Origin of the sequence: Streptomyces rubiginosohelvolus, assembly GCF_014649875.1 — a bacterium.
GTDB classification, from domain to species: domain Bacteria; phylum Actinomycetota; class Actinomycetes; order Streptomycetales; family Streptomycetaceae; genus Streptomyces; species Streptomyces rubiginosohelvolus.
Genome location: NZ_BMTW01000003.1, coordinates 1 through 56,852 on the forward strand (window position 1 = coordinate 1; position 56,852 = coordinate 56,852).

48 protein-coding genes (1 of these 48 running past the window's edge) are annotated in these 56,852 nt (G+C 71.7%); 22 read left to right on the forward strand and 26 right to left on the reverse strand.

The window, feature by feature from the left end:
• Positions 1-633 (forward strand): phosphotransferase family protein (locus IE134_RS09815; RefSeq protein WP_189430224.1); only part of this gene is annotated, 633 nt, incomplete at its 5' end.
• A gap of 25 nt (positions 634-658) precedes the next feature.
• Here IE134_RS09815 and IE134_RS09820 read toward each other — a convergent pair.
• From IE134_RS09820 to IE134_RS09830, 3 genes are all read right to left on the reverse strand, one after another.
• Positions 659-1,618: a M55 family metallopeptidase gene (locus IE134_RS09820; RefSeq protein ID WP_189430227.1), complete on the reverse strand. Its 960-nt coding sequence runs from the start codon at positions 1,616-1,618 to the stop codon at positions 659-661.
• A 32-nt stretch (positions 1,619-1,650) separates the two neighbouring features.
• Positions 1,651-2,124, reverse strand: a complete 474-nt coding sequence (locus IE134_RS09825) for a hypothetical protein (RefSeq protein ID WP_089114931.1) — start codon at positions 2,122-2,124, stop codon at positions 1,651-1,653.
• Between the two features lie 133 nt (positions 2,125-2,257).
• A complete protein-coding gene (locus IE134_RS09830) occupies positions 2,258-2,563 on the reverse strand; it encodes a hypothetical protein (protein WP_030718660.1) in 306 nt (101 codons plus the stop codon).
• 119 nt (positions 2,564-2,682) lie between these two features.
• Between IE134_RS09830 and IE134_RS09835 the strand changes: the two genes are divergently transcribed.
• Positions 2,683-3,048 carry an ArsC/Spx/MgsR family protein gene (locus IE134_RS09835; protein WP_098018450.1) on the forward strand — a complete coding sequence of 122 codons (366 nt, stop codon included), beginning with the start codon at positions 2,683-2,685 and terminating at the stop codon, positions 3,046-3,048.
• A 7-nt stretch (positions 3,049-3,055) separates the two neighbouring features.
• Positions 3,056-4,057, forward strand: a complete 1,002-nt coding sequence (locus IE134_RS09840; RefSeq protein ID WP_229823478.1) for a hypothetical protein — start codon at positions 3,056-3,058, stop codon at positions 4,055-4,057.
• Positions 4,058-4,085: 28 nt separating this feature from the next.
• Here the strand turns inward: IE134_RS09840 and IE134_RS09845 are convergent, their stop codons facing one another.
• Positions 4,086-4,604, reverse strand: coding sequence for a carboxymuconolactone decarboxylase family protein (locus tag IE134_RS09845; protein WP_030718651.1), 519 nt, complete (start codon positions 4,602-4,604; stop codon positions 4,086-4,088).
• Between the two features lie 50 nt (positions 4,605-4,654).
• On the opposite strand from IE134_RS09845, the gene pdxR reads away from it, so the two are divergent.
• Positions 4,655-6,118 carry a MocR-like pyridoxine biosynthesis transcription factor PdxR gene (pdxR, locus tag IE134_RS09850; protein ID WP_189430229.1) on the forward strand — a complete coding sequence of 488 codons (1,464 nt, stop codon included), beginning with the start codon at positions 4,655-4,657 and terminating at the stop codon, positions 6,116-6,118.
• On the opposite strand, the gene IE134_RS09855 is transcribed toward pdxR, so the two are convergent.
• A complete protein-coding gene (locus tag IE134_RS09855; protein WP_189430230.1) occupies positions 6,078-6,989 on the reverse strand; it encodes a Gfo/Idh/MocA family protein in 912 nt (303 codons plus the stop codon). The genes pdxR and IE134_RS09855 overlap by 41 nt on opposite strands.
• A 274-nt stretch (positions 6,990-7,263) precedes the next feature.
• On the opposite strand from IE134_RS09855, the gene IE134_RS09860 reads away from it, so the two are divergent.
• From IE134_RS09860 to IE134_RS09875, 4 genes are all read left to right on the forward strand, one after another.
• Entirely contained in the window at positions 7,264-8,748 is a 1,485-nt protein-coding gene (locus IE134_RS09860) for a hypothetical protein (protein ID WP_189430231.1), read from the forward strand.
• A 64-nt stretch (positions 8,749-8,812) separates the two neighbouring features.
• Positions 8,813-9,955: an ARPP-2 domain-containing protein gene (locus IE134_RS09865; protein WP_189430232.1), complete on the forward strand. Its 1,143-nt coding sequence runs from the start codon at positions 8,813-8,815 to the stop codon at positions 9,953-9,955.
• A gap of 145 nt (positions 9,956-10,100) precedes the next feature.
• Positions 10,101-11,135: a glutamine synthetase gene (gene glnII / locus IE134_RS09870; protein ID WP_010057727.1), complete on the forward strand. Its 1,035-nt coding sequence runs from the start codon at positions 10,101-10,103 to the stop codon at positions 11,133-11,135.
• A gap of 434 nt (positions 11,136-11,569) precedes the next feature.
• On the forward strand, positions 11,570-12,232 hold the full coding sequence (locus IE134_RS09875; protein WP_030718629.1) for a winged helix-turn-helix domain-containing protein: 663 nt from the start codon (positions 11,570-11,572) through the stop codon (positions 12,230-12,232).
• Positions 12,233-12,320: 88 nt separating this feature from the next.
• Here IE134_RS09875 and IE134_RS09880 read toward each other — a convergent pair whose 3' ends face one another.
• The gene (locus IE134_RS09880) at positions 12,321-14,438 is read right to left on the reverse strand and encodes an MMPL family transporter (protein ID WP_189430233.1); all 2,118 of its coding nucleotides are present in this window, start codon (positions 14,436-14,438) and stop codon (positions 12,321-12,323) included.
• A 245-nt stretch (positions 14,439-14,683) separates the two neighbouring features.
• Here IE134_RS09880 and IE134_RS09885 point away from each other — a divergent pair, with 245 nt between their 5' ends.
• Positions 14,684-15,952: a sensor histidine kinase gene (locus tag IE134_RS09885; protein ID WP_189430234.1), complete on the forward strand. Its 1,269-nt coding sequence runs from the start codon at positions 14,684-14,686 to the stop codon at positions 15,950-15,952.
• Entirely contained in the window at positions 15,937-16,584 is a 648-nt protein-coding gene (locus tag IE134_RS09890; protein ID WP_010057721.1) for a LuxR C-terminal-related transcriptional regulator, read from the forward strand. The genes IE134_RS09885 and IE134_RS09890 overlap by 16 nt, the downstream gene beginning before the upstream one ends.
• A gap of 94 nt (positions 16,585-16,678) precedes the next feature.
• On the opposite strand, the gene IE134_RS09895 is transcribed toward IE134_RS09890, so the two are convergent.
• Positions 16,679-17,173: a MarR family winged helix-turn-helix transcriptional regulator gene (locus IE134_RS09895; protein WP_189430235.1), complete on the reverse strand. Its 495-nt coding sequence runs from the start codon at positions 17,171-17,173 to the stop codon at positions 16,679-16,681.
• A 32-nt stretch (positions 17,174-17,205) separates the two neighbouring features.
• Between IE134_RS09895 and IE134_RS09900 the strand changes: the two genes are divergently transcribed.
• Positions 17,206-17,751: a carboxymuconolactone decarboxylase family protein gene (locus IE134_RS09900; RefSeq protein WP_030718609.1), complete on the forward strand. Its 546-nt coding sequence runs from the start codon at positions 17,206-17,208 to the stop codon at positions 17,749-17,751.
• Between the two features lie 78 nt (positions 17,752-17,829).
• Positions 17,830-19,383: a DUF1996 domain-containing protein gene (locus IE134_RS09905; protein WP_098895902.1), complete on the forward strand. Its 1,554-nt coding sequence runs from the start codon at positions 17,830-17,832 to the stop codon at positions 19,381-19,383.
• Between the two features lie 33 nt (positions 19,384-19,416).
• On the opposite strand, the gene IE134_RS09910 is transcribed toward IE134_RS09905, so the two are convergent.
• Positions 19,417-19,905 (reverse strand): hypothetical protein, encoded by a 489-nt coding sequence (locus IE134_RS09910; protein ID WP_098018433.1) that lies wholly within the window; start codon positions 19,903-19,905, stop codon positions 19,417-19,419.
• Positions 19,906-19,932: 27 nt separating this feature from the next.
• Positions 19,933-20,685 carry a class I SAM-dependent methyltransferase gene (locus IE134_RS09915; protein ID WP_189430237.1) on the reverse strand — a complete coding sequence of 251 codons (753 nt, stop codon included), beginning with the start codon at positions 20,683-20,685 and terminating at the stop codon, positions 19,933-19,935.
• Positions 20,686-20,776: 91 nt separating this feature from the next.
• On the opposite strand from IE134_RS09915, the gene IE134_RS09920 reads away from it, so the two are divergent.
• The 3 genes from IE134_RS09920 to IE134_RS09930 are packed head-to-tail and all read left to right on the forward strand — an operon-like array spanning position 20,777 to position 23,544.
• Positions 20,777-21,691 carry a metal-dependent hydrolase gene (locus IE134_RS09920; protein ID WP_030718600.1) on the forward strand — a complete coding sequence of 305 codons (915 nt, stop codon included), beginning with the start codon at positions 20,777-20,779 and terminating at the stop codon, positions 21,689-21,691.
• A gap of 3 nt (positions 21,692-21,694) precedes the next feature.
• The gene (locus IE134_RS09925; protein ID WP_189430238.1) at positions 21,695-22,780 is read left to right on the forward strand and encodes a PDR/VanB family oxidoreductase; all 1,086 of its coding nucleotides are present in this window, start codon (positions 21,695-21,697) and stop codon (positions 22,778-22,780) included.
• 35 nt (positions 22,781-22,815) lie between these two features.
• Complete coding sequence (locus tag IE134_RS09930) at positions 22,816-23,544, forward strand: TetR/AcrR family transcriptional regulator (protein WP_030718594.1); 729 nt, start codon at positions 22,816-22,818, stop codon at positions 23,542-23,544.
• Between the two features lie 6 nt (positions 23,545-23,550).
• Here IE134_RS09930 and IE134_RS09935 read toward each other — a convergent pair whose 3' ends face one another.
• The 9 genes from IE134_RS09935 to IE134_RS09975 form a co-directional block, all read right to left on the reverse strand.
• Positions 23,551-24,255: a DUF2470 domain-containing protein gene (locus IE134_RS09935; protein WP_030718591.1), complete on the reverse strand. Its 705-nt coding sequence runs from the start codon at positions 24,253-24,255 to the stop codon at positions 23,551-23,553.
• A gap of 116 nt (positions 24,256-24,371) precedes the next feature.
• The gene (locus tag IE134_RS09940) at positions 24,372-26,522 is read right to left on the reverse strand and encodes an ATP-binding protein (RefSeq protein WP_189430240.1); all 2,151 of its coding nucleotides are present in this window, start codon (positions 26,520-26,522) and stop codon (positions 24,372-24,374) included.
• 159 nt (positions 26,523-26,681) lie between these two features.
• Positions 26,682-32,000, reverse strand: a complete 5,319-nt coding sequence (gene pulA, locus IE134_RS09945) for a pullulanase-type alpha-1,6-glucosidase (RefSeq protein WP_189430241.1) — start codon at positions 31,998-32,000, stop codon at positions 26,682-26,684.
• Positions 32,001-32,079: 79 nt separating this feature from the next.
• Positions 32,080-33,813: a carbohydrate-binding module family 20 domain-containing protein gene (locus IE134_RS09950; RefSeq protein WP_189430243.1), complete on the reverse strand. Its 1,734-nt coding sequence runs from the start codon at positions 33,811-33,813 to the stop codon at positions 32,080-32,082.
• 450 nt (positions 33,814-34,263) lie between these two features.
• The gene (locus tag IE134_RS09955) at positions 34,264-35,319 is read right to left on the reverse strand and encodes a LacI family DNA-binding transcriptional regulator (RefSeq protein WP_097882751.1); all 1,056 of its coding nucleotides are present in this window, start codon (positions 35,317-35,319) and stop codon (positions 34,264-34,266) included.
• On the reverse strand, positions 35,304-36,980 hold the full coding sequence (locus IE134_RS09960) for a glycoside hydrolase family 13 protein (protein WP_098894906.1): 1,677 nt from the start codon (positions 36,978-36,980) through the stop codon (positions 35,304-35,306). Before IE134_RS09960 ends, IE134_RS09955 begins: the two co-directional genes overlap by 16 nt.
• A 112-nt stretch (positions 36,981-37,092) precedes the next feature.
• The gene (locus IE134_RS09965) at positions 37,093-37,974 is read right to left on the reverse strand and encodes a sugar ABC transporter permease (protein ID WP_030718576.1); all 882 of its coding nucleotides are present in this window, start codon (positions 37,972-37,974) and stop codon (positions 37,093-37,095) included.
• Entirely contained in the window at positions 37,971-38,990 is a 1,020-nt protein-coding gene (locus tag IE134_RS09970) for a carbohydrate ABC transporter permease (protein WP_030718573.1), read from the reverse strand. The genes IE134_RS09965 and IE134_RS09970 overlap by 4 nt, the downstream gene beginning before the upstream one ends.
• Positions 38,991-39,009: 19 nt before the next feature.
• Positions 39,010-40,278, reverse strand: coding sequence for an extracellular solute-binding protein (locus IE134_RS09975; RefSeq protein WP_030718571.1), 1,269 nt, complete (start codon positions 40,276-40,278; stop codon positions 39,010-39,012).
• 346 nt (positions 40,279-40,624) lie between these two features.
• Between IE134_RS09975 and IE134_RS09980 the strand changes: the two genes are divergently transcribed.
• Positions 40,625-41,668, forward strand: coding sequence for a LacI family DNA-binding transcriptional regulator (locus IE134_RS09980; protein WP_030718569.1), 1,044 nt, complete (start codon positions 40,625-40,627; stop codon positions 41,666-41,668).
• A 76-nt stretch (positions 41,669-41,744) separates the two neighbouring features.
• Complete coding sequence (locus IE134_RS09985; protein WP_030718567.1) at positions 41,745-42,749, forward strand: phosphatase PAP2 family protein; 1,005 nt, start codon at positions 41,745-41,747, stop codon at positions 42,747-42,749.
• Here the strand turns inward: IE134_RS09985 and IE134_RS09990 are convergent.
• Both IE134_RS09990 and IE134_RS09995 read right to left on the reverse strand, forming a co-directional pair.
• Entirely contained in the window at positions 42,718-44,319 is a 1,602-nt protein-coding gene (locus IE134_RS09990) for an amidohydrolase (RefSeq protein WP_189430244.1), read from the reverse strand. The genes IE134_RS09985 and IE134_RS09990 overlap by 32 nt on opposite strands.
• A gap of 22 nt (positions 44,320-44,341) precedes the next feature.
• Positions 44,342-45,811, reverse strand: a complete 1,470-nt coding sequence (locus IE134_RS09995) for an APC family permease (RefSeq protein ID WP_189430246.1) — start codon at positions 45,809-45,811, stop codon at positions 44,342-44,344.
• A gap of 116 nt (positions 45,812-45,927) precedes the next feature.
• On the opposite strand from IE134_RS09995, the gene IE134_RS10000 reads away from it, so the two are divergent.
• On the forward strand, positions 45,928-46,563 hold the full coding sequence (locus tag IE134_RS10000; protein WP_032784696.1) for a TetR/AcrR family transcriptional regulator: 636 nt from the start codon (positions 45,928-45,930) through the stop codon (positions 46,561-46,563).
• Between the two features lie 94 nt (positions 46,564-46,657).
• Here IE134_RS10000 and IE134_RS10005 read toward each other — a convergent pair whose 3' ends face one another.
• Positions 46,658-49,654 carry a bifunctional [glutamine synthetase] adenylyltransferase/[glutamine synthetase]-adenylyl-L-tyrosine phosphorylase gene (locus IE134_RS10005; protein ID WP_189430247.1) on the reverse strand — a complete coding sequence of 999 codons (2,997 nt, stop codon included), beginning with the start codon at positions 49,652-49,654 and terminating at the stop codon, positions 46,658-46,660.
• A 219-nt stretch (positions 49,655-49,873) separates the two neighbouring features.
• Here IE134_RS10005 and IE134_RS10010 point away from each other — a divergent pair, with 219 nt between their 5' ends.
• Positions 49,874-50,395, forward strand: coding sequence for a pyridoxamine 5'-phosphate oxidase family protein (locus IE134_RS10010; RefSeq protein WP_189430249.1), 522 nt, complete (start codon positions 49,874-49,876; stop codon positions 50,393-50,395).
• On the opposite strand, the gene IE134_RS10015 is transcribed toward IE134_RS10010, so the two are convergent.
• Positions 50,388-51,179, reverse strand: a complete 792-nt coding sequence (locus IE134_RS10015; RefSeq protein ID WP_189430250.1) for a putative protein N(5)-glutamine methyltransferase — start codon at positions 51,177-51,179, stop codon at positions 50,388-50,390. The two genes, IE134_RS10010 and IE134_RS10015, sit on opposite strands and share 8 nt — an antisense overlap.
• A gap of 253 nt (positions 51,180-51,432) precedes the next feature.
• The gene (locus IE134_RS10020; protein WP_126931423.1) at positions 51,433-52,932 is read right to left on the reverse strand and encodes an MDR family MFS transporter; all 1,500 of its coding nucleotides are present in this window, start codon (positions 52,930-52,932) and stop codon (positions 51,433-51,435) included.
• A 236-nt stretch (positions 52,933-53,168) separates the two neighbouring features.
• Between IE134_RS10020 and IE134_RS10025 the strand changes: the two genes are divergently transcribed.
• Positions 53,169-53,768, forward strand: a complete 600-nt coding sequence (locus tag IE134_RS10025; protein ID WP_098018406.1) for an acyl-CoA-like ligand-binding transcription factor — start codon at positions 53,169-53,171, stop codon at positions 53,766-53,768.
• A gap of 117 nt (positions 53,769-53,885) precedes the next feature.
• Here IE134_RS10025 and IE134_RS10030 read toward each other — a convergent pair whose 3' ends face one another.
• Positions 53,886-54,653: a GntR family transcriptional regulator gene (locus IE134_RS10030; RefSeq protein WP_098018404.1), complete on the reverse strand. Its 768-nt coding sequence runs from the start codon at positions 54,651-54,653 to the stop codon at positions 53,886-53,888.
• 160 nt (positions 54,654-54,813) lie between these two features.
• Here IE134_RS10030 and IE134_RS10035 point away from each other — a divergent pair, with 160 nt between their 5' ends.
• Both IE134_RS10035 and IE134_RS10040 read left to right on the forward strand, forming a co-directional pair.
• Complete coding sequence (locus IE134_RS10035) at positions 54,814-55,152, forward strand: hypothetical protein (protein ID WP_089114959.1); 339 nt, start codon at positions 54,814-54,816, stop codon at positions 55,150-55,152.
• Between the two features lie 90 nt (positions 55,153-55,242).
• On the forward strand, positions 55,243-55,539 hold the full coding sequence (locus IE134_RS10040) for a hypothetical protein (protein ID WP_030718530.1): 297 nt from the start codon (positions 55,243-55,245) through the stop codon (positions 55,537-55,539).
• Between the two features lie 154 nt (positions 55,540-55,693).
• On the opposite strand, the gene IE134_RS10045 is transcribed toward IE134_RS10040, so the two are convergent.
• Both IE134_RS10045 and IE134_RS10050 read right to left on the reverse strand, forming a co-directional pair.
• Positions 55,694-56,611 (reverse strand): MerR family transcriptional regulator, encoded by a 918-nt coding sequence (locus tag IE134_RS10045; protein WP_189430252.1) that lies wholly within the window; start codon positions 56,609-56,611, stop codon positions 55,694-55,696.
• A 115-nt stretch (positions 56,612-56,726) separates the two neighbouring features.
• Positions 56,727-56,852, reverse strand: the end of a protein-coding gene (locus tag IE134_RS10050) for an HNH endonuclease (RefSeq protein ID WP_189430254.1). The gene runs 855 nt beyond the window's last position; the window shows 126 of its 981 coding nt (coding positions 856-981); the start codon falls outside the window, past its right edge; its stop codon occupies positions 56,727-56,729.

Here is a 56,852-nt window from a genome sequence, read left to right on the forward strand (position 1 = left end):
GAGTCCTTCCTCGCTCTGGCCCGGGCGCTCGACGTGCCCGTCCCGTCCGTGGTGCTCGATGAACTCGCCGCCCTCTTCGCCCGGTTGGACCCCACCCCGCATCATGCGCTGCTGCACGGCGACCCGTGCCCCGGCAACGATCTGCGTACCGCCGACGGTGTCCGTTTCGTCGACTTCGAACGGGCCTCGCTCGGCAACGGGCTGGTCGAACTCGCCTACTTCCGCATCGGCTTCCCCACCTGCTGGTGCGCGATGTCGGTCGCCGCGGCCCCGCTCGCGGAGGTCGAGACCATCTACCGGACCACCTGGCGCGGACTCACCGGCCGAGATGTGCCGGGCGACCTCGCCGACGCGTGCGCCGGCTGGCTGATCCAGGGAGACGCGCTCGTCGAGCGGGCCCACCGCGGGACGGTCGACCAGTTCGCCCGGGTACCCACCGAGGACTTCCGGTGGGGCCGCGTCTCCGCCCGCGAGCGGCTCGTCCACCGCCTCGGCGTGGTCGCCGCCATGACCCGCGACCACGACCACCTGCACGCTGTGGGCCGCCTCAGCTCCGCCCTGGCCGTGCGCCTGCTGGCGTACTGGCCGAAACTGCGGCCGCTGCCCGCGCACGACACCCGCCCTTGGTACTAGGCAGGACCCTCTCCTCGAACACGCCCTAGGCCGGCCTGATCGTGGCGAGCTGCGCCAGCAGCAGGATCAAGCGGTACGCCGTCCCGTAGTCGGGGGCCGTGAAGGCGACCGTCCGGGCGCCCGCGGTGCGCGAGACGCCCGGGACCAGGGTCGCCAGGTCGATGGTGTGCGGGCTCGCGAGGTCGGCCTCCACGTCCAGCGGGCCGGTGAGGGCCAGTGGCGGGATCTCCGTGCGGCGGCTCACCGCGTCCGCCGCCGCCCGGCGCAGCCGGTCCCGGGCCTCCTCCGGGTGCAGGGTCACGGCGGCCGCCATGCCCAGGGCCTCCTTGACCGGGACGGTGACCGCCTCGGGGATCAGGGCGGCAGCCTCCGCGCAGGCCGCGTCGTCGCCGCTGAGCAGGACCACCGGTACGCCGAGGTGGCCGGCCATGGCGGCGTTGAGCCCGATCTCGCCCAGGGAGCGGGCAGTGGTCCGTGAGTCTTCGCCCGGCGTGGGGGCGGTGACCTGTACGCCTTCGCCCGGCGTGTGGGCGGTGCCCCGTACGTCCTCGTCCGGCCCGCGGCCGGTACCCCGCACCTCCTCGTCCGGCGCGCGGCCCGTCACCCGTACGTCGAGGATCTCGCCGTTCATCGTGTGCGCCAGCACGCCCGGGCCCTCGCCCGCGCGGACGTGGTAGCCGACGAACAGCGCCGCGTCCGTCTCCTCGTCCAGCCCGGCCAGCATGTTCAGCGCGCGCGGCTTGCCCCGGACCAGGCGGGCGCGGCGGTCGAGTTGCTCCGGCAGGAGGTTGCGGAAGGTGCCGTGCGCGTCCGCGACCAGGACGTCGGCCGTGGGCTCGGTGTCCAGGACGCCCGCGATCACCGCGTTCGCCTCCGCCGTCATCAACTCCCGGCCGCGTTGGTAGTCGTAACGCTCGAGGTTCGTCTCGGAGGAGTGGACGATCCCCGAGATGCCTTCCATGTCGACCGAGATGAGTGCCTTCATGGGGCTGGGATCCTACTCGTCGTCCTCAGCGGTCAGGCGCCTGCGAGGCTCGCCCGTGCCGCGTTCATGAACGCCGTCTTGGCCTCCTCCAGGTGTTCGTTGACCTCGACGTCACCGATGTCGCGCCACACGGCTGCGTTCAGCGCGTGGCCGTACGTCCGCACCGGCTCGCGCAGGGCCTCGTCGCACAGGAGCGTGACATTGCCGGACGCGGTCCACAGCGCGGTCATGACCGGGCCCGTCTGCGTCATCCAGCCGTCCTCGTCGTCGCCCCACGGGTCGGGGCGGCGGTAGGCGGCACGTTCCGCGGCCTGGGCGCAGGAGACGAACTCCTTGAGTACGTCGATCTGTTCGGCTCTGCGGCTCTCCGTGGTGGCCGCGGTCTGGCGACGTTCCTCCGCGCGTTCCGCCGAGCGTTGTGTGGCGCGTTGAGCGAGAGCCGTCAGTCCGCCGCCCAGCGCCACCCCCGCGAGCGAGACGACCGACGTCCATAGATCGGCAGCCATGGTGATGCCCCTTCGCCCGTTCCCCTGTGCGGTCGAGGTCATGGTGCCGGACGGCGGCCGACGGCGTGCCGGTGCCCCCGGCCGGATGCAGAGGGGCCGGGGGCACGGGTGGAGCGGTCGGTGAGCGGTGGAGTCAGCGGCCGTAGCGGATCAGGGCGCGGACCATGCGGCAGGTGGTGTCGGACGGCGGGTGGATGCCCAGGCGCTCGGCGGTGATCCGTATCCGGTGGTTGCCGGCGCTGGAGGGCTGGTAGACCCCGCTGTCGAGCAGGGCGATGGCCAGGCGCATGGCCTTGAGGCGGCGGTTGTGGGAGACGTACCACTCGCGGGGGCGGCCGGCGGGCAGCCGCTTCTTCGCGGGCGGCGTGGGGAGCGGCGGGTGGAAGGGCATCGGGAGCTGTCGGTCGAGCGGCTCGGTCGTGACTGTGGCGACGGCCATCGGCATCCTCCTGGCAGCGTGGTGGAACCCTCACGAACTCCCTCCATTTTACTGCCCCCCACTGACAATCGCCCCTGGCCAGAGGCCTTTTCGGCAGTCCCTTGCGTATCCTTGGCCCCATGGAGATCTGGATCAATCCCGCCTGTTCGAAGTGCCGCAGCGCGGTGACTCTGCTGGACGCCGAAGGGGCCGATTACACCGTCCGCCGCTATCTGGAGGACGTGCCGTCGCCCGAGGAGATCCGGGCCGTGCTGGACCGGCTCGGTCTGGAGCCGTGGGACATCACGCGGACGCAGGAGGCGGCGGCGAAGGAGCTGGGTCTCAAGGGCTGGCCGCGGGAGGCCGGTTCGCGGGAGCGGTGGATCGTCGCGCTGTCCGAGCATCCGAAGCTGATCCAGCGGCCGATCATCACAGCCGAGGACGGCACCGCCGTGGTGGCGCGGAGCGAGGAGGCCGTGCGGGACGCGCTGGGGCGTCGTGCCTGAGGGTGTGGTGCCTGAGGCCGAGGGCCCGTCTACGGTCCGGCAGCTCTCCCCCGGCATGGCGTTCTTCACCGACTTCGTCGTCACGGGTGCCGTGCGCGGCGCCGATGCGACCAGTACGCCCGCCGAGGTGACCGGTCTCCTCGGCGACGGGTTCGTCGAGAGCCGCACCGGGCCCGGGCAGTTGCTCCGCTGCTACGAGCTGGTGGAGGTCGCGTGGGAGCGGGAGGGTGACGGCTGGCGCGGTCTGTATGTCACCGTGCAGGCCCACCGGCTCGACGTCCCGTTGTCGGTCGACGCGCTTGCCGCGGATCTGGAACGGGTCGGCTTCCCCCTCGTCGAAGTCGCGCCCGACGGCGTCGGGTGCCGGCGCTTCGTCCGCGCGGACAGCCGGGTGGCGGTGCTGGCCGACGAGGAGAGCGGCCAGGTGCTGGCGATGACGGTCCCCGCCTGGTTCGCGCCCGGTCCTCGCGGCGAGCCCTCGCCGTGGTCCCGGGAGGCGGGACGCGACCAGGTCCGGCATCTGGTCGGGCTCGGTGCGCCGGAGCGGGATGCCTGGGCGCGGCGGCGGAAGCCGGACGAGGCGGCCGAAGCGGCGCGCTGGTGGTGGTTCCTATGGGTCGCGTGCAGGCAGCTCCTGCCGGACGAAGGTGAGCGGAGATTCGGTCACGATCGGTCTGTCTGGGAGGAGTCGGCGCTCTGGTTGCTCGGTGCGTGCGAGGCCGCCGGACTCCTCGACCGTACCGACACCGTCTGCGAGATCGCGCGGTACGGGCTGCTCGAACCGGATACGGCCGTACGGGCCTGCCTGCACGCCATCCCGGTGTCCCGGGCGGACGTGGCGACCCGGGAGTCGACTCCGTACGCACGCGAGACCCTGGTGGCCGTCAACGCTTCCCGGGCCGCCAAGCGGCTCTCCCTCGCGGCCGGTGAGCTGTTGCCCCGGGTAGGGGACCCGGCGTTGCGGGCCGAGGTGGATGCCTGGCTGGAGCTGCGGACCCGGCTGATGTGAGCCCGGGGCCGGCGCGTGCCGGGCAGGCTCAGCGTTCGTCCGTGCCCGCGCGCTTGGCCGTGGACAGCGCGATGCGGTTCCAGGTGTTGATCGTGAAGATCAGGGCCAGCAGGTGGGCCAGCTCCTCCTCGTCGAAGTGGGCCGCCGCGCGGTCGTAGACCTCGTCCGGGACACCCGCGTCGCCGATCCGGGTGACCGCGTCCGTCAGGGCGAGGGCGGACCGTTCCCGGTCCGTGAAGAAGTGGTCCGCCTCCTGCCACACCGCGACCATGTGCAGGCGCTCCTCGCTCTCGCCCGCCTTGCGCGCGTCCGTGGTGTGCATGTGCAGGCAGTACGCGCACCGGTTCAGGTGCGAGGCGCGGATCTGGACCAGTTCGACCAGGGTCGGGTCCAGGCCCGCGCGGGCCGCCGCGTCCAGGCCGATCACGGCCCGGAAGACCTTCGGGGCGGTCTTCGCGAAGTCGAGCCGGGCCGTGGCCGGGTTGCTCCGGACGGTGGTGGCGGGGGCGGTCGTGCGGTCGTTCGTCTTGATCTCCGTCGTCGTCATGGGTACGAATCTAGGGCGACAGGCGACTGGGTACGGGGTGCATTTCTGTGATGAATTCATGGGTCAATTCGGCGGAGATCCTGGGCAGCGATCTGCCCCTGGAACTCTCCGGCACCGGGAATCGCCGGGCCCTGCTGATGGATGCCCTGCGTGAGGCCGTGCGCAGCGGGCGGCTCGCCCCCGGCACCCGGCTGCCGCCCTACCGTTCGCTCGCCGCCGACCTGGGCCTGGCCCGCAACACCGTCGCCGACGCGTACGCGGAGCTGGTCGCGGAAGGGTGGCTGGCCGCCCGCCAGGGGTCGGGGACCCGGGTCGCCGAGCGGGCCGCCCCCGTGACCCCGGTGCACCGGCCGCGTACCCCCGAGCGCGTCGCCCGCCCGGTTCATGACCTCGTCCAGGGGCAGCCGGATCCCTCGGTCTTCCCGCGCACCGCCTGGCTCGCCTCGGCCCGGCGGGCGCTGGCGGCCGCCCCCGACGACGCGTTCGGGCCCGGCGATCCGCACGGGCGGCCCGAGCTGCGGCGGGCCCTGTCCGGGTATCTCGCCCGGGTGCGCGGGGTGCGGGCCGCGCCGGAGCGCATCGTGCTCTGTTCGGGCGCCGCGCACGGGCTGCGGCTGCTCGCGGAGGTGGTGGGCGGTCCGTGGGCGGCGGAGGAGTACGGGCTGCCCTTCCACCGCGAGCTGCTCGCCTCCCACGGGGTCGGCACCCGGCCGCTCGGGGTGGACGCGGACGGCGCCCGGGTCGACGGGCTCACCCGCCACGACCGGGCCGTACTCCTCACGCCCGCCCACCAGTTCCCCACCGGCGGGCCGCTGCACCCCGAGCGGCGGGCGGCCGTTGTCGACTGGGCCCGGGCCACCGGCGGGCTCGTCGTCGAGGACGACTACGACGGGGAGTTCCGCTACGACCGGCAGCCCGTGGGGGCCGTCCAGGGGCTCGACCCCGAGCACGTGGTGCTGCTGGGGTCGGTGAGCAAGAGCCTCTCCCCCGCTCTGCGGATCGGGTGGATGGTGCTCCCCCAGCGGCTCGTCGCCCCCGTTGTCGCGGCCAAGGGCGAGCGCGAGCCGTTCTCCAGCGCCACCGAGCAGCTCACCCTCGCGGACTTCATCGAGTCGGGCGCGTACGACCGGCAGGTACGCCGGATGCGGCAGCGCCACCGCCGCCGCCGGGACCAGTTGGTGGCCGCCCTGCACGCGCGGGCCCCGCACGTCCGAGTCACCGGGATCGCGGCCGGGCTGCACGCGGTGCTGGAACTGCCGCCCGGCACCGAGCGGTCGGCAGTCCGGGCGGCGGCCTGGCAGGGGCTCGCGGTGGAGGGTCTTGGCGACTATCTGCACCCGGGGGCGGAACACCGTACCGTTGCCGGTGCCCCCTGCGTCCCCCACCGCGACGGGCTCGTCGTCGGGTACGCGACCCCCGCCGAATCCGCCTACCCGGAGGCGCTCGACGCCCTGTGCCGCTCCCTGCCGCCGGTCAGCCCGCCTGCTCCTCCGCAGCCGCCAGCAGCTCCGTGAGGTGGAGGCCGAAGCGCGCGTCGCAGGGGTGCGGCACTCCCGTACGTACCGCTTCGGCCAGGGCGTCCACCGCGCCCCGGAACGCGGTCTCCGCGCCGGCCCAGCCCGGGATCGACGCCGTACCCCGCTCGCCCCGCAACTCGATCTCGACGCCCGCCGCGCCGGGCGGGGCGCTCAGGCCGAGGGTCACCGTGCTGGACGCGCCGGAGGTGTGGCGCAGGATCAGGTGCGTGGTGTCGGCCGGTCCGGCAGCGGCCGTCAGGTGCTCGACGTCGCCCAGGACCGGGATCAGCACGGACAGCGCGTGCGGGCCGACGTCCCACAGGCCGCCCTTGTCGCGCCGCCACGGGGAGTCCGCGTACTCGCTGTCCGAACCGGCGGCGTAGAGCGAGCCCAGCCACTGGGCGCGCGCCGTGAACCAGCCGTCCACCGCCGCCTGTTCGGCGATCCAGGCGGAGGTCTCGGGTGCGAAGCGCAGCGTGCAGAAGACGACCGAGGCCACCGACGCCTTCTCCGCGGCCTCGGCCACCGCGCGGGCTCCGGCGACCGTCGTGGCGACCGGCTTGTCCATCAGCAGGTGGCAGCCCGCCTCCGCCGCCCGGACCGCGAGCGGGGCCTGGACGTCCGGCGGCAGCGCGAAGGCCACCGCGTCGCTCGCCTCCAGGAGCGCGTCGATCCCCTCCTCGCCGGTGTACGCCCGGGTCCCGTGGGCGGTGGCGAGGGCGTCCGCCGCCTCGGCCCGGCGGCCCCACACTCCGCTCAGCTCGACGCCGGGATGGGCGGCGAGCGCGGGGGCCTGGGTGTTACGGGCCCAGGGGCCGGTGCCGAGGAGGCCGATGCGCAGAGGAGGAGTGGTGTCCGCAGTCGTCATACGTGCCAGTGTGCCGGGCGCGGCGGCCGACCGGGCGGGGGGCCCGGGGCCCGCCATCACGCCAGGCTCGAAAGACGCCGGGACCCTGAGCCCACACCGGGCCCCGGGCGACTCCGGACCCGAATGCGGTGGCGCGGACCCGCCCCGCCCCGTTACGTTTCCGGAGCCGGCCGCGGGACTCCGGTGCGACTTCCGAGACGTGCCTGTGAAGCGATGATTTCGTTGTTCGCGCCCCCATTCCCCGGCCGGCACTCCAGCCACCCGGGGGACGACCATGAACACGCCCGACAGCCGCGACGACAGCCCCGCCGACCTCGTCGCCGCCGAGGACGTCCTCCTCTTCGTGAACGCGGCGATCACCGCGACCGGGCAGCGCGAGTTCCGCTCCCGCGCCGTCGACCAACAGCTCTCCCTGGACTTCCTGCACACCTACGTACGGGTCAACTACCGCCGGGTGTACGCGGCTTCGCTGGCGCTGGACATCAATCACCACAACGCGGCGCTCATCGTGCGCCGCCTGCTGGAGACCGCGGACGAGGCGTCCCCCGAGGAGCGGCGTACCGAGGGCCGGCTGATCGCGGCCCGGCTGGCGGCGCTGCCGCCGCAGCGCGTCTACCGGCTCTTCGGCGAGCTGCGTCGCGCCAAGGTCAACAACCGGCGCACCCGGGCGATCATGCGGGACTGGCTGGCGGCCCGGCCGGATCTGGGCCATGACGCGGTGAAGTACCGGGCCGGGCTGAAGACCGTCGCCCGGCATGTCCACCTGCCCTGCCCCGAGGGGCGCGGGCCGCTCGCCGAGGTCGGGGCGTTCCTGTTCCGGCCGGGCCGGCTGCCCCGGTACGAGCACGGGACGCTGGACGCCTGGCGGCGCGCCCACTACGAGCAGGGGGCCGTGGCCGAGCTGCCGTTCACCGTGGCGGAGGGGTTCGCCGCCAAGCACGGGATGAAGCGCGAGGTGTTCCTGAAGCGGGCCGCGCCCCGGATGACCCGGCTGGAGCGGCTGCGCACCCAGGAGCAGCGGGTGGTGGGCGACCGGCGGCCGGACGTCGATCTGACCGTGATGCCGCTGACGCGGCTCGCGCTGTACGTGCTGTCGCTCGGCTTCGAGGAGCGCTCCGAGCGCCGGGCCGAGCTGACCGGCGCCCTCCGCGCGGCGGCCCGGCGGGCGGCGGGCGCGCACGCGGGGAGCTGGGGGCGGGTGCACGCGGTGCTGGACGACAGCTTCTCCTCGTCCGGTTCGGGGCAGAAGCGGCGTCGGCCGCTCGCCGTGGCGCTGGCCTGCCACCACCTGCTGGCGGTGCTCGCCGCTCCGGGGGCCTACCGGGGGCTGTGGACCTCGGGGGCGCGGGACGCCCTGCTCGTCCGTCCGTCGGGGCCGACCCCGCTCGGGATGCGGATCCTGGACGCGCTGGAGCCGGGGGCCGACGGGGCTGCTCCGAACCGGCTGGTGATCGTCTCGGACGGCTGGGACAACGCCCCGGCGGGCCTGGCGGGCGAGGTGCTGCGGGTGTGGCGGCGCCGGCTGGATCCGGCGCGGCGGACGGCGGTGGTGCACGTCAACCCCGTATACGACGCGGAGGGTTTCGACGTGCGGCGGCTGGCTGCGGGGGTGGCGACGGCCGGGATCCGGGACGCGGAGGATCTGCCCGCCCTGGTGGAGATCGCCCGGTTCGCGGAGGGGCGCTCGGGCCCCGCGGAGCTGTACGCGTATCTGGACCGGCAGGTGGCCCGGTTCACCGGAGAGGGAGCGGCCTCGTGAAGCGGCCGTTGTCGGCACCGACGAACGCCCGCACCGCGCGGGCGCCCCGAGAGGACGTGACACCGTGAACCGGCTGGAGCTGACCGGACTCACCGCCGGTCCCGCGCAGGTGTGGGGCGGTGTCCGGCTCGTCCCGCTGATTCGCGAGGCTCCGGTGGCAGGGCTGCGGCTGCATCGCGAGGTGTACGAGGGCCTCGGCGCGGGGATCGTCGAGCTCGGGCCCCGGGAGCGCTACCTCTCGTACATTCCGCACGGGCTGGTCGCCGACTGGTCGGGCGAGGAGGACGGCCGGGGCTCGGGGGCGGGCCGGCAGTCGGCCGCGTACGGCACCCAGTTCGGTGGCGGCGACGCGCCCCGGACCATTCCCCTGACGCCGGTGCCGCACCACCGGATGGCCAAGCGGCGGCCCGGCGACCGGTTGCGGTTCCTGCCGCTGCACCTGGCGCTGGAGGGGTATCTCGCGTTGCACTTCGGCGGTCCGTCGACCGCTTGGGAGGAGTGGTCGCGTACGGCCCTGCGCGACGGGCTCTCGCCGCGTGCCGAGGACGCGTACCTCGGGCGGTCGGTGCGCGGGCTCGCGGACGCGCTGCGGATCTTCGAGATCCATCCTGGCCAGTGCGGGGTGATGGTGTACGTCTCCGACGCGCTCGCCGCCGCGTTCGTGGTGCCGCACCCGGACGACTACCGCCTGCTGCACGCCTCGCTGGTGGAGGACCTCTACGGGGAGCTGGTGCACCAGTACGCGCTGTACGGGGCGCCGGTGGCCGGCACTCCGGTGCGGATCGGGGGCGCGGAGCACATCCGGGACCTCGGCGAGCTGCGGTCGGCCGCGCGGGCGCAGGAGCGGGCTTGGGCCGAGGCGCACGACACCTTGTTCGCGCGGGAGCTGCTGGACACCTCGTACGCGTTCGACCGGGTGTACCGGATGAAGTCCTTCACCCTGTGGCGCTTTCTGCCGCCGTTCGTCCGGGACGGGGGCGGGCAGCACATCGGGGAGACGATCACCGATCACAAGGGACAGGTCGCCTACCTCAAGACGTTCCGGCTCTCCGACGCCCAGATCCGCCGGGGCCATCTGCTGCGGACGGTGGCCGGGGCCGACTGGGAGCTGGACCGGGCGGCCGCCGCGCTGGGGTCGAGCCGGGAGGAGCTGGTGCGCCGGATGCGGGCGGCCGGGTTCTCGGCTCTGCTGAAGAGCAGCCTCTGAAACGCAGTCCCTGAGGCCGCCCGCGCACTGCGGAAAACCGCAGGAAACCTCGGTAACACGGGGTTCACACTCGGGCAACGGACGGGAAATCGCGTCTTGCCAAGCTGCGCTGCATAGACCGCTGCACCCGCAAAGGATGGCGTCCGTGACGTTCAAGGCTGAGTACATCTGGATAGACGGCACCGAGCCGACCGCCAAGCTTCGCTCCAAGACGAAGATCATGGACGGCGCGCCGTCGGGGGACGTGGCGGATCTGCCTATCTGGGGCTTCGACGGTTCCAGCACCAACCAGGCCGAGGGCCACGCGTCCGACCGGGTGCTGAAGCCCGTCTTCACCTGTCCGGACCCGATCCGCGGCGGTGACGACGTCCTCGTCCTGTGCGAGGTCTTCAACATCGACATGACGCCGCACGAGTCCAACACGCGTGCCGCGCTGCGTCCGGTCGCCGAGCAGTTCGCGGGCCAGGCCCCGATCTTCGGCATCGAGCAGGAGTACACCTTCTTCGACGGCCACCGGCCGCTCGGCTTCCCCGAGGGCGGCTTCCCGGCCGCGCAGGGCGGCTACTACTGCGGGGTCGGCGCGGACGAGATCTTCGGCCGCGAGATCGTGGAGAAGCACCTCGACAACTGCCTGGCGGCGGGGCTCGGGATCTCCGGCATCAACGCCGAGGTCATGCCCGGCCAGTGGGAGTTCCAGGTGGGCCCGCTGTCCCCGCTGGACGTCTCCGACCAGCTGTGGGTGGCCCGTTGGCTGCTGTACCGCACCGCCGAGGACTTCAACGTCTCCGCGACGCTGGACCCGAAGCCGGTTAAGGGCGACTGGAACGGTGCGGGCGCGCACACCAACTTCTCCACCCGGGCGATGCGCGAGGGCTACGACGCGATCATCACCGCGTGCGAGTCGCTGGGTGAGGGCTCCAAGCCGATGGACCACGTGAAGAACTACGGCGCGGGCATCGACGACCGGCTCACGGGTCTGCACGAGACCGCCCCGTGGAACGAGTACAGCTACGGCGTCTCCAACCGCGGCGCCTCGGTCCGTATCCCGTGGCAGGTCGAGCAGGACCGCAAGGGGTACATCGAGGACCGCCGCCCGAACGCCAACGTCGACCCGTACGTCGTCACGCGGCTGATCGTCGACACCTGCTGCACCGCGCTGGAGAAGGCCGACCAGGTCTGATCCCGACACCGATCGCGTACGTACGAGGGGCCCGCCGGTTCGCCGGCGGGCCCCTCCGGCGTGGGTGCGGTCGCCCCTCCGGCGTGGGTGCGGTCGCCTCTCCCGCGTGGGCTCGGTCGCTCCTCCCGCGTGGGCGCGGAGGGCGTCGCGTGAGGAACGTAACGGCGGCGGGCCGTATCGAGGGGCGAGAGGAGTCTGATGCACGGCCGCAATGTCTGCTTCAATGGAGGACATGGCCAGCTTCCAGTACATCGCGTCGGGTCGCAGCGACCTCGAACCGTTCTGGCCTTCCCGTCAGCACCATGATTTCGACCGGGTGTGTTGCCGCGCGTGGAACGCGCAGGCCCACTAAAGCCGCTCACCCCGGCCTTCGGTCCGCGCGTACGACGTAAGTCCGTCCCCTGACGACTCCTCGCGCGAAAGAGCTGACCCTCATGGCGAACACTCGTACCTTCTCCGCCGCGTCCGCCGCCACCGCGGCGTCCCCGGCGCCCGCTGCGGCCCACCCCACCGCCCGCTCCGTCCCCGCCCGCTCCCTGCCCGCCCACCCGAACCGGCACCGGCTGCGCGCGGTCGACCGCGACGAGGTCGCGGCCCCGGCCGACGTGGCGGGCTTCCTCCCGCCCGGGGCCACCTGGCTGCCGGCCCCGCCGCACACCCTGCCCTCGCTGCCCGGCCAGCCGCCGATGATCGGTTACCTGGTGCTCGTGCCGGCCGACCAGCAGCCCGCGCTCGCGGGGGCCGTCGCCGGTGCCCCGCTCCGGCCGGCGCCCGACGCGGCCTCCGGTGCGGCTGCCGGTGCCGAGGGGGTGTCGGCCGGTCCGGTCCGGATCGACGCCACCCGGCGTACGGCCTCGGTCGACGGGGTCGTCCTCGACCTCACGTACCTGGAGTTCGAGCTGCTGGCCCATCTGGTGGCGCACCCGCACCGGGTGCACACCCGCGACCAGTTGGTGACGACGGTGTGGGGCTACGGGCATGTGGGCGACGGGCGCACCGTCGACGTGCATGTCGCGCGGCTGCGCCGCAAGCTGGGCGCGGAGTACCGCCGTTCCATCCAGACGGTTCGCCGCGTGGGGTACAAGTACACGCCCTGACCGGCCGGTTCGGCCTCGCATGACAGCACGTCCGGCGGCCCCGGAGCACGGTTCTCGTTCACCGTGCTCCGGGGCCGCCCCCGTGTGCTCAGACGCGTACGGTGTCGCGCTCCGGCTCGGCGGGCTCCTCGTGCTCCAGGCTCGGGAGCCGGGAAAGCCCGCGCGGGGTGCGCCAGTTGCGCTCGCCGAGCAGCAGCATCACCGACGGCAGCAGCACCATCCGTACGACGGTGGCGTCCAGCAGGACCGCGACGGCGAGGCCGACACCCATCTGCTGCATGTCCTGCATGGACAGCGTCCCGAAGACCGCGAAGACCGCCACCATGATGGCCGCCGCTCCGGTGACCGCCCCGGCCGTGCGGCGCAGACCGGTCTCGATGGCCGACCGGCTGTCCAGGCCGCCACCGCGTGCCTCACGGATCCGGGAGACGACGAAGACGTGGTAGTCCATGGAGAGGCCGAACAGGACGACGAGGACGAACAGCGGCATCCACGCCTCGATCGCGCCGACCCCCTCCGAACCGATGAGCGAGGCGCCCCAGCCGTGCTGGAAGACGGCGGTCATCACCCCGTAGGAGGCGGCCACCGAGAGCAGGTTGAGGACGATGGACGTCACGGCGATGACGTAGCTGCGGAAGCAGAACAGCATCAGCAGGAAGGTGACCGCCGTGATGAAGGCGAAGACCGGGACGATGCCGCGGCGGAGCTGGTCGTTGAAGTCGACCGATCCGGCGGTCTCGCCCGTGACGTGGGTCTGCGCCCCGGTGCCGTCGAACGCGGCGGGCAGGGTCCGCTCGCGCAGTTCGGTGAGGTTGTCCTCGCCCTTCGGCAGGGGGATCTCGATCTCGGCGACGTTCTTGTCCCGGTGGACGGTCACGTCCTCGAAGCCGCCCAGGGCCTTGGTGACCTCCGGGGTGGTGATGTCGGGCGCGGTGACGACGACGAGGGCGGGGGCGGGTCCGCCGGGGAAGCTGTCGGTGATGCGGGTGTACGCGATCGAGAGCTGTGAGTCGGAGCCGAACTGCTTCTCCAGGCCGAGGGATTCGGTCTTCATGCCGAGGGCGGGCGCGGCGAGGGCGAGCAGCAGGACGACGGCGGCGACGGCGAAGGTGCGGGGGCGGGCGAGGACCGGGCCGAGCAGCCGGCCGGTGACGCGGCCGCTGCCCGTGTGGCCGTGCTTGGCGCGGCGGTTCAGCAGCGGGATGCGGCCCGCGTCGACGCGGTCGCCGAGCCAGGAGAGCAGGGCGGGCAGGACGGTGACCGAGCCGAGCATGGCGATGAACACGACGATGATCGTGGCGAGCGCGAAGCCCTTGAAGAGCAGGAGGCCGGAGAGGAACATGCCGCCCATCGCGACCATCACGGTGAGGCCGGAGACGAGGACCGCCCGGCCGCTGGTGGCGGCCGCGATGCGCAGGGCGGTCTCGGCGTCCCGTCCGGCGGCGCGTTCGTCGCGTTCGCGGCGCAGGTAGAAGAGGCAGTAGTCGACGCCGACGGCGAAGCCCATCAGGAACATCACCGAGTACGTCGTCTGGAACAGGTGCAGTTGGTGGCTGGCGATCGAGAGGAGGCCGAAGGCGGCCATGCACGCGGTGAGGGCGAGCCCGACCGGGAGCAGGGCGGCGACGATCGCGCCGAAGGCGACGACGAGGATGCCGAGGGCCAGCGGTACGGCGGTGAACTCGGCCTTCTTGAAGTCCTCGGCCAGCAGGTCGCCGAGCCACTTGCCCGCGCTGGCCTCGCCGAACTGGTGGATCTCGACGTCCGGGTGGTCGTCGCCCACGGCGGCGACCGCGTCCAGGACGGGCTGGATCCGGTCGGGCGAGGTGGCGGCGTCGCCCTTCATCTCGAAGGTGACCAGGGCGTCCTTGCCGTCCTTCGAGGCAACGGGCGGGGCGATGTTCTGCGCCTCGCCGGTCTCGCGTACGGCGGTGGTGAGAGCCTCGGCGGCCGGCTTCCAGTCGCCGGCGGCGGGGGCGGAGACCATGACCAGCTCGCCCGCGGGCTTGTCGAGCCCGGCGTCGAGGAGGATCTGCTCGGCGCGGGCGGACTCCCCGGCGCCGTTCTCCGCGTTGGTCATCTCGACCATGCCGGTGGCTCCGCCGATGCCCGTGGCGAGCACGACGAAGAGCAGCCAGCCGAATACGGCGGTCTTGCGGTGGTGTGTGCTCCACACGCCGATGCGTGCGGCGAGGTTGCGCCTCATGTGGTCTCTCCCCCGGAGGTAAGCGTCAGGTAAGTGGATCGGGACGCTTCGAATCTAGGAATCGGGGGCGGTCCGCCCCAGCCGTCGAAGCCCCCGGTCGCGGAGGCGTAGGGGGCGGATGCGGGGGTGGTGCCAGGTACACCCCCTTCGGGTGGCGGACCGGCTGACGCGGCGGGGCCGACCCGGGTGAGACTGGCATCCGGATCGGGGATCGGCCCGGCTCCGGTGAGGGGAGAGGGATCGCGATGAAGGTGTTCTCGGGGCGGCTGGGGCCGTCGGTGGTGGCGGCGGGGCGGGGGCTGTTCCTGTCCGTGGTCGGTCTTGCGGTGTCCATCACCCTGTTCGTGCTCGCGGTGGTCTCGATCTCCTTCATCCTGCTGGGCATCGGGGTGTTCACCACCCCGGTGGTGCTGGAGGCGGTCCGCAAGCACGCCAACCAGCGGCGGCTGTGGGCGGCGACCTGGTCGGACGTGCGGATCCCGGTTCCGTACCGGCCCTTCCCGAAGGATCTGCGGCCGGGTGTCACCGGTCAGGTGGAGCGCACCACGCTGATGCTGAAGGATCCGGCGACCTGGCGGGATCTGCTGTGGCTGCTGGTGGACATGACGGCGGGAACGGTGCTGGCGGTCCTGGCGGCGGCCCTGATGATCTACCCGGTGGAGGGCCTCGTCCTGGCAGCGGGGCTGTGGCGGGTGTTCCAGGACGATCCGTACTGGTACGGGTTCGTGCCGGTGGACAGCCAGGCGACGGGCATCGCGGCCCTGGCGCTGGGGCTCGTGCTCTTCCACCTGGGGATGCGGGCCTCCGCACCGTTGCTGCGGTCGCACTTCCTGCTCGCCCGTACGGTGCTGGCGCCCACCCGGGACCAGCAGCTGGCGCAGCGCGTCGAGCGGCTGACCGAGACCCGGCACGAGGCCGTGGACACCGCCGCCGCCGAACTCCGCCGCATCGAGCGGGACTTGCACGACGGGGCGCAGGCCCGGCTGGTCGCGATGGGCATGAACCTGGGCACGATCGAGGCGCTGATCGAGAAGGACCCGGCGCAGGCGAAGAAGCTGCTGGCGACGGCCCGGGAGTCCTCGGCGGAGGCCCTCACCGAGCTGCGCGACCTGGTCCGGGGCATCCACCCGCCGGTCCTCGCCGAGCGCGGTCTCGGCGACGCGGTCAAGGCGCTGGCGCTGCGGCTGCCGGTCGCCTCCGAGGTGACGGTCGAGCTGCCGGGCCGGGCCGAGGCCCCGGTGGAGTCGGCGGCGTACTTCGCGGTCAGCGAGGCCCTGACGAACACGGTGAAGCACGCGGAGGCCGAGCGGGTGTACGTGGACCTGCACCACGCGGAGGGGATGCTCCGGATCTCCGTGACGGACGACGGCCGGGGCGGCGCGGCGGTCGGATCGGGCTCGGGCCTGAGCGGAATCGAACGGCGACTGGGTACATTCGACGGCGTCCTGGCCGTCAGCAGTCCCGCGGGCGGTCCCACCATGGTGACCATGGAGATCCCTTGCGAGTTGTCCTAGCCGAAGATCTCTTCCTGCTGCGCGACGGCCTGGTGCGCATGCTGGAGGCGTACGACTTCGAGATCGCGGCGGCTGTGGAGACCGGGCCCGAACTGACCAAGGCACTGGCCGAGTTGGAGCCGGACGTCGCTGTCGTCGACGTCCGGCTCCCGCCGTCGCACACGGACGAGGGCCTCCAGTGCGCCCTGGCCGCCCGACGGGCCCGGCCGGGGCTGCCGGTGCTGGTGCTCTCGCAGCACGTGGAGCAGTTGTACGCACGGGAGTTGCTGGCGGACGGCAACGGCGGGGTCGGCTATCTGCTGAAGGACCGGGTCTTCGACGCGGACCAGTTCATCGACGCGGTACGGCGGGTGGCGGCGGGCGGTACGGCGATGGACCCGCAGGTCATCTCCCAGCTCCTGTCGCGCCGTTCGCAGGACAAGCCGATGGGGGGCCTCACCCCGCGCGAGCGGGAGGTGATGGAGCTGGTGGCGCAGGGCAGGTCGAACGCCGCCATCGCCTCGCAGCTGGTCATCACGGAGCGGGCGGTGGCCAAGCACACGTCGAACATCTTCGGGAAGCTGGACCTGCCCCCGTCGGACGACGACAACCGCCGGGTGCTGGCGGTGCTGGCGTATCTGGACCGCGGCTGAGCGTGTGCGTTTACGGGGCCGGGGCTTTCCGGCTCCGTCGTACGCGGCCGGGGCCCCCGGCTCCGTCGTACGCGGCCGGGACCCTCGGCTCCGTTCAGCCCGTGAACCAGCCCGCCGCGTCCAGCCGGAACGCGCCGCCCGGGGCCATCGTGCGGAGGTCCTGCTCCAGGGCGGCCAGCCGTTCCTCGCCGAGCGCCCGGGCCCAGTCCGCCCGCAGCCGGTCGAAGCCCTCGGCGGACCGGGCCAGCAGGTCGACGCCGTGCGGGGTGAGGCGGATCAGGGTGCGTCGGCCGTCGGCGGGGTCCGGGGCGCGCTCCACGTAACCGAGCGCCTCCAGCTTCTCGACGGTCTTCCCGGCGGCCTGCTTGGAGACCCCGAGGCGTCGCCCGATGTCACTGATGGCCGCGCCGTCGCGCCCCACCGCCTGGAGGGCGAAGCCGTACGCGGGCCGGGTTTCGGGGTGTCCGCGCTCGGCGAGGTCCCGGTGCAGGGCGTCGATGATCGAGCGGAAGCCGGCGAAGAGGAGCAGCGGCAGCTCGAAGCCGTTGCGGGACTCGACAACCTGGTTTACCTTTTTTTCGTCAACCATGTTGTCGATCCTAGCTCCCTGAGAGGTTCGCCATGCCCTTTGCCGATCTCACCCCCGCCACCGCCCCACCCGCATCGCGGCGTGCCATGGAGGCGGTGACGGAGCGCCTCGGCTACCGGCCCGCCGCCGTCGCCCGGCTCGCGGCCTCGCCCCACACCCTGGACGGCTTCCTGAAGATCAGCGCGATTTTCGATGCCTGCACGCTGGACCCGCTCTCCCGCGAGGTCGTCGTCATGACGATGGCCACCCGCAACGACTGCCATGTCTGCGTCGCGATGCACACCGCGAAGCTGACCGCCCTGGACGCCGACCCGGCGCTGATCGCCGCCCTGCGAGACGGCACGGGGGCTCCACTGCCGGACGAACGCCTCGACACTGTACGGCGGTTCACCCTGGCGGTGCTGGCCTCGGCGGGCGCGGTGGACGACGCGGACCTGCGGGACTTCCTCGCGTACGGCTACACCGAGCAGAACGCCCTGGAAGTGGTGCTGGGCATCGGCGCGTACACCCTGTCGACCCTGGCCAACCGGCTCACGGGAGCCCCGGTGGACGAGCAACTGGCGGCTTTCGCAGGCTAGTCGGGGGATGAGCTGAACGGGTCGGGCCTCCCGTCCGTATGGGACGTCACGCTTCTCCCTCGAAGCACGAGGAGTCCCATGCGACGCACATCGCGCAAGAAACGTTCCACGCTGGCCAACCGGGCCATCGCCGCCTCCGCAGCCCTGATCCTGGGGGGAGGCGGTCTGGTCGCGGTCAATGTCTACGCCTCCGCGGGAGAAGGACCGTCCGGTTCTTCTCCGCCCACCCGGACGCAGAACGCCGGCCGCCAGCTGTCCACCATCGACTGTCCCGAAGCCGTCAACGGACTGCCCGAGGTGCCGAACGAGGCACGCGGGGAGGTCGACCGCGAACTCGCGGCGATGGATACCCAGATCACCGACGCCTACCAGCAGTTCGCGGACCGGAAGGAGCAGATAGCCCGGGATCCCGGGCTGGCGGAGAACGCCGTGCTCGGCCCGCTGCGCAGCAAGCGGACGGCGAGCCTCGACCGCATCGGCATCGCGATCGGGCGGGCGGGCGAGCGGCCCGCGGGGCTGGAGAGCCTCGCCGGATGCAGCCTGCGCGCCGACGACAGCCGCGGCGGAAACGGGGGCGGCCGCGGTGATGGCAACGGTGGTCGCGGCAACGGCGGCCCCGGTGACGATGGTCAGGACGGCGGCCAGGGCCAGGACGGGGGCCAGGGGCAGGACCCCGGACAGGACCCGGGCCAAGGTCAGGATCCCGGCCAGGGCGAGGACCCCGGGCAGGACCAGGGCCAGGGCGGCAACGGGCCCGTGGCCGCCGATTTCGTCGATATCCAGTCCGTCCAGCCCAACGTCGACCGGCCCCGCCAGCGCCGCGGCGCGTCCCGGGGCACCTTCACCACCGACTGCGGCCGTAATGAGAACGGGAAATTCAACCCGGACAACGTCATCGTCGCGCCCGGCGTGAGCAACGGCGCGCACCATATGCACGATTACATCGGCAACCAGGCCAACGACGCCTTCGCGAGCGACGACGATCTGGCGAACGGCGCGACCACCTGCCGTAACCAGGGCGACCGCTCCACCTACTACTGGCCGGTCCTGCGCCTGCAGAACGGGCAGGACGAGAACGACGTGGACGCGGACGGCGGCGGCCGGGACCAGAACGTCGGGGAGATCCAGACCCCGTCCCAGGTGACGCTGAAGTTCGTCGGCTCGCCCGTCGGCCGGGTCACCGCGATGCCGCGCTTCCTGCGGATCATCACCGGCGACGCGAAGGCGTTCACCAACGGCGACGCCAATGCCAACGCCTCGTGGAGCTGCACCGGATTCGAGGACCGCCAGTTGACGGACAAGTATCCGATCTGCCCCGAGGGCAGTCAGGTGGTGCGGACGTTCGCCTTCCAGAACTGCTGGGACGGGCAGAACACCGACAGCGCCAACCACCGCACCCATGTGGCGTTCGCGCAGGACGACGGGCGGTGCCCGAACGGATTCCGGGCGGTGCCTCAGTTGGTGCAGCGCATCGTCTACGACGTTCCGCCGGGGCCCGGCTTCGCCGTGGACTCGTTCCCCGAGCAGTTGCACAAGCCGATCACCGATCATGGTGACTTCATCAACGTCTTCGACGACCGGCTCATGAACAAGCTGGTGCGGTGCATCAACGACGGCCGCCGCTGCCGCTGACGCGGCGCGTGCGGCCCCCGTGAACCTGCGCGGTCAGCCCGGGTGGTGACCGGAGTGCTCGTCCTCGCTCCCCCCTCCGCCACTGTCCCCCGAGTGGTGAGGCGAGGCGGTCTCCACCGTACCCCCGAGCCGGCCGCGCAGCGCCGCGACCACCTCCGGTTCACCGACGGCCACCCACCGCCGTCCGACGAGGTACGAGCCCCCGTAGTCCTTGGCCTCGTTGATCCACTCCCGCTGCCCGCGGTCGGTGGCGAAGGTGGTGAGGACGTAACGCCCGTCATCGGCCTTGCAGTTCGCCTGCCGGAGTTCGGCCGCGTCGGTCTGCACGTTCGGGGCGCAGCCGGCCTTCTTCGCCAGCTCCTCCAGCGTGCCCGTCGCGGCCGGCTTCGGCGTGGGCCGCTCCGGGCCGCCGTTGTCTTCGGCCGGTTCCGTGCTGCACCCGGCCAGGAGCAGAAATCCCGCCAGGACAAGGGCTGTTGCCCCGCCGCGCCGCGTGTCTCGCCATTCCGGTTGTGTCACCATCGGGCCATCCTGCACCCGGAAGCGGGGCTACGGGTGGGCTACGGCAAGACTCACCAGATACGCCTCCTCGACCTCGCCGTCCGGGAACAGGGATGCCAGCAGGGCCCGTTCGCGGTCGAAGAAGTCGCGGACCGCCACCGGGTCGCCGATCAGGAAGTCGGAGTGGGTGGCCATGTTGGCGATATGGGCGTCGACCGGTACGCGGCGGCTCCACGCCACCTGCCGGGTGCGGAAGTCCAGCCCATCGGGCAGTACGGCGCGGAAGCGGGCCCGGCGGTTCGGGACGGCCGGGACCTCCACCCCGAAGAAGACCCGCATCCGGTTCTCCTGGTCCACCAGCCACTCCACGTCCGGGTCGCCGTCGTTCCACCACAGGGCGAGCGCACCGCCCGGCCGCAGCACCCGGCGGGCCTCGGGGATCGAGCGGGTGGGGTCGGTCCAGTGCCACGCCTGGGCGTACGTGATCAGGTCCATCGACCCGGTCCGCAGCGGCAGGTTGTTCCCGTCGCCCCGGACCAGCGGCACGTCCGGCAGGCTCCGGGCGAACTGCTCGGCCATCCCGTCCCCCGGCTCCACCGCGGTGATCCGGGCCTCTCGCTCGTACAGCCGGGCCGTGCCGAGCCCCGTGCCCGCGCCGACGTCCGCGACCCGGGCTCCGGAGAGCGGGATTCCGGCCAGCTCCTCGATCGCGTCGAACAGCGCGGGCGGGTAGGAGGGACGGTGGGCGTCGTAGGCGGCGGCGATCGCGTCGAAGGAGCGGGCCTGCACGGGTTTCGTCATACGGCGATCATCGCGCGACGCCTCGCGGAGCCGCAGGGAAAATCCCTGCACGCCTCTGGTCCGCCCGCATACCCGTCAGTACATTGACAGCATGTCTAACACGCAGCCAGCGGCGGTCGCGTCGGAGCGGACGCCCCTCAAGGCCCGCAAGGTGTCCTTCGCCTGGGAGAAGACCCCCCTGCACTGGGTGCCGGGCGACCCGTTCACCACGCACACCATCAACGTGCTCCATCTGCTGCTCCCGGCCGGGGAACGCTGGTTCATCCACGTCTACCGGCAGATCCTCCCGTACATCCACGACGACCAGCTCCGCGAGGACGTCATCGGGTTCATCGGGCAGGAGGCCGTGCACTCGCAGGCGCACGACGATGTGCTGCCGCATCTGCGGGAGTTGGGCCTCGACCCGACCCCGTACACCGCGCAGGTCGACTGGTTCTTCGAGAAGCTGCTCGGGGACCGGACGCTGCCGCCGGGGCGGGCGTCGAAGTGGTGGCTGATGGAGCGGGTGGCGACGATCGCGGCGATCGAGCACTACACCGCGTTCCTCGGCGACTGGATCCTCAACGCCGAGGCCCTGGACCGCAAGGGCGCGGACCCGACGATGCTGGACCTGCTGCGCTGGCACGGGGCCGAGGAGGTGGAGCACCGGTCGGTGGCCTTCGACGTCTTCATGCATGTGGACGGCGGCTACCGGCGGCGTGTGCGCACCTGGGCGGCGGCGTTCTCCGCGCTGGTGTTCCTCTGGCAGCGCGGCACCCGGTTCTTCATGGAGAACGACCCCACACTGCTGGACGGCAAGGCCTCCTTCAAAGCGTTCCACGCGAGCGGCAAGCAGGGCACACTGCCGAGCACCGGCTCGATCCTGCGTTCCGTCCCCAGCTATCTCAGCCGGTCCTACCACCCCTCGCATGAAGGCAGTACGGCCCAGGCCGTCGCGTATCTGACCCGCTCCCCCGCCGCCCTCGCCGCCGAATCCGCCGAATCCGCCACGGCGAAGGGGGCCTGACCGATGGCGCTGCCCCGTCTCCATACCGTCGTGCTGGTCTCCGGCGCCGCCCTGCTCACCCGGCGCGCCCTGAAACGCCGGATCGCCCGGTCCCCGCTGTGGCCGCTACCCGCCCTGCCCGAGCCGATATCGGGTCACTCGAAGCGGCGCGCGACGGCGGTCCGCAAGCTGCTGATCACCGGGCGGACCGAGGTCGCCGAAGGGGTGGTCCAGCTCCGGCTGGAGGGAACCGCCCTGCCGCCCTGGTCACCCGGGGCCCATCTGGATCTGGTGCTGCCGTCCGGCCTGGTGCGGCAGTACTCGCTGTGCGGCGACCCGGCGGACACCGGGGCGTACACGGTGGCGACCCGGCTGGTGGCGGACGGCCGGGGCGGTTCGCGGGAGGTGCACGAACAGCTCCAGGAGGGTCTGGAGGTGGAGGTGCGCGGGCCGCGCAACCGCTTCCCGCTGACCGAGGCCCCGGGGTACGTCTTCGTCGTCGGCGGTATCGGGATCACCCCGGTCCTGCCGATGCTGCGGGCGCTGGCCGCGTCGGGCGCCGAGTGGCGGCTGCTGTACGGGGGCCGGTCGCGGGCGTCGATGCCGTTCCTGGAGGAGATCGAGAAGCTGGGAGCGGACGGGGACCGGGTCACGGTCGTCGCCCAGGACGAGGCGGGCCACCCGGACGTGGCGGGGGCGCTGGCGGACCTCGCCCCGGGGACGGCGGTCTACTGCTGCGGGCCCGAGCCGCTGATGGCCGCCGCCACCGCCGGGCTCCCCGAGGGCTGCACCCTGCATCTGGAGCGGTTCTCGGCCGCGACGGGCGGCACGGCGGGCTCCGAACGCTCCGAGGCGTTCGAGGTGGAGCTGCGGCGCAGCGGGCGTACGGTGCCGGTCGCGGCCGGGCAGTCGGTGCTGGCCGCCGTCCGCGCGGAGCTGCCCCATGTGGCGTACTCCTGCGAGCAGGGGTTCTGCGGGACCTGCCAACAGCGCGTACTGGAGGGCGAGATCGACCACCGGGACGAGCTGTTGACCGACGACGAGCGGGGCGACTCGATGCTGATCTGCGTCTCGCGGTGCCGGGGCGGGCGTCTCGTCCTGGACCTCTAGGGCCCGTACGTGCGCACCCCGGCTAGGCTGTTCGCATGACGACCGGGGTGCGGCGCAGGATGGGCGTCGACGAGCGCAGACAGCAACTGATCGGCGTCGCGCTGGACTTGTTCAGCCGCCGCTCGCCCGAGGACGTGTCGATCGACGAGATCGCCGCCGCGGCGGGGATCTCGCGTCCGCTGGTGTACCACTACTTCCCCGGGAAGCAGAGCCTGTACGAGGCGGCGCTGCGCCGGGCCGCCGACGAGTTGGCGGCTCGCTTCCTGGAGCCCCTCGAAGGGCCCCTGGGAGCGCGGCTGCTGCGGGTGATGGGGCGGTTCTTCGACTTCGTCGACGAGCACGGCCCGGGCTTCTCGGCGCTGATGCGCGGCGGGCCCGCGGCCGGCTCATCGACGGCGAACGCCATGATCGACGGGGTGCGGCAGGCCGCGTACGAGCAGATCATCACGCACCTCGGGGTGAGCGAACCGCCCGCCCGGCTGGAGCTGGTGGTGCGCTCCTGGGTGTCGCTCGCCGAGTCGACGGCGCTGATCTGGCTGGACGGGCGGCGCATTCCGCGCGAGGAGCTGGAGAAGCAGCTGGTGCACGACTTCGCGGCGCTGGCCGCCGTCAGCGCCGCGTACGACCAGGAGATGGCGGGCATCGTGCTGCGGGTGCTGTCCCAGGAGCCGGCGGACGGCCCGTTCGGGGACCTGCTGGCGCGGCTTTCCGCGTTCGCCCCGGATGTGCCGGCGGTCCCGGCCCAGCGGCTGCCGAAACCGTAGGACCGCTCAGGCGGGCAGGCCGTTGCGGTGGGAGACGCGGCGGGCGGCGGCCAGCAGGGCGTGGATCTGCGGGCCGGCCTGGTCGATCTCGGTGACCGGGCGGGGGAACGGCAGCCGGACGTCCTCGTGGGTGCTCGGGTATTCGAGCCGCAGGGTGACGCCGTACCGGTCCATCGCCAGCGGCACGGCCCGGGTCATGCCGCGCTCCGGGCGGGGGTGGACCAGGCGCAGCAGCAGCGGGACCAGTTCGGCGTGGTCGTCCACGAGATGGGTGAGCATGCCCGCCTCGCAGGCGGCGATCGGGTCGGTCTCCGCCTCCTCCAGCTCCTCCAGGGTGACGAAGGTGCGCCCCTCGGCGTCCTCCAGCACGGCCTGCCCGAACTCCATGCAGGTGGACTGCTCGGTGTCGGTGCTGTACGGGGAGGCCAGCAGCCCGGTGACCGTGACGCGGGCGCGCAGCCGGTCGCGTACGGGAGTGGCGGCGATGTCCGTGAACTCCAGGCGGGCCGGGACGCGTTCCGTGCTCGGCGCGTGGTTGCCGTCGTTCGGGGCGTGCAGGTGGATGTGGCCCATCGCGCCCGTGCCGTCGAGGCGGCGGACTTCGGTGTGCAGCCCGTCGCTGACCACCGTCATGGAGTGGGCGACGGTCAGGATCGACCGGACACGCTCGGCGCGGGTCGGCTGCGTGGCGCGGGGGCGGGAAAGACGCATCCGAGTTCTCCAGGGAGGGTCAGCGGAACCCAAGCGGCTACTTAGGTATGCCTAACCTTACCCACAAGGCAGTGGATGCGGGTAGTCCGGGGACACGAGTGACACACAGGCCCTGTTCAGAGCTGTAGTTCGGTACGCAGGGCCGCTGCGAGGCCGACCTCCGCGTTGTCCGACTGGCCGCGCTCGAAGGCCCGCTGGTACGCCTCGTCGCCGACGGCCGCCCGCGCCTGGAGTTCGCACCGCTCGCGGACCGGGCCCAGCTCGGGCGTGCCGCGCTGGGGGTGGCCGACCATCCGCCAGTACGCGTGCCCGGTGCCGTAGACCCGGGCGGCCTGGGCGCCCGCACCCTGGGCGGCGATGGCGGCGGCCAGGAGGTCCAGGCCCAGCGCGATGCCGAAGCTGTCGCGGAGCCGGTGCTTGCCCGCGAGCATCGCCCGGGCGTGCGCTGCGGAGGCCTCCGGGCGGCCTTGGAGCAAGGCGATCAGGGCGAGCTGGTAGTCCGCGTAGGTGCGGGTCCAGAACTCGCCGCCGCGTTCGCAGGCCCGGCGCAGCGCGGTGGCCGCCGCCTCGGACTCGTCGAGCCGGCCGAGCGCGGTGAGCGCGAAGACGGTGACGAGGCGGCAGCGCAGCCGGTGGCCGGAGTCCACGGGGACGCCTTCGGTCATCCGCAGGACGCGCCGGGCCGCCTCCAGGGCCGCCTCGGGCTCGCCGGTCATCAGCTGCGTGATGCCGGAGAGATACGTGGCGGCGAGCATGCCCTCGTCGTCCTGGTCGTACAGGGCGGTGGCCGTGCAGAGCGCCCCGTACTTCTCGGCGGTCGCGAAGTCGCTCTGGAGCAGGGCCGCGACGCCGAGGACCCAATGGAGCCTGGTCCGGTGGGGTCCCTCGACGGGGCCCGCGTCCAGGGCGCGCTGGGCGTAGTTCCGGGCCTCGGAGAGGTGGCCGCAGCAGGCCCAGAAGAAGCCGACCCGGCCCGCCATCTCCTGGGCCCCTTCGACGTCGTGGGCGAGCAGGTGCTCCAGGGCGGCGCACAGGTCCAGGTGGGTGTCGGACACCTTGTGGTACCAGGACACCTGCTCAGGGCCGGTCCAGCCCTCGTGGGCGCGGCGGGCGAGGCCGAGGAAGCTGCGCGCGTGCCGGTCGGCGGCGGCGCGGGCCTCGCCCAGCTCGGTGAGCCACATCCGGCCGTACTCGCGCAGGGTGTCGAGCATTCGGTAGCGGTCACCGTCGCGCTGGACGACGGACTGGGCGACGAGGCCCTGGAGCGCCCGGTCCACCTCGTCGGGGGTGAGCGGTCCCCCGGCGCAGACCTCGCGGGCGACCTCCGCGTCGAAGTCGGTGCGCAGCGGGGTGAGCCGGGCCCACAGGAGGCGCTCCAGCGGGGTGCACAGCTCGTGGGACCAGCCGATGGCGGTGCGCAGGGTGCGGTGGCGGCGGGGCCAGGCGGTCTCGTCGGCGAGGAGGTCGAGCCGGGAGGTGCCGGGGGCCGGGGACGCCCCGACGCCGCCCGGGAGCCCGGCCGCGCCGGAGGAGCCGTACGCCCCGGGCGCGCCGACGGTGAGGCCCGGAGCGTCGAAGCGGGTGCCGATCCGGTGGGCGAGCTGGGCCACGCTGTGCCGGCCGATGCCCGCGGCGGCCAGTTCGATGGCGAGCGGGATGCCTTCGAGGCGGCGGCAGATCTCGGCGGCGGCCGCCTCGTCCCCGGGGGCGTCGAGGCCGGCCCGGGGGTCGGCGGCGCGCAGCCGGTCGGCGAAGAGCTGGAGGGCGTCGGGCGCGCCGTCCACCGGGAGCGGCGGCACCTCGACGACGTACTCGCCGCGGGTGCCGAGCGGCTGCCTGCTGGTGACGAGGACGCTCAGCCCGATCGAGGTGGTCAGGATCTCGGCGAGCAGGTGGGAGCAGGGGCCGCGGAGGTGTTCGGCGGAGTCGAGGACCAGCAGGAGGTGCTTGTCGCCGAGCCATTCGCAGAGCGCCTCGACGGGCATCCGCAGGGTGTGGTCGGCGAGCCCGACCGCGTCGGAGACGGTGGGGAGCAGCAGCCGGTCGTCGGAGAGCGGGGAGAGGTCGCCCCACCAGGCGCCGTCCGCGTAACGGTCGGCGACCGCGCGGGCGGCCCGGAGCGCGAGCCGGGTCTTGCCGACCCCGCCGGGGCCGATCAGGGTGGTCATCCGCCGGGTGGTCAGCGCGGTGTGCAGCCGGGCCAGTTCGGCCCGCCTCCCGACGAAGCTGCTCGTCTCCTCGGGAAGGTGTCCCACCTTGGTCATCATCACCGTCCGCGCGCTGGGGCAGGGTGCGCCGACGGGCCGACGGCCGCGGGCCGGCCCCGTCCTCCCCCGGAGGGGTGGGCGGGGCCGGCCGGACGGTACCGGGTACGGCTGTCGCGGCTCCGTTGCCGACGTCTGCCGTCACCGTAGTGCCGTGGGAGGTCAGCGCAGGGTGAAGACGGCCGCCGTACGTCCCGGTACGGTGAAAGTGGCTGATTTCCCGTCGTACCTGGCTCGTTTGACCGTAAGATCCGCACCCTTGGCCTGGACCGGGTGCAGCGCGTACGTCTTCCCGGCCGGTGCGGCGAGCCGCTGGGTCGCGGTGTCCGGGGCGGCGTTGAGGACGACGACGAGCTTGCCGAGGCGCATGGTGATCACGCCGGGGGTCTCGTCCTTGCCGGAGAGCGGGAAGGACAGGGCCGACTGCACCTGGTCCGCGGTGCGCAGGGAGAACTCCTTCTCGGTGGAGCGGATGGTGAGCAGGTCCCGGTAGGCGGCCGAAGCCCCTTCGATCTGCGCGCACTTGGGGGCGATGGTGCCGGTGGCGGCCAGGAGCGGCTTGGCGTACGACCACTTGTCCCGGTTGTCGGCGGCGGGCGGGAGGCCCCGTCCGAAGCCGTTGCCGTCGCGGCAGTCCCAGTGCAGGGCGTTGAACCAGTCGCCGCTGTCGTAGGAGTTGCGGTCCAGGGACTTGGAGCGCAGCAGGTCGGTGCCCGCCTGGGAGAGCGAGGGCCCCTGGGAGAGGACGGAGGCGGCCATGGCGACCACCTGGGCCCTGGCCCGCTCGGCGGCCGTGGAGTCGGCCGGGAGCTTGAAGGCGAGGGCGTCGAAGAGGGTCTCGTTGTCGTGGGCGTCGGAGTAGGCGAGCGCGTCGCCGGGTGCGGCCGCGTATCCGGCGGGCGCCCCGTTGTAGTCGACGTCGGAGCCCTTGACCGTACGTCCGGAGGTGTCGGTGAAGGTGTAGCCGGCGAGGTTGCCGGTGAGGCCGACCTTGATCAGGTCCTGGTAGTGCAGCAGCCGGGCCTTCTGCTCGGCGCGGGTGCCGTTGGCGGGCGAGGAGTTGGGGTCGGTGTAGAGGCCGGAGGCGAAGCCCTGGACGCCGGGGTCCTCGTCGAAGGGGCCGCCGCCGCGCACGGCGTCACGGGCCCGGTCGGAGAAGGTCGCGATGCCGGTGCCGGCCATGTTCTTCTGGGTGGCCTGGACGAAGCGGGCGTCGTCCGCGATCTCGCCGAAGTTCCAGCCCTCCCCGTACAGGATGATCTTCTTGCCGTCGACGCCGTCCTCGGCGAGCGTGAGCCGGTCCAGCGCCTTGCGGACCTCGATGATGTTGTCCTTGGGGTGGTGGCCCATCAGGTCGAAGCGGAAGCCGTCGACCTTGTACTCCTTGGCCCAGGTGACGATCGAGTCGACGACGAGCTTGCCCATCATGGTGTTCTCGGGCGCGGTGTTGGCGCAGCAGGTGGAGGTGGCGACGGTGCCGTCCTCCAGGAGCCGCTGGTAGTAGCCGGGCACGATCCGGTCGAGGACCGACTTGTCGTCCTGCCCGGAGGCGACGGTGTGGTTGTAGACGACGTCCATGACCGTGCGCAGCCCGGCCTTGTTCAGGCCCTGGACCATCTGGCGGAACTCGACCGTGCGCTCGGTGCCGTCCGGGTCGGAGGCGTAGGAGCCCTCGGGGACGGTGTAGTGCAGCGGGTCGTAGCCCCAGTTGAAGCCGTCCTTGGCGGCGGCCTTGCTCACGCACTCCTGCTGCTTCTCGGAGTCGGGTGCGGGGGCGGTCAGGTCGCAGTCGGGGGTCGCCTGGTCCTTCTTCTTCTCCGGGACGGTCCCGATGTCGAAGACGGGCAGCAGGTGGACGTAGCTCGTGCCGGAGTCGGCGAGCTTCTTGAGGTGCTGCATGCCCTTCGAGCGGTTGTCGGTGAAGGCCCGGTACTCACCGGGGTGCTTCGCCGTGCGGTCCGTGATCGAGAAGTCCCGGACGTGCAGCTCCTGGATCTGGGCGTCCCGCAGCGGGGTGGCGGCGGGCTTCTTCAGGCCGGACCAGCCGCGCGGGGCGAGGGCCGGATCGGTGAGGTCGACGACGAGGCTGCGGGCCGAGTCGGCGGTCAGGGCGGTGGAGTAGGGGTCGGTGACCTTGTTGGTGACCAGCTTCTGGACGGTGGGGGCCCAGACGGTCACGGCGTACCGGTAGGGCTTGCCCTGCCAGCTCTTCTTGCCGGTGACCGACCAGACGCCGGTGCGGTCGTCGCGCTTCATCGGGACGGTACGGCCGTCGAGTTCGAGCGAGACGGTACGAGCGGTGGGGGCCCAGACGGAGAGGGTGGGCGTGGACTTCCTGAAGACCGGGCCGAGTTCGGCGGAGGCAGCCTTCTTCCCGTACAGGTCGTCGAGGATTCCGGCCGTCTGTACGCCGGTGGCGGCGAGCAGGGCCCCGTTGGCGGCGCGCTGGGTCGCGATCAGCTGGCCCCGGAGGGACTCGCGGACGCGGTCCCGGTCGCGGGCGTCGACGGTGAACGCCGGATAGTCCTTCAGGTGCGGGAACTTGGCCTTCTGGGCATCGCTCAGCTCGACCTGCTGAAGCCGCAGCCACTGCCCCTCGTCGGACAGCGCCCCGTCCACGACGGAGATGCCGCCCTTCTGGGCGTACACGAGCTGCTGGCTGGTGGCGTCGGTGGTCTTCACCTTCCAGACGACGGTGTTCGCGTCGATCCACTGCGCCTCGGCCTTGGACAGGTCGGGGGCCGCGCCGCCGCCGGTCTGCGGGAGGAGGTAGCCGGGCTTGCCGCCGAGCATCCAGACCTCGTGGCCGTAGGTGGCGAGGTCGAGGGACTGGTCGCTGGGGAGGTCCTTCTCGTCGCCCTTGTGCAGGATGTAGCTGAGGCTGGTGGCCCCCTCCACGAGCGGCACCTCGAAGGTGACCCCGTAGGCGTCCTTCTTCACCGGCATCAGCGGCTTGGCCCAGTCGGTGGGCTCCTTGGCGCCGGTCCAGGTGTGCAGCCCCCAGCCGTCGTAGTCGCCGTCCGGGCGGTGGTAGTTGAGGACGGCCTTGGTGGTGTCCTGCGGCGGGGTCTCGGGGGCCTCGGTCTGCTGCCCGTCCTTGCCCTGCTCGATCCAGACCTGTCCGGTCACACCGAGGTCGATGGTCCGCTGCGGTCCGTCGGCCGTGCCGTTCTTCTCGACGGTGTACGGGACGGAGTCAGTGCCCTTTTCCAGGTCGATCCAGGCGAACGCGCCGTAGGCGGTCCTCCCGATGAACTCGGCGGTCTTGTCGCCGGACTTGAGCTGCCAGCCGTCGTAGTCGCCGTCGGGGCGCTGGTAGTGGACGACGGCCCGGTCGCGCTCGACGGCGACGGGCTTGCCGGGCGGCGGGGCCTGACCGGCGGTGGTGGAGGCGAGGGCACTGGAGGTGCGGCCGGTGCGGTCGACGACGACGGCCTTGTAGCGCAGCGGGGTGCCCGCTTTCACCGTCGTGTCGAGGTACTGGGTGACCTTGTACGGGGCGTGGTCGGCGGTGCCGAGGGTCTGCCACTTGCCGTTGCCGGCCTGGGCGGCGAAGACGACCCGGTTGAGCTGTCCGCCGTCCACGTCGGCGGCGATCTCGACGGTGCCGGTGGCGCCGGCGGCCGGGGTCTTCAGGGAGACGGCGGGCTTGGCGGCGGGGGCGCCGACGGTCCGGTCCGCCCTCAGCACGAGGCTGGACAGGGCGGGCACGGTGACGGTGACCTTCTTGTCCTTGCCGCTGCGGACCGCGCCGGAACCGCCGTACAGGGTAAGGAAGTTCATCTTGGCCGACTCGGTGGCGAGCTGGACCTTCTTCGGGGTCGTGCCGTTGTTGGAGGCGACGAGGTACTCGTACGGCCGCTCGGTCGCGATGCGCGAAGTGGCGTACACCGAGCCGTCCGCGAGCCGCTCGATCTGGGTGCCGTCGCGCAGCGCCGGGTGCTCCTTGGTGAGCTTCGAGAGCGCGGCGATGGAGCGGTAGACCGGGTGCTTCGTGTCGTACGCGTCCGAGGCGTGGGTGCGGTCGGTGCCGAGCTGGTCGTCGTCGAGGTAGTCGGCGGTCTTCGAGGCGAAGAGGGTCTGCCGGGAGTCCTTGTCGCCGCCCGCGCCGGTGAAGCCCTGCTCGTCGCCGTAATAGATCACCGGGTTTCCGCGGCCGAGGAACATCAGCTCGTTGGCGAGCCGGGCCCGCTTCAGCAGTTCGGCGTCCTCGGCCTTCGGGTTGTCCTGCTTGAGGAAGGTCCCGATGCGGCCCATGTCGTGGTTGCCGAGGAAGGTGACCTGCTCGTAGGCGTTGGCCTTGTCGGTGGTGTAGCGGAAGTCGTTCCCGTACACCGAGGCGAGCTTGTCGGCGGGAGCGCCCTGGGAGGCGAACTGCCGGGCGGCGTCCTGGAACGGGAAGTCCAGCGTGGAGTCCAGGCGGCCCCGGGTGACGTACGGGGAGGTGACCTCGGTGTCGGCGGAGTAGACCTCGCCGAACATGAAGAAGTCGTCCCGGCCGCGCTTGGCGGCGTAGTCGTCGAGCGCGGTGGCCCACTGGGTCCAGAAGTCCAGGTCGACGTGTTTGACGGTGTCGATCCGGAAGCCGTCGATGTCGAAGTCGCGGACCCACTTCTCGTAAATCTTCTCCATGCCCTTCACGACCTCGGGACGCTCGGTCCACAGGTCGTCGAGCCCGGAGAAGTCGCCGTACTCGTTGGACTCGCCGGCCCAGGTCGAGTCGCCCCGGTTGTGGTACATGGTGGGGTCGTTGAGCCAGGAGGGCACCTTCTTACCCGTCCCGGGGGCCTGCACCGGGGTGTACGGGAAGGAGTCCCGGTCGACCTTCTTGACGCCCTCGCGGTCGTCGAAGGGGCGGCCGGTCCTGTCGAGGTAGGGGAAGGCACCCTTGGACTTGTAGCCGTAAGCCTTCTCCGCGTAGTCGACGGTGTCGGCGGTGTGGTTGGTGATGACGTCGAAGAAGACCTTCATGCCCTTGGCGTGGGCCTTGTCGATCAGCTTCTCCAGGTCGGCGTTGGTGCCGAAGTGCGGGTCGACCTGAGTGAAGTCGGTGATCCAGTAACCGTGGTAGCCCGCCGACGCGTCCTTGCCGGTGCCCTGGACAGGGCGGTTCTTGAAGATCGGCGCCATCCAGATGGCAGTGGTGCCGAGGCCCTTGATGTAATCCAGCTTCTGCGTCAGGCCCTTGAGGTCGCCGCCCTGGTAGAACCCCTTGTCCGTGGGGTCGTAGCCGTGGTCGAGGCGCGAACCGGTCAGCCCGCCCCGGTCGTTGGAGGCGTCGCCGTTGGCGAAACGGTCGGGCAGCACGAAGTAGAACTGCTCGCGCGTGAGGTCGTGCCGGGCCGACTCCCGGGCGAGCTTGGCGTCCGAGGGCGGGGCCGGCGGCCGGGGCGAGGCGGCGGCGGTGGCCGCCGGGACGACGGGCAGCAGCGCCGCGCACAGGGCGGCCACCGCCCCTCGTCTGAGGGTGGTTCGGGACACGGAGGGTGCTCCTCGGGGCTTGATCGGTGCGGAGACGGGCCGGTGGCGATGCCACCGGCCCGTTGGAGAGGGGTACGGGTCAGCCGCGCCAGACGTCGGCGGTCAGCGTGACCTTCCCGGAGGCCGGGACGGTGGCGGTGCGGTTGGCGCCGCTCTCCCAGGTGACGTTGCCGGCCGCGTCCTTGCGGACGTACTTGTAGGCGAACGTGGTCCCGGCGGGCAGGGCCACGTCGAGCTTCCAGACGGGGTACGTGGCCGGGTCGAGCTTGGGGGCGTTCGCCGGGTTCCAGTTGCCGAGAGCCGCCTGGTCGCCGGTGACGTGGATGTTCTGGCCGGGCTGGGTGGTGGCGTTGACACCGAAGGACGCGCCGGAGGAGCCGTTGCCGGGGCCCGGGTCGGGGTTCGTGCCGCCGCCCCCGGAGCAGGTCCGGGCGTTCGCGTGCAGGGCGACGGCGGTGCCGGCCGGGACGGTGGCGGTGAACTGGCCGGAGCCGTTGACGGTGACGCCCTTGCCGGACTGGACGTCGCAGTAGTCGCCGACGGGCAGCGAGGTCTGGAATGTCCGGTTCAGTGCGGAGCCCTCGTGGTTGATGGCGACGTACGCCTTGGTGCCCCGGCCGAAGGCGATCTGGTCGCCGCCGTTGTCCCACCAGTTGGTGACGGACTGGCCGCGTGCCGCGTTGCGGAAGTCGACCATGGAGGAGATCTCGCGCCAGGCGTGCTGGCACTTCCAGCCGTCGCTGTAGCAGGCGTTGACCTGGCCGCCGCCGGGCGGCCCGGCGTCGTGGTCGCTGAACTCGTAGCCGGAGTGGACGTCCGGGGAGCCGTAGGGGTAGGCCAGCATGAAGACGTTGGCGAGGGTGTAGGCGGAGCCGTTCTTGTAGTTGAGGGTCTCGCCGTTGCGCTCGGTGTCGTGGTTGTCGACGAAGACGCCGGACTTGCCGGACTCCATGAAGCCCCAGCCCTCGCCGAAGTTCTTCAGGTGGGCGAGGTTCTCGTTGAGGAAGACCTGCTTGAGGCTCCGCCCGTAACGGAACTCCTGGACGTCACCGGTGCCGAGGTACTCGGAGGGCGAGACGGCCTCGCCCGCCCCGAAGATCGCCTCCTGCTTCCAGTAGACGTTCGGGTTGGTCAGCCGGGACTTGATGTTGGCCAGGTCGGCGGCCGGCATGTGCTTCGCCGCGTCGATGCGGAAGCCGTCCACGCCGAGCGAGAGCAGGTCGTTGAGGTACCCAGCGATCTTGCCGCGTACGTAGTCCTCGCCGGTGTCCAGGTCGGCGAGGCCGACCAGCTCGCAGTTCTGGACGTTGCCGCGGTCGTTGTAGTTGCTGATCTGCGACCGGCAGTCGTCCATGTCGGCGCCGGAGTAGAGGCCCGGGTAGTCGTACTTGGTGTACGCGGAGCCGCCGGTGCCGGTGCCGTTGCCCGCCGCCATGTGGTTGATGACGGAGTCCGTGACGACCTTCACGCCCGCCGAGTGACACGTGTTGACCATGGCGGAGAAGGCGGCCCGGTCACCGAGCCGGCCGGCGATCTTGTAGCTGACGGGCTGGTAGGAGGTCCACCACTGGCCGCCCTGGATGTGCTCCTGGGGCGGCGAGACCTGGACGTAGCCGTAGCCCGCCGGACCGAGGGTGTCCGTGCAGGCCTTGGCTATGGAGGCGAACTTCCACTCGAACATCACGGCGGTGACGTCCTTGTCGCCCGGAGCGGCGGCCTGCGCGGGGGACGCGGCGCCGAATCCGGTGGGGACGACGAGGGCGGCTGCGCCGGCCACGAGGGCGAGCGCGGCAGACAGTGGTCTGCGTGCCATGTCTTTCCTCCTGCGGGTGGGGGAAACGCGGGTGACGGTGCAGCCTCAGTCGGCAACGCGCCATGCCCTCAAGGCTCCTGAAGGTTCTTGCTGCAAGAATGCAAACCTTGCTGCGGACCAGACCGTACGAGGCCGCCAGGCACCGGTCAACCCTTTGGACACCCTGCGCTCACATCCACGAAACAAGCCATTTTTCTTCGCGGTTTCTCGTTGCAAGGTCTTTCGCAAGAGATTGCGAGCCTGTTACGTTGCCTTCGACTCCGGTCCGGTCGGCCGAGGGTTCCGGGCCCGTCCGCACGGAGGGGTTCCGGACTCCACGCGCCCGGCCGGCCGGGCCGGTCACGACAAGAGAGGCACCCGGAGTCGCTGAAACTCCCCGCCGGCCCTTCCTGGGCCGACTCCTGGTGCCTCTCCTGTACGTGCCCCTCTCGGGCCCCGCCGGACTTCGCCCTACGCGCGTACCGCCGCCGTCGAGCCCCGTACCACCAGCTCCGGCTGGAAGACGTACTCGGTGCGCTGCACCGGGCTCCCGCCGATCTCCTCCAGCAGCGCCCCCACCGCGGCCGCCGCCATCGCCTGCACGGGCTGGCGCACGGTGGTCAGCGGCGGGTCGGTGAACGCGATGAGCTGCGAGTCGTCGAAGCCGACGACCGAGACGTCGCGCGGCACGTCGAGTCCTCTCCCCCGGGCGGCGCGGACCACGCCCAACGCCATCAGGTCGCTGCCGCAGACGATGCCGGTGCAGCCCGCGTCCAGCAGGGCGCCCGCCGCCACCTGGCCGCCCTCGACGCTGAACAGGGTGGAGCAGACGAGCAGTTCGGCCTCGGAGCGGTCCATGCCGAGCACCGAGACGGCCGCCTCCACGAACCCGTCCCGCTTGCGGCGGGAGGGGACGTAGCGCTGCGGTCCGATGGCCAGGCCGATCCGGCGGTGGCCGAGGTCGGCGAGGTGCTGGAGGGCCATCCGTACGGCAGCGTTGTCATCGGGCGAGACGAACGGGGCGCTGATGCGCTCGTTGTAGCCGTTGATCAGGACGAACGGCACGCCGCGCTCGGTGAGCGCGGCATACCGTCCCGGGTCGGCGGAGGTGTCCGCGTGCAGCCCGGACAGGAAGACGATGCCGCCGACGCCGCGCTCGACGAGCTGCTCGACGAGTTCGTCCTCGGTGGCCCCGCCCGGGAGCTGGGTGCAGAGCACGGGGGTGTAGCCGTGCCCGGCCAGCACCTGTTCGACGGACTGCGCGAACGCGGGGAAGATCGGGTTGGTGAGTTCGGGCGTCACCAGGCCGATCAGTCCGGCGCTGCGCTGCCGCAGCCGTACGGGGCGTTCGTAGCCCAGGATGTCGAGCGCCGCGAGCACCCGCTGACGCGTGGAGTCCGCGACGCCCTGCTTCCCGTTCAGGACCCGGCTGACCGTCGCCTCGCTGACCGCCGCCTGTCCGGCGATGTCGGAGAGGCGGGGCGTTGCCGTGGTCCTGGGCGCGGGGAGTGTCACACCGTCCACCACACCGTGGTGTCGGCGGGCACCTCGGCCTCGGCGCCGTCCACGGTGACCGGGGAGCTGGCGAGCAGCACCCGGCCGCGGGCGGCGATCCGGACGGGGGCGCCGGTGGTGTTGACGGTGCAGACGAAGCCGGGGCGGGCGAAGACGAGGACGCCCTCGGGCCCTTCCAGCCATTCGACGTCCGTGCCCGCGCCGAGGCCCGGGTGGTCGCGGCGGGCGGCGATGGCGGCCCGGTACAGCTCCAGGGTGGAGCCCGCCACACCGGTCTGCGCCTCGACGGACAGCTCGCCCCAGCCGGCGGGCTGCGGGAGCCAGCTGCCGCCGTCGCCGAAGCCGTAACTGGTGCCCTCGCGGGTCCAGGGGATCGGGACGCGGCAGCCGTCGCGGAAGCCGTCCTGGCCCTCGGCGCGGAAGAACGACGGGTCCTGGCGGGCCTCGTCGGGCAGGTCGGTGACGTCGGGCAGGCCGAGCTCCTCGCCCTGGTAGACGTAGGCGGAGCCGGGCAGGGCGAGCATCAGCAGGGAGGCGGCGCGGGCGCGGCGCAGGCCCAGTTCGCGGTCGCCGGGGGTGCGGATCTGGGTGCCGAGGCCGGCCGGGTTGGCGTACCGGGTGGCGTGCCGGGTGACGTCGTGGTTGGAGAGCACCCAGGTGGTGGGGGCGCCGACCGGGCGCATGGCGTCGAGCGAGGAGTCGATGACCTTGCGGAGCTCGGCCGCGTCCCAGGCGGTGGACAGGTACTGGAAGTTGAACGCCTGGTGCATCTCGTCGGGGCGCACGTAGTTGGCGGTGCGCTCGACGGTCGGGGTCCACGCCTCGGCGACGGCGATCCTCTCGCCCGGGTACTCGTCGAGGATGGTGCGCCAGCTGCGGTAGATCGCGTGCACACCGTCCTGGTCGAAGAACGGCATGACGTCGTTGCCGAGCAGCTTGAGCTGGTCGTGGGTGCCGAGGTCGGGCAGGCCCTCGGCCTTGACGAGGCCGTGGGCGACGTCGACGCGGAATCCGTCGACGCCCATGTCGAGCCAGAAGCGCAGGATGGAGCGGAACTCGTCGGCGACGGCCGGGTGTTCCCAGTTGAAGTCGGGCTGCTCGGGTGCGAAGAGGTGGAGGTACCAGTCGCCGGGGGTGCCGTCCGGGTCGACCGTACGGGTCCAGGCGGGGCCGCCGAAGATGGACTCCCAGTCGTTGGGCGGGAGTTCGCCGTTCGCACCCTTTCCGGGGCGGAAGTGGTAGCGCTCGCGCAGGGCGGAGCCGGGGCCTTCGGCCAGGGCGCGCTTGAACCACTCGTGCTGGTCGGAGGAGTGGTTGGGGACCAGGTCGACGATGACGCGCAGGCCCAGGCCGTGCGCCTCGCGGATCAGCGCGTCGGCGTCCAGCAGGTTGCCGAACATCGGGTCGATGGCCCGGTAGTCGGAGACGTCATAGCCCGCGTCGGCCTGCGGGGAGGCGTAGAAGGGGGAGAGCCACACCGCGTCGACGCCCAGGTCCCTGAGGTGGGGCAGGCGGGCGGTGACGCCGGGGAGGTCGCCCATGCCGTCGCCGTTGCCGTCGGCGAAGCTCCGCGGATAGACCTGGTAGATCACCGCGTCCTGCCACCAGCCGGTGCGGTGGCCCGGGGCGTCGTCGGACGTGCCGGTGGAGGGGGCAGCGAGGTGCTGGGTCATGTCGTCCCTGGGGTGTCTGGGTGGGGAGCGGCGCCGGTGACCGGGTCGGGGTTTTCCGGCGCCGCCGTGACGGGTGCGGTGATGCGTGCGGGTGCTGGGCGTCCTGGCGGTGTCAGCCCTTGACGGCTCCGGCGGACATGCCGGTGACCAGGTGCTTCTGGGCGAAGAGGAACACCAGGGCGGCCGGGATGGCGATGAGGACGGAGGCCGCGGTCATCGGGCCCCACTGGGCTCCGTACTGGTTGACGAACTTCTGGAGTCCGCCGGCCAGCGTGAGGTTCTCGTCGCCCACCAGGAAGGCGGAGGCGTAGGCGACTTCGCCCCAGGCGGTGATGAAGGAGTAGAACGCGGTGACGGCGAGGCCCGGCTTGGCCAGCGGCAGGATCAGCCGGAAGAAGGTGCCGAACGGGGTGAGGCCGTCGACCTCGCCCGACTCGTCGATCTCGCGCGGGATGGTGTCGAAGAAGCCCTTCATCATCCAGGCGCAGAACGGCACCGAGATGGTGAGGTAGGTGATGACGAGACCGGTCGGCTGGTTGAGCAGCCCCAGGGTCGACATGATGTTGTAGATCGGCACGATGAGGACGGCGACCGGGAACATCTGGGTGATCAGCAGCGTCCACATCAGCCCGCGCTTGCCGGGGAAGCGGAAGCGGCTGACGGCGTATCCGGTGGTGGCGGCGACGAAGACGCCGATCACGGTGGACAGCGCGGAGATGATGACGGAGTTGGCGAACCAGTTGAGGAACTCGGTGTCGCGGATGAGGTTCGTGTAGTTGACGAGCGTCGTCTCGCGGAAGAAGTCCGTGGTGGTCGCGTACTTGGCGGGCTTGAGCGAGGTCAGCAGGACCCACAGCACCGGGAAGACCGCGATCACCGAGGCGACGATCAGGGTGAGGTGCAGGGCCACGGAGGCGAGCGGGGAACGCTCGCCGCGCAGACGGACCTTGCGTACGGCGGCGTGCCGGGCGGGGGTGTCGGTCGCGGTGGTCACCAGTTGTCTCCCTGGGAGCGCAGGACCCGCCGGTAGACGACGGCGAAGACCATCAGGAGGACGAGGATCAGCACGCCCCACGTGGAGGACTGCGCGTAGTCGCGCGGGCTGATCTCGAAGGAGAACTTGTACGCCTGGGTCACCAGGATCTGGGTCGCCTCACCGGGTCCGCCGCGGGTCAGCAGGAAGATCACCGGGAACATGTTGAAGGTCCAGATGGTGGAGAGCAGGATCACCGTGGTGGAGACCGGGCGCAGTCCGGGCAGCGTGATGTGGCGGAAGCGCTGCCAGGCGGTCGCGCCGTCCATCTCGGCCGCCTCGTACTGCTCGGAGGGGATGGACTGGAGTCCGCCGAGGAGGGCGACCATCATGAACGGGATGCCGAGCCAGACATTGACGGCGATGACCGCGAACTTGGCCCAGGTCGGGTCGTTCAGCCACGGGACGGCGTCGATGCCGGCGCCGCCGAGGACCTTGTTGAGCAGGCCGCGCTCCTCGTTGTAGAGGAAGCGCCAGGCGAAGACGGAGACGAAGCCGGGGATGGCCCAGGGCAGGATGAGGGCCATGCGGTAGGCGGAGCGTCCGGCGATACGGCGGTTGAGGATGTTCGCCAGGGCCATGCCGAGGGCGAACGTGATGCTCACGCAGGAGACCGTCCACACCAGTGTCCAGCCGAGCGTGCCGAGGAACTGCGAGCCGGTCAGCGCGTCGACGTAGTTGTCGGCGCCGATGAACTCGTACGTGGCGGGGATCTCGTTGACCCCGATGGAGCGGGCGACGTTGCGCTCGTCGGCGTCGGTCATCGAGAGGTAGATGCCGCGGACCAGCGGATACCCGATGATCACGCCGATCACGACGACGACCGGGGCGACCATGGCCCAGGCGTACCAGTGGACCGACAGGGCGCGCCGGAGGCGGCCGGGGGTCGGCGGTGGGGTGCCAGTACCGCGGCTCCGGCCGCGGGCGGTGTTCTCGCCCGCGGCCTTCACCACCGACTGGCTGGTGTGGACAGCCATCAGTCGGCCAACCTTCCTGTTACTTCCAGCCCTCGAGGAGCTTGCGGTAGGAGTCACCGGTGGCCTTGGCGGCCTTCTCCGGCGTGGTCTGACCGGTGAGGACCTTGGTGTACTCGATACGCAGGGGCTCGAAGAGGCTGCCGCCCTCGGGGATCCAGGGGCGCTCGACGGCGGTCTCGACGACCGGCTTGAAGAAGCCGACGATCTCGCTGTCGACCGCTTCCTTCTTGGCGTACGCGGAGGTGCGGGTGGGCAGCAGGTTCAGCTCGCCGGCGGCGGTGGCCTGGCTGTCGACGGAGGTCATGTACTCGACGAAGGCGTAGGAGGCGTCGAGGTTCTTGGAGCCGGCGTAGACGGCGAGGTTGTGGCCGCCCTGCGGGGCGCCCTGGGCGGCGGAGCCGGCCGGGACCGGGGCGACGCCCAGGTTCCCCTTGTCGGTGAACTCCTTGCCGGTCAGGGTGTCGGCGACGGCCCAGGGGCCGTTGATCATCATGGCGACGTCGCCGTTCTTGAACGCCTGCATCATGTTCTCCCAGCCGTCCGAGGCGTCCGTCTTCGCGGTGCCGTCGTCGACCAGGGCCTTGACCGCCTTGAACGCCTTGACGCCCTCGGGCTTGTCGATGGTGACGCTCTTGGAGCCGGCGTCGACCATGTCGCCGCCCTCGCCGTACAGGAAGGAGAGGAAGTAGTACGGGTCGTCGCCGCGGAGGTAGAGGCCGGTCTTGCCGGTCTTGTCCTTGATCTTCTTGGCGACGGTCTTGAGGTCGGCCAGGTTCGCGGGCGCCTCGACACCGGCCTCCTCGAACATCTTCTTGTTGTAGAAGATGCCCATGGAGTCGATGACCTGCGGGACGGCGTAGGTCTTGTCCTCGTACTTGGTGGACGCGACGGCCTGCTTGAGGAAGTCGTCCTGGTTCTTCAGGGCGGCGGTGCCGTCCAGCGGGGCCAGGTAGCCGAGGTTGGCGAAGTCCGGCGTCCAGGCGACCTCGGAGCGGATCACGTCGGGCGCGCCGTCGCCGGCCTGGGCGGCGTTCTTGAACTTGTTCTGCGCCTCGCCGAAGGGCACGTTGACGTACTTGACGTCGACCTTCGGGTGCTTCTTCTCGAAGCCTTCGGCCAGCTTCTTGAAGACCTTGTCCTCGCTGCCGACGCTGGAGGTGTCCCACCAGGTCACGGTGCCCGAGAGCTCGCCCGAGCTCTTGCTGCCGGTCTCGTCGTCGCTGCCGCAGGCGGTCGCCGCGAGCGCCAGGGCCGCGACCAGGGCGGTGGCCGTTATGCCACGTCGCATCTGAACTCCTTCAACTGCCGTACCGCTCCGTCGCGGCGCCGGGTCGACGTGAACGTAACAAGGATGAAAGACGACCGAAAGACCTTGCGGAAGATTTCTGCAAGCCCTGGTGATCGTTACATTCGCGTGTCCTCAAGGTTGCCGTCAAGCCCCTTGACGACCGCCGCCCGCCCCTGGCAGGGGCGGGCGGGCCTGGCCATATCCGCAGGGCGACGATCCGACAGCGGTCCGCGATCCGGGCCCGCAAGTCCTTGCAAGGCGTTGCCGGAAGTCCGCCCGAAACCCCTTCCCGCACGGCCCCACGCACAGTGGGCAATCCGACACGGGCCCGGTACAGTCGCATCCCATGACCGCACGGCTTGCCGATATCGCAACTCAGGCGGGGGTCAGCGAAGCGACGGTCAGCCGAGTCCTGAACGGCAAGCCCGGAGTAGCGGCGGCCACCCGCGAATCCGTCCTCGCGGCGCTCGACGTCCTCGGCTACGAACGCCCGGTGCGGCTGCGCAGGCGCAGCGCGGGGCTGGTCGGCCTGATCACCCCGGAGCTGGAGAACCCGATCTTCCCGGCGCTGGCCCAGGTCATCGGCCAGGCCCTGACGCGGCAGGGCTACACCCCGGTGCTGGCCACCCAGACCCCCGGCGGCTCCACCGAGGACGAACTCACCGAAATGCTGGTGGACCGGGGCGTCTCGGGCATCATCTTCGTCTCCGGGCTGCACGCGGACACCTCGGCCGATATGCAGCGCTACGAGCAACTGCGCGGCCAGGGCGTCCCCTTCGTTCTGGTGAACGGCTTCTCCGCCAAGGTGCAGGCGCCGTTCATCTCCCCGGACGACCGGGCGGCGATGCGGCTGGCGGTGACGCATCTGGTGGCGCTCGGCCACACCCGGATCGGCCTGGCGGTCGGCCCCAAGCGCTTCGTGCCGGTGCTCCGCAAGATCGAGGGCTTCCACGCGACGATGCGGGAGCAGCTGGGCCTCGCCGAGGAGGAGATCGAGGAGCTGGTCCAGCACTCCCTGTACACGCTGGAGGGCGGCCAGGCCGCCGCCACCGCCCTGATGGAGCGCGGCTGCACGGCGGTCGTGTGCGCGAGCGACATGATGGCGCTCGGGGCGATCCGGGCGGCCCGCCGGGAGTCGAAGGAGGTCCCCCGGGATCTCTCCGTGGTCGGCTACGACGACTCGCCCCTCATAGCCTTCACGGACCCGCCGCTGACGACGATCCGGCAGCCGGTGACGGCGATGGGCCAGGCCGCGGTCCGTACGCTCCTGGAGGAGATCGGCGGAACCCCGGCCCCGCACAGCGAGTTCGTCTTCATGCCCGAGCTGGTGGTACGCGGCTCGACGGCCGCCGGACCCGCAGGCGGGTCGGGGTCGGTTCCTCGTCCTTGAGGCGCAGGACGTGCGACCGGAACCCGACCGGAGGATGATCGTAGGCAGAGGAAGCTCTATGGAAGACTCTCTGCCTATGGGTGAAACACAGGTGACAGCACAGGAAGGCCGGTCGACGGCCGGTTCTTCACCCATCGCGGCCGAGGCGGCCCCCGGGACCGCCGCCGCGTCGTCCACGCCTCCCCCGGCCTCCGGAAAGTCCGGCCGGCTGTCCCGGCTCCGCTCCCTGCGGACGCCCGGCCGCCCCCGGCTCTGGTTCGAGATCCTGCTCATCGCGGTCAGTTACTGGCTGTACTCGCTCGTGCGCAATGCCGTCCCCGAGCAGAAGGCGGCGGCGCTGCGCAACGCGGACTGGATCTGGTCGGCGGAGAAGTCCCTGGGTCTCGCCTTCGAGGAATCGGTCAATCACGCGGTCAATTCCGTGACATGGCTGATCGTGTCGATGAACTACTACTACGCGACGCTGCATTTCGTCGTGACCATCGGCGTCCTCGTCTGGCTGTTCCGCCGCCACCCCGGCCGTTACGCCGCGACCCGGCTCGTCCTCTTCGCGACGACGGCCGTGGCCCTGCTCGGCTACTACCTCTATCCCCTGGCGCCACCCCGCCTGATGAACGGCGCGAACTTCATCGACACCGTGCTCGTGCACGAGACCTGGGGCTCGATGGCCTCGGGCAACTTCAAGAACATGTCGAACCAGTACGCGGCGATGCCGTCGATGCACATCGGCTGGTCGCTCTGGTGCGGGCTCACGATCTTCGCCCTGGCATCGGCGCCGTGGGCCAAGATTCTGGGCCTGCTCTACCCGACGCTCACCCTGGTCGTCATCGTGGCCACCGCCAACCACTTCTGGCTGGACGCGGTGGGCGGCATGGCCTGCCTCGCCTTCGGTTACGCGGTCTCCCGCGTCTGGTACGGCTCGCTGCCGCACCGGCTGCCGAAGTGGGTGCCCGGTGCGGCGAAGACCCGGCTGACCGGGCTGCGCGCGACGCGTCTGCCCCGCCCGGCGTCCGAACCGGAGCCGAAGCCGGGTGCGGAGGCGGAGCCCGCTACCCCCGGTGCGTCACGCGTCCCCCGGTGACCGTGAGCCGCACCGGCGCCTCGCCCAGCTCGTCGGCCGGGGCGTCGACCGGGTCCAGGCCGAAGGCGGTCAGGTCGGCCCGGTAGCCGGGCGCGATCCGCCCCGCCACCTCCTGCTCCCCCGCCGCGACGGCCGCGTGCGAGGTGCAGCCCTCCAGGGCCATCAGCCCGGTGAGCGCCTGTTCCGGGGCGACGGGCTCGGTGTCGTACGCCCCCGGCAGCCGCCGCAGCCGGGCGGTGGCCAGCACCTGCCGTACGTCGTAGTGGGCGATCGGCCAGTCCGAGCCGAGCGCCAGATACGCCCCGGCGTCCCGCAGATCGCGGCAACGCCAGGCGCGCGCGGCCCGCTCGTCGCCGAGCCGCCGGGACCAGGCGTCGGTGTGGTCGGCGCGGGTGTACGCGGTGTGGGTGGGCTGCATGGAGGCGATCACCCCGAGCCGGACGAACCGCTCGGCGATCTCGTGCGGGACGGTCTCGATGTGCTCGACGCGGTGGCACAGCCGCCCGCTCTCCCCCAGCGACTCGACGGTGTCCAGGACGTGCCGTACGGCCGCGTCCCCGATGGCGTGGGTGGCGGTGCGGACGCCGGCACGGTGGAGCTGGGCGACGGCCCGGGTGTACGCGGCCGGGTCGGGCCAGAACGCCTCGGTGCCCTGGCCGTGGCAGTCGGCGTGCTCCAGCCAGGCCGTACCGCCCTCGACGGTGCCGTCCATGAAGAACTTCACCCCGCCGACCCGCCACAGCCGCCCCGCCCTGCTCTGGAGCCGCACCAGCTCCTCCAGCCCCTCCTTGTCGACGCCCGGCATGCACCAGGGGGCGAGCCGGAGCCGTACGGGCAGGTCGGTGTCGTCCTCCACGGCGGCCAGCAGATCCGGTACGGAGCCGTCACCGAGGTCCATCACATGGGCCCCGGTCAGCCCGGTGGCGGCCATGGCGGACAGCAGCCCGACCAGCCCGGCCCGCCGCTCGGCGAGGGAGGGCCGGGGCAGGAACGGGGTGAGGAGGTCCATCGCGGCGTGCTCGATCAGATGCCCGGTGGGCCGCCCGTCGGGGTCGCAGACGACTTCGGAACGCTGGACGAAGGTGCGGGGCCCGGTGATCCCGGCCCGGTGCAGCGCGGCGGCCGAGGCGAGGGCGGAGTGCCCGTCGTAGAGCCTGATGAAGGCGGGCCCGCCGCCGAGTGCCTCGTCGATGAGGGTGTAGTCGACGGGCTGGTCGCCGAAGGCGTTGTGGTCGAGCCCCCACCCGAGGACCCACCCCTCGGTGCGCGGGGCGGCGGCGAGGGCCGCGCGAAGCCGGTCGAGGTCGCGGACGGCGGTGAGGTCGACACCGGTGGCCATCTCCAGGCCCCAGACGGGGTGGCTGTGGGCATCGGTGAGCCCGGGGGTGAGGGTGGCGGCCCCACCGAGATCGAGGTGTTCGGTACCGGCCCCCTTCAGCTCCCGCAGGTCCTCGGCGTCCCCGACCCCGACGATCGTCCCGCCCCGGACGGCGACGGCGGTGGCCTCGGGGCGGGCGGGGTCGAGGGTGCGGACCCGGGCTCCGGTGATCAGGAGGTCGGCTGCGGGCATGGTGGGGCTCCTTGCGTGGTGGTCAACGGGTTACGGAGGTGGCGGAGGCGGGTTTTGGAGTTCCCTCCGGGGCATCGGCCGGCTCGGCGGCGAAGGAGGCGTACACCTCGGGCCGGCGGCGCTTCAGCCGGCGGGCGAGGAGCAGCCCGAGCAGGAAGGTGCCCGGCACGAGCGAGACGAGGACGACGTTCACCCCGGCCGAGGCGCCGGTGAACAGCTCCACGTTGTACGAGACGAGCCCGATGGCCCCGGCCAGCAGCACGGCGGCGACCAGCGGGGCGACGACGGTGCGCAGGACACCTTCGCCGTGCGGGATCTTCCGGAAGAAGAGGAAGACGGCCACGGCGGCGAGGAGCTGGAGGACCATGAGCCCGATCATGCCCGGGGTGTTCACCCAGAGCAGGAGCTGCGCGTACGGGTCGGCCCCGGCGGCGGCGAATCCGATGACGACGACCGCCCCGAGCACGGTCTGCGCGGCCCCGGCGACGTAAGGGGAGCGGTGGCGCGGGTGGACGCGGCCGAGGGCTGCGGGCAGGACGCCTTCCTCGGCCAGCGCGAGCCCGTACCGGTTGATGGCGTTGTGGAAGGCGAGCAGCGAGGCGAGGACGCTGGTGACGATGAGGACGTGCATCAGGTCGGCGGCCCAGGCCCCGACGTACGTGGTGATGGCGGAGAAGAAGAGCCCGCCGGGATCGTCGGCGGCGGCCTGGACGACCTTCTCCTCGCCGAACGCCTGGATGACGGTCCAGACGATGAAGGCGTAGAAGAGCCCGAGGAAGGCGACGGCGATGTAGGTGGCGCGCGGGACGGTCCGCTCCGGATTCCGGGCCTCGCGACGGTAGATGACGGTGGACTCGAACCCGGTGAAGGCCGCGAAAGCGCAGGCGAGAACGGCGGCCATGCCGGGCACGAGGACGTTGCCGGGCGAGAAGGAGCCGAGCGAGAGCCCTGCGGAGGCGCCGCCTTCCAGCAGCACCCCGCCCGCGAGCAGAACGAGAATCCCGGTCTCGGCGACGAGGAGGACACCGAGGACCTTGGCGCCGAAGTCGATGGAGCGGAAGCCGCCGTACCAGATGAGCGCCAGGCCGAGGAGGGAGACGGGCAGCCAGGGCACGTCGACGCCCCACAGGGCCTGGGAGGTGTCGGCGGTGGCGGAGCCGAGGAGCCCGTAGACGCCGATCTCCATGCCGTTGTAGCCGAGCATGGCGATGAGCGCGGCGGCGACGCCGACCGGGATGCCGAACCCGCGCGTGATGTACGCGTAGAAGGCCCCGTCGCTGCGGACGTGCCGGCTCATCGTGGTGAACCCGACGGCGAAGACCGCGAGCGTGATGCCCGCCAGCAGATAGCCGACCGGGGCGCCGATGCCGCCGAGCATCAGGGCGACGGGGGCGACCCCGGCCATGACGGTGAGCGGGGCGGCGGCGGAGATGACGAAGAAGGCGATGTCGGCGGTGCCGAGCGTGCCGCTCCGGAGGGTGGGCGCAGACATGTGCAGGGAGAGCCCTTCCGCGACGTAAACCTAAAGCCTTTCGGTTTCGGGGAATGTAGCCTCACCCCAGGTCATCGGGGAAGACCTTTCGCCGACGCAGATCAGGAGAACCGCACATGGGACGGCCGCGCACACCGCTGCTCGACCGGGAGCGCATCGGTGCCACGGCGCTCGAACTGCTTGATGAGCACGGGGAGTTCAGCGTGCCGCAGGTCGCCCGCAGGCTGGGGGTGCAGACGGGTTCGGTGTATCACCATGTGGACGGGCGGGCCGGGGTGATCGAGCTGGTCCGCGAACGCGTCAGCGCGTCGATCGACACGGCCACGCTGGACCTCCACCCCTGGGACACGGCCCTGACCGCCTGGGCCCGCTCCTACCGCGCCGCCTTCGCCGCCCACCCGCACGCGATCCCGCTGCTGATGACGTCACCGGTACGGGCCCCGAAGGTACTGGCCCAGTACGAACAGGCGGTCCGCCTGCTCCTGGACGTGGGCTTCCCGGTGGACCGGGTGATGACGGTGATCACGGCCCTGGAGAACCTGGTACTGGGCTCGGCGCTGGACCTGGCGGCCCCGGAGACGATGTGGGAACTCCCGGCGGACTCCCCCGGCACGGAGAACCTGGCGGAGGCACTGGCGGCGATCGGCCCGGGCCGGGCGGACGCGGCGTTCGAGCTGGCGCTGGGGGCGTTCATGGAGCACTGCCGCACGTTGGGCCCGTCCGGCGCGCACTCCAGCCCGTCCGGCGCTTGAGGACGTCTTTTCCAGCCCCTCCGGCGTTTGAAGGAGCGGGGTCTGGGGCGGAGCCCCGGGAAGGGGCGCCGGGGCGGAGCCCCGGGAACACCCCTCAGCCCGCCGCCCCGTAGAACCGCCCCTCCACCACCGCCCGAGCCCGCCGCGTGGTCCGCCGGTAGTCGTCCAACATGTCCCCGACATGCCCCGGCTCGTACCCCAGATACCGCCCCACCGCCGCCAACTCCCGAGGATCGGACGGGAACGTGTCGCCCGGCCGCCCCCGCACCAGCATCACCGCGTTGCGCACCCGCGCCGCCAGCACCCACGCCTCGTCCAGCGTCTGCGCGTCCTCCGCCGGGATCAGGTCGGCCGCGCACGCGGCGGCCAGCGCCTCGCGCGTACGCGTCGTGCGCAGGCCGGGCTCCGCCCACCCGTGCTGCATCTGGATCAGCTGCACGGTCCACTCGACATCGCTCAGCCCGCCCCGCCCCAGCTTCGCGTGGAGCGTGGGGTCCGCGCCGCGCGGCATCCGCTCGGACTCCATCCGCGCCTTGAGCCGGCGGATCTCGCGTACGGCGTCCTCGCCGAGCCCCTCCATCGGATACCGCAACGGGTCGACCAGTTCGACGAAGGCCCGCCCCAACTCCTCGTCGCCCGCCATGTGTTCGGCCCGCAGCAGCGCCTGGCTCTCCCAGACCAGCGACCAGCGCCGGTAGTAGGCCTCGTACGACTTCAGCGTGCGGACCATCGGCCCGGTCCTGCCCTCGGGACGCAGATCGGCGTCGATGAGCAACGGCGGGTCTGCGGTGGGAAGTTGGAGCAGTCGCCGCATCTCGCTCACCACCGCGTTCGCCGCCCGCCCCGCCTCCTCGTCGCTCACGCCCTCGCGCGGCCGGTGGACGAAGAGGACGTCCGCGTCGGAGCCGTAACTCAGCTCGTGTCCGCCGAAGCGGCCCATGCCGATGACGGCGAACCGGGTCGGCAGGGTGTCGCCCCACCGCTCACGGACGGCGGCCCGCAGCGCACCCGCGATCGTGGCGGCGTTGAGGTCGGTGACGGCGGAGCCGACCCGGTCGACGAGGGCCCCGTGGTCCTGCTCGGCGGGGCTGTCCTCGGTGCCGTACGAGCCGATGAGGTCGGCGGCCGTCGTACGGAACAGCTCCCGGCGGCGCACCCCGCGCACCACCGCGACCGCCGACTCCGCGTCGCCCGCGCGCCCCACCGCGGCCAGTACCTCCTGCTCCAGGTGTTCCCGGGTGCGCGGCGTGAGCCCCTCCGGGTCGCCGAGGATCGCCACCGCCTCCGGGGCCCGCAGGAGGAGGTCCGGGGCGAGGCGGCCGGCGGAGAGGACCCGGGCGAGGTTCTCCGCGGCGGCGCCCTCGTCGCGCAGGAGCCGCAGGTACCACGGGGTCTTGCCGAGCGCGTCGGACACCTTGCGGAAGCCGAGGAGCCCGGCGTCCGGGTCGGCGGAGTCCGCGAACCAGCCGAGGAGCACCGGCAGCAGCGTGCGCTGGATGGCGGCCTTGCGGGTCACCCCGGAGGAGAGGGCCTCCAGGTGCCGCAGGGCGGCCGCCGGGTCGGCGTACCCGAGGGCCTCCAGACGGATCGCGGCGGCCTTCGCGCTGAGCCGGGACTCGCCGGGGGCCAGCTGGGCGACGGCGTCCAGCAGCGGCCGGTAGAAGATCTTCTCGTGCAGCCGCCGTACGACGGAGGCGTGCCGCTTCCACGCCTTGTTCAGCTCGGCCACCGGATCGGTGCGCATCCCGAGCGACCGACCGAGCCGCCGCAGATCCGCCTCGTCCTCGGGGACCAGATGGGTGCGGCGCAGCCGGTAGAGCTGGATGCGGTGCTCCATGGCGCGCAGGAAGCGGTACGCCTCGTCCAGCTGGGCGGCGTCCGCGCGGCCGACGTACCCGCCCTCGGCGAGCGCCCGCAGCGCCTCCAGGGTGGAGCCGCTGTGCAGCGAGGCGTCGCTGCGCCCGTGCACCAACTGGAGCAGCTGGACGGCGAATTCGACGTCCCGCAGTCCGCCGGGTCCGAGCTTCAGCTCGCGCTCGATGCGGTCGGCGGGGATGTTGTCGACGACCCGGCGGCGCATCTTCTGCACGTCGGGGACGAAGTTCTCCCGGTCGGCGGCCCCCCAGACGAGCGGCGACACGGCCTCGACGTACTCGGCGCCCAGCTCGGGGTCGCCCGCCACCGCCCGGGCCTTCAGCAGGGCCTGGAACTCCCAGGTCTTGGCCCAGCGCTGGTAGTAGGCGAGGTGGGAGCTCAGGGTGCGCACGAGCGGCCCGTTGCGGCCCTCGGGGCGGAGGTTGGCGTCGACCTCCCAGATGGTGCCCTCGACGGTGGTGTCGGAGCAGATCCGCATCATGTGCGCGGCCAGCCGGGTGGCGGCCTGCATGGCCTTGGTCTCGTCGACCCCGTCGCGCGCCTCCCCGACGAAGATCACGTCGACGTCGGAGATGTAGTTCAGCTCCCGCCCGCCGCACTTGCCCATCGCCACGACGGCGAGCCGGCACTGCGCGGCGTCCTCGGGTGCCGACGTGCGGGCGATGGCGAGCGCGGCGCGCAGGGTGGCGGTGGCGAGATCGGCCAGCTCGGCGGCGGTCTGGGCGAGACCGGTCGTCCCGCAGACGTCCCGGGCGGCGAGGGTGAGCAGGCACCGGCGGTAGGCGACCCGCAGCGAATCCGGGTCGACGGCCTCGGCGAGCCCCTGCTCGAACTCGGCGACCCCGGGATGCAGGTCGGCCGACTCGTACGTGACGAGCGCCTGCCAGTCGCGCGGGTGCCGGGCCAGATGGTCCCCGAGCGCCTCGGATGCGCCGAGGACCCCGAGGAGCCGGTCGCGCAGGGGCTTGGCGGTGACGAGGGTGTCGAGCAGCACCTGCCGCTCGCCCTCCTCCCCCGCCTCCACGATCCGGACCAGTCCGCGCAGGGCCAGATCGGGGTCGGCGGTGGCCCCGAGCGCCTCCAGGAGGACCGGATCGGACCGTACGGAGGCGAGCGCGTCCAGGTCGAGGAGCTGCTCGGCGGCGGACGGGTCGGTGAATCCGTGCCGCAGCAGCCTGGTGAACGTACTGCTCCTGCGCCCCGGCGCGGTCGTCATCCGTGCTCTCCTGCCAGCCGAACCGATCTGCGTAACTGTTCGGCCGCTTCCCTGCCGGCGTCACAGCTCTCCGAGCCTAGTCCTGTGCCGATGAATTCGGGGCGACGGCGGAGTCCACCCACGGGGAAAGCACCTGACAGCACCCCGTGACAGCACCCCGTGACAGCACCGATTGACAGCACCGTTCAGCAGCACCGCTGGACACCACCCGGAGGAACCATGTCCACGACCGAGCAGCCCCCGACCACCGAGCTGGACGCCCGCTACAGCAGCGAGGGCGCGACGGCCCGCCCCTGGCCGGAGACGGCCGCCGTACTGACCGACGCCCCGCTGTACTGGCTCTCCACGGTCCGCCCCGACGGCCGCCCCCACGTCACCCCGCTGATCGGCGTCTGGTCGCAGGGCGCCCTTCACTTCTGCACGGGCCCGCAGGAGCGCAAGGCACGCAATCTGGCGGCCAACCCCGAGGTGGTCCTGACGACGGGTGCGAACACCCTGGACTCCGGCTTCGACGTCGTGGTGGAGGGCCGGGCGGACCAGGTGACGGACCACGAGCGGCTGACCGCCCTGGCCCGGGAGTGGGAGGCGAAGTACGGCGCCGACTGGCACTTCGACGTCGAGGACGGCAGCTTCGTCCAGGCGGAGGCGGGCCACGCCCATGTGTTCGCGGTCCACCCCCGTACGGTGTTCGGCTTCGGCAAGGGGGAGCCGTACAGCCAGACGCGCTACCGCTTCACGTGACCCGGGCCGTCCCGACGAGGACGGTGGCGTACAGCTCCTCGGAGACCAGGACCCGCGGAGTGAGCCCGGCGGCACGCAGGACCTCCACCGCCGTGTCCCGCTGCCGCTCACCGGCCTCGACGAGCAGGCTGCCGCCGGGCGCGAGCCACTCGGGCGCTTCGGCGGCGACCCGGCGCATGACGTCGAGGCCGTCGCCGCCCCCGTCGAGGGCGACGCGCGGTTCGTGGACGCGGGCCTCGGCGGGGAGCAGTTCGACGTCGGCGGTCGGCACGTACGGAACGTTGGCGAGGAGCACGTCGACGCGGCCGCGCAGGCGGGCGGGAAGGGGGACGAAGAGATCGCCCTCGTACACCTCCCCCAGGTCGCCGACGTTCCGCCGGGCGCAGCGCACGGCGGCGGGTTCGACGTCGCAGGCGTGCAGTTCGGCGGTGTTCGAGGCTGCGGCGAGGGCGACGCCGAGGGCGCCGGAGCCGCAGCAGAGGTCGACGACGACGGCCCGGCGGGGTGCGAGGTCGGCGGCCTGCGCCACGAGGAACTCCGTACGCCGCCTGGGCGCGAAGACACCGGCGTCCACGGCGAAGCGGCGACCGCGGAACTCCGCCCAGCCCAGGACGTGTTCGAGCGGGAGCCCGGCGGCGCGGCGCTCGACGAGGGCGGACAGTTCGTCGGGGGAAGCGGCGGCTTCGTGGAGGAGGAGGGCCTCGTCCTCGGCGAAGACGCAGCCGGCGCGGCGGAGGGCGAGGACGGTGGTGGAGAGGGTGGTGCTGATGGGGTGAACCGACATACGAGCGAAGCCTTTCGGGACATCCGATGGGCGCTCGACGATCGTCCTAGTCCGTCCGGTCAGCTTCGGTTACTGCCGGCCGTCCGACGTGATCGCGCGGGGTGAGCACCCAGCCTGATCCAGCGGTAATGGGTCTCACCTCCTCGGTCGATCGCGTCGTTCCCCGTGGCGTACGGGGGTCGTAACAGTACAACAGCCCGCTTCCGCACCCGCGGGGGGCGCGAAAGCGGGCTGGACGGGCCGTGGGTGCGGCTCACAGATCCACGCTGTCCCGCAGCTTCGTCGGCGTGAGGAACAGCGACGCGATGACGCCGACCACCGCGATACCGGCCGAGATGAGGAAGATGTGGCCGGTGGCGTCCCCGTACGCGGCCCGGACGACGTCCTGGACCTGGGGTGGCATGGCGGCGACGTTGAGGGTGGAGCCGCCGGAGCCGGAGGCGGCGGGATCGATGCCGAGCTTCGCCAGCCCGTCCGTGATCTTCGTGGACACCTGGTGGGCGAGGACCGCGCCGAGGACGGAGACGCCCATGGTGCCGCCGAGGGAGCGGAAGAAGGTGATGGCCCCGCTGGCCGCGCCGATCTCACTGAGCGGCACGGTGTTCTGGAGGACGAGCACCAGGTTCTGCATCGACATACCCACTCCGACGCCGACACCGAGCATGCCCAGCGACACCATCACGAGCGAGGTCTCGTGGTCGATGAAGGACAGTCCGAGGAAGCCGAGGGCGAGGACGACGACACCGGCGACGATGAACGGCTTGACCTTGCCGGTCTTGGAGACCAGCCGCCCGGCGACGGTGGAGGAGACGAGGACGCCGGCCATGAGCGGAATGGTGAGGAGGCCGGCCTCGGTCGGCGAGTAGCCGCGTCCGATCTGGAAGTACTGCCCGAGGAAGACCGCGCCCCCGAACATGGCCATGCCGACGGCGAGGCTGGCGACGATGGCGAGGGCGGGGTCGCGGCGGCGGACGACGTGGAGCGGAACCACGGGCTCCTTGACGCGGTTCTCCACGAATACGGCCGCCCCGAGGATGACCACGCTCCCGCCGACCATCAGTGCGCTCTGCCAGGAGATCCAGTCGAAGTCGTCGCCGACGAAGGTGACCCAGAGGAGCAGGAGGCTGACCCCGGCGGCGATGAGCGAGGCCCCGAGGTAGTCGACCTTGGTGTCGGGCCGGCGGACCTCGACGAGGTGCAGGGTGCGGGCGAGCATCACGGAGGCGAGGAGGGTGAAGGGCACGGCGATGAAGAAGCACCAGCGCCAGCCGAGCCAGGAGGCGTCGGTGATGAACCCACCGAGCAGCGGCCCGCCGACCGTGGCGACGGCCATGACGCCGCCCAGGTAGCCGTTGTAACGTCCGCGCTCCTTCGGGCTGATCATCGCGGCGATGATCACCTGGACGAGCACCTGGAGCGCGCCCATGCCGAGCCCCTGGACGGCACGGAAGGCGATGAGCTGCTCGGTGGACTGGGCGAACCCGCACGCGACCGACGAGACGACGAAGAGCCCGATGGCTATCTGGAGCAGCAGCTTCTTGCTGAACAGGTCGGCGAGCTTGCCCCAGATCGGGGTGGAGGCCGTGGAGGCGAGCAGGGTCGCGGTGACGACCCAGGTGTACTGGGACTGCGTGCCGTCGAGGGACCCGATGATCTGCGGCAGCGCGACCGAGACCACAGTGCTGCTGATCATCGCCACGAACAGCACGATGAGCAGCCCGCTGAGGGCCCGCAGGACGTGGCGGTGGTCCATGGGTGCGGCGGCGGGGGCCCCGGCCGGGGCGGCGGCGGTGTCTGCTGCGCTCACGCGCAACCTCCGGAAAAGTTCGTACGAGAGGCCCGTCAGCGGTGTCGGCACCGGGTCAACCCGAATCCGTGCACGACCCCGTACGGGAGGGAGAAGGCTTCACCATACATGCACACTGGGCAATTTTGCCCACTGAGCAAGAATCTCACACCCGGGGGATGCGTCCGGGGGATAATGCCCCCATGGACAGCAGCACCGCGGGCCCTGGACTTCGGGAACGCAAGAAGGAAGCCACCCGCCAGGCTGTGCACGAGGCGACCCTGCGCCTGACGGTGGAGCACGGCTTCGACCAGGTGACGGTCGAGGCGGTGGCGGACGCGGCCGGGATCTCCCGCAGAACGTTCTCGAACTACTTCACCAACAAGGAGGACGCCCTCCTCCACGGCGAGGAGCAGCAGATCAGGGCCCTGGTCCGCACGGTCCGCGACCGCCCCGCCGACGAACCCGCCTGGCCGGCCCTGCGCGCGGCGGTGGCCCAGTTCGCGGACCGCGTGGCACCCCCGGAACGCGAATGGGCGATCCGCACCCGCCTGGCGATGCGTCACCCCTCGCTGCTGGCACGCCAGTTGGCCAACCACGCCGCCCTGGAACGCGACTTGGCCGAAGCGGTGGCAGCCCGCCCCGGCCCCCAGTCGGCCCCGGTCCGCCCGATCGTCCTGGCGGCGGGCTTCCTGGCCTCGCTCCGGATCGCGATGCGCATGTGGATCGAGGAGGACCTGGCGCGGGAGCCGGCGGCGGTGATCGACGAGATCCTGGACGAGATGGGGCGGGGGTTCGCGTGAGGGTGGAGGTTGGCGTGAGGGCGGGGACGCCGAAGGGCCAGGCCCGTCGGTGTACCCGCCCCCTCGGCAGCCGCGCCAGGAATCCGGCTGACCGGAGTCCGGCTAGTCGGAGTCCGGCTAGTCGGAGTCCGGCTGGTCGATGCGGATCTCGTAGGCGATCTCCCAGCGGATGTCCGGCACGACGACATCGGCCGTCTCCACGGGGCGGCCCTCGCGGTCGAAGTACGTGCGCTCGATCTCGATGACCAGGTCACCGATGGAGATCCCGAGCAGGTTGGCCTGTTCGCGCGTCGCGCGGGCCGGGCGGGGCAGTTCGATGCCGGTGGCGATGTCCACACCGATGGAGCGCATGCGCTCGACGACGCCGATCTTGCCGTGCGGGCCCATCTCCGGGAGCAGGACCGGCGTCCCGTCCGTGATGGCCATCGGCTCCCAGCTCTTGGCGAGCTGTACGGGCATGCCGTCGGCGAGGAACTCGTAGTCCGTCACGACGCAGAGGTCGCCGGGCTCGATCGCCAGACGCTCCGCGATGTCCTCCGGCGCGGGTACGCGCGCCACGCTCGTGCACTCCCAGTCCGCCTCATGGTCGAGCTCGGCCATGTCCGAGGCGAACGGACTCCTGTTCCGCTGCTCGCGGTGGCGTGAACGGACCATGCGCCGGCGCTCGCGGGCCCGGCGGACGTACGTACCGGAACCGGCGCGGCCTTCGAGGATCCCCTCGATGATCAGACGCTCCATGGCCCGCTGCGCCACGGACTGGCCCACGCCGTACTCCTCGGCGAACCGCGCCCGGGACGGCAGCTTGTCGCCGACGGCCCATTCACCGGCCCGGATGCGAGCCCGCAGCTTGTCCGCCACCTGCAAGTACGGCGTATCACGTGGCATTTGAGCAGCTCCGTGTGTTCGGCGTCGGTATGGGCGTCGCTGGTTGACAAAGCTAACCCATCAGGTTGAAGCTGAATACTCAGCATTACCTGGAGTGACCTTCAGTTCACAGGGGAGAAGTGTGCGCTCTGCACAAGCGCGGATTGCGGCGCTGACCGGCATGCTCGCCGCCGCCACAGGCACCGAACCGCGTGTGGCCACCGACCTGGACGTCATCCGCGTCGAGGCCGATCTCCCCGCCGAATTGAGCGCGACCGCACACGCGGCCGTCCTCGCAGCCCTGGCCACGGCGGACCGCTACGGGCACACGCGCACCCGCACCGCCGAGTACGTCTGGGCCGAGATCAGCAGAGAGGCGAACGTGACCACGACCGAATCCCCCGACACGGCCTACCGCGCCCTGCTCGGCCACACGATGACCTGCACCGCCTGCCGGACCGGGGCGATCTGCCCCGACGCGGCCAAGCTCGTCCGCGTCTGGCGGGAGACCCGCCGATGAGGGCCCACCACCCCCGCAGCTCCACCAGCGACGGAGGCACCTGATGCGCAGCACCCGCCAGGCGTTACCGGCACCACCCGGGAGGCCCGGATGATCACCCTCTCCCCGACGGACGTCCTCGACTGCGAGGCGTGCTGGAACGCCCCGGTCACCGCCGCCCGGCAGACCCCGGTCGGCCGTGACCTGCTCTGCGAGGAGTGCGCGGAGGGCGACTACCCGCGCCGCGTCGACCTGTTCCCGCCGTTCGGCATCTACGGCCTGACGCCCCGCAAGCTCCTGAACGACGGCCGGCACGGCAGCGGCCCCCCGAAGCTCCCACCCAACCCGGGCCCGCCGCTGCCCAACCCTCCCCCGGCCCCGTCACCGCCGGGGACACCGCCGGTGTAGGAGGTCGCGCTCCCGCCCTGCCCGCGCCCCCTCCGGAAGCGCGGGCAGTTGTCAGTACCCCTTGCTAGGTTGCATGGTGCTTGCAGACCGGTCAGACCTGCGAGGTACGCGGTCAGGGGGGTGGGCACAAAGGTCTCCGGGAGCCACCTCGGGACTATGTTGCATGCCGTGGATCCCCACCCCCCTCATCCGCCGTGAGCACGGACAGCTCTTCGGCCAGTTCCATACAGCGCAGGCGGGCCGGGGAGAGGTCATAGGGCATTTTTCCGGTGGCTTCGAGCACACTCATGACCCTGCCGGAGCCAGAACCTGAACCGTCCTTCTCGTCATCGCCGGTCTCAGGGTGCGCAGCGTCCCAGGCGTCGAAGAGGGCATCGTCGCCCTCGTCGAGGCCGGTCTCCTCGATGACGGCGTGCAGGGCGCTTTCGAAGGCGTGCCGTTCGGCGGCCACGCGAGCGACTCGCGGGTCGTCGACGGCGACGCTGTCGTCGAGTGCCTCTTCGGCGGCGTCGATGCGATCGGATTCCTCCCGCAGAGCGGGATGCGTGGCCAGGGCGACGAAGCGCGTGGCCTGGACGGCTGCTCCGAGCGGGCCGAAGATCCGCTCGGTGACCAGGAGAGTGTCCAGGTCGGCCTGGCGCAGGGAGCCCTCGGGCAGGCCCTTGAGGCGTTCGGTGACGAGATCGGAGAGCAGGCCCGTCCGGCTGCCTTCGGCGCGCATCCGCTGCACGGCGGTGCGTTGGCGCTGCAGCTCTGCCTCCTGGGCGGCGAGGGATTCCTCCACACGCCCCAACATGGCCTCGATACCGTCCCCGCTGTCCGCTCCGCCGGAATCCTCGGCGAAGGCGTCGCGGATGTCCTCCAGCGCAATACCGGCGTCGGCCATCCTGCGAATCCACAGCAGCCGGATCATGTCCTCGTACCCGTAGCGGCGGCGGTCATCGCCGCCCCGCTCGGGCTCGGGGAGCAGGCCGATCTCGTGGTAGTGCCGGATCGCCCGCGGCGTACAGCCGACAAAGGCCGCCGCGTCACCGATCCTGACCTGGCGAGGCGGCATGAAGGACGCGGGCATGAGGGGCCTTTCCTCGGAGAAGCGGGACGTAAGTACACCGGACCACATGCCGCTACGGAAGGTGCAACTCCATCGCCCCCTTGGACCGTCGTCCAGGCAACACAGCTCGGCGATGTCACCAGGTGGCGACGGTCGCTGCATGGTGGTCCGCGACGACAGCCCGGTCTATCGGGGCATCCGGCGGAACACGCAGAGGCACACCGGCCAAGGCGCTGTACACATCGTGACCTGCCAGGCTCGG

Coding starts and splice junctions, on each gene's coding strand:
- IE134_RS09820 (WP_189430227.1), bottom strand. CDS start 1,618: ATGAAGGCACTCATCTCGGTCGACATGGAAGGCATCTCGGGGATCGTC.
- IE134_RS09825 (WP_089114931.1), bottom strand. CDS start 2,124: ATGGCTGCCGATCTATGGACGTCGGTCGTCTCGCTCGCGGGGGTGGCG.
- IE134_RS09830 (WP_030718660.1), bottom strand. CDS start 2,563: ATGGCCGTCGCCACAGTCACGACCGAGCCGCTCGACCGACAGCTCCCG.
- IE134_RS09835 (WP_098018450.1), top strand. CDS start 2,683: ATGGAGATCTGGATCAATCCCGCCTGTTCGAAGTGCCGCAGCGCGGTG.
- IE134_RS09845 (WP_030718651.1), bottom strand. CDS start 4,604: ATGACGACGACGGAGATCAAGACGAACGACCGCACGACCGCCCCCGCC.
- pdxR (WP_189430229.1), top strand. CDS start 4,655: ATGAATTCATGGGTCAATTCGGCGGAGATCCTGGGCAGCGATCTGCCC.
- IE134_RS09855 (WP_189430230.1), bottom strand. CDS start 6,989: ATGACGACTGCGGACACCACTCCTCCTCTGCGCATCGGCCTCCTCGGC.
- IE134_RS09860 (WP_189430231.1), top strand. CDS start 7,264: ATGAACACGCCCGACAGCCGCGACGACAGCCCCGCCGACCTCGTCGCC.
- IE134_RS09875 (WP_030718629.1), top strand. CDS start 11,570: ATGGCGAACACTCGTACCTTCTCCGCCGCGTCCGCCGCCACCGCGGCG.
- IE134_RS09880 (WP_189430233.1), bottom strand. CDS start 14,438: ATGAGGCGCAACCTCGCCGCACGCATCGGCGTGTGGAGCACACACCAC.
- IE134_RS09885 (WP_189430234.1), top strand. CDS start 14,684: ATGAAGGTGTTCTCGGGGCGGCTGGGGCCGTCGGTGGTGGCGGCGGGG.
- IE134_RS09895 (WP_189430235.1), bottom strand. CDS start 17,173: ATGGTTGACGAAAAAAAGGTAAACCAGGTTGTCGAGTCCCGCAACGGC.
- IE134_RS09900 (WP_030718609.1), top strand. CDS start 17,206: ATGCCCTTTGCCGATCTCACCCCCGCCACCGCCCCACCCGCATCGCGG.
- IE134_RS09905 (WP_098895902.1), top strand. CDS start 17,830: ATGCGACGCACATCGCGCAAGAAACGTTCCACGCTGGCCAACCGGGCC.
- IE134_RS09910 (WP_098018433.1), bottom strand. CDS start 19,905: ATGGTGACACAACCGGAATGGCGAGACACGCGGCGCGGCGGGGCAACA.
- IE134_RS09915 (WP_189430237.1), bottom strand. CDS start 20,685: ATGACGAAACCCGTGCAGGCCCGCTCCTTCGACGCGATCGCCGCCGCC.
- IE134_RS09920 (WP_030718600.1), top strand. CDS start 20,777: ATGTCTAACACGCAGCCAGCGGCGGTCGCGTCGGAGCGGACGCCCCTC.
- IE134_RS09925 (WP_189430238.1), top strand. CDS start 21,695: ATGGCGCTGCCCCGTCTCCATACCGTCGTGCTGGTCTCCGGCGCCGCC.
- IE134_RS09930 (WP_030718594.1), top strand. CDS start 22,816: ATGACGACCGGGGTGCGGCGCAGGATGGGCGTCGACGAGCGCAGACAG.
- IE134_RS09935 (WP_030718591.1), bottom strand. CDS start 24,255: ATGCGTCTTTCCCGCCCCCGCGCCACGCAGCCGACCCGCGCCGAGCGT.
- IE134_RS09940 (WP_189430240.1), bottom strand. CDS start 26,522: ATGATGACCAAGGTGGGACACCTTCCCGAGGAGACGAGCAGCTTCGTC.
- IE134_RS09950 (WP_189430243.1), bottom strand. CDS start 33,813: ATGGCACGCAGACCACTGTCTGCCGCGCTCGCCCTCGTGGCCGGCGCA.
- IE134_RS09960 (WP_098894906.1), bottom strand. CDS start 36,980: ATGACCCAGCACCTCGCTGCCCCCTCCACCGGCACGTCCGACGACGCC.
- IE134_RS09970 (WP_030718573.1), bottom strand. CDS start 38,990: ATGGCTGTCCACACCAGCCAGTCGGTGGTGAAGGCCGCGGGCGAGAAC.
- IE134_RS09975 (WP_030718571.1), bottom strand. CDS start 40,278: ATGCGACGTGGCATAACGGCCACCGCCCTGGTCGCGGCCCTGGCGCTC.
- IE134_RS09980 (WP_030718569.1), top strand. CDS start 40,625: ATGACCGCACGGCTTGCCGATATCGCAACTCAGGCGGGGGTCAGCGAA.
- IE134_RS09985 (WP_030718567.1), top strand. CDS start 41,745: ATGGGTGAAACACAGGTGACAGCACAGGAAGGCCGGTCGACGGCCGGT.
- IE134_RS09990 (WP_189430244.1), bottom strand. CDS start 44,319: ATGCCCGCAGCCGACCTCCTGATCACCGGAGCCCGGGTCCGCACCCTC.
- IE134_RS09995 (WP_189430246.1), bottom strand. CDS start 45,811: ATGTCTGCGCCCACCCTCCGGAGCGGCACGCTCGGCACCGCCGACATC.
- IE134_RS10000 (WP_032784696.1), top strand. CDS start 45,928: ATGGGACGGCCGCGCACACCGCTGCTCGACCGGGAGCGCATCGGTGCC.
- IE134_RS10005 (WP_189430247.1), bottom strand. CDS start 49,654: ATGACGACCGCGCCGGGGCGCAGGAGCAGTACGTTCACCAGGCTGCTG.
- IE134_RS10010 (WP_189430249.1), top strand. CDS start 49,874: ATGTCCACGACCGAGCAGCCCCCGACCACCGAGCTGGACGCCCGCTAC.
- IE134_RS10015 (WP_189430250.1), bottom strand. CDS start 51,179: ATGTCGGTTCACCCCATCAGCACCACCCTCTCCACCACCGTCCTCGCC.
- IE134_RS10020 (WP_126931423.1), bottom strand. CDS start 52,932: ATGGACCACCGCCACGTCCTGCGGGCCCTCAGCGGGCTGCTCATCGTG.
- IE134_RS10025 (WP_098018406.1), top strand. CDS start 53,169: ATGGACAGCAGCACCGCGGGCCCTGGACTTCGGGAACGCAAGAAGGAA.
- IE134_RS10030 (WP_098018404.1), bottom strand. CDS start 54,653: ATGCCACGTGATACGCCGTACTTGCAGGTGGCGGACAAGCTGCGGGCT.
- IE134_RS10035 (WP_089114959.1), top strand. CDS start 54,814: ATGCTCGCCGCCGCCACAGGCACCGAACCGCGTGTGGCCACCGACCTG.
- IE134_RS10040 (WP_030718530.1), top strand. CDS start 55,243: ATGATCACCCTCTCCCCGACGGACGTCCTCGACTGCGAGGCGTGCTGG.
- IE134_RS10045 (WP_189430252.1), bottom strand. CDS start 56,611: ATGCCCGCGTCCTTCATGCCGCCTCGCCAGGTCAGGATCGGTGACGCG.